Origin of the sequence: Deinococcus sp. KSM4-11, from assembly GCF_004801415.1 — a bacterium.
GTDB lineage: Bacteria > Deinococcota > Deinococci > Deinococcales > Deinococcaceae > Deinococcus.
Window position 1 is genome coordinate 843,958 of record NZ_SSNX01000001.1, and the last position, 48,629, is coordinate 892,586.

General features: G+C 65.0%; 81 protein-coding genes and 1 tRNA gene (2 of these 82 only partly in view). 32 read left to right on the plus strand and 50 right to left on the minus strand.

Annotated features, from left to right (window positions below; all coding sequences use genetic code 11):
- A protein-coding gene (locus E7T09_RS04110) for a hypothetical protein (RefSeq protein ID WP_136387839.1) crosses the window boundary here: on the minus strand, positions 1-480 show its 5' portion. The gene continues 45 nt to the left of window position 1, outside the view; the window shows 480 of its 525 coding nt (coding positions 1-480); the start codon lies at positions 478-480; its stop codon lies beyond the left edge, outside the window.
- Between the two features lie 136 nt (positions 481-616).
- On the opposite strand from E7T09_RS04110, the gene E7T09_RS04115 reads away from it, so the two are divergent.
- From E7T09_RS04115 to E7T09_RS04135, 5 genes are all read left to right on the plus strand, one after another.
- Positions 617-832, plus strand: a complete 216-nt coding sequence (locus tag E7T09_RS04115; protein WP_136387840.1) for a hypothetical protein — start codon at positions 617-619, stop codon at positions 830-832.
- A gap of 75 nt (positions 833-907) precedes the next feature.
- Positions 908-1,129: a hypothetical protein gene (locus E7T09_RS04120; protein ID WP_136387841.1), complete on the plus strand. Its 222-nt coding sequence runs from the start codon at positions 908-910 to the stop codon at positions 1,127-1,129.
- A gap of 164 nt (positions 1,130-1,293) precedes the next feature.
- Complete coding sequence (locus E7T09_RS04125; protein WP_136387842.1) at positions 1,294-1,518, plus strand: hypothetical protein; 225 nt, start codon at positions 1,294-1,296, stop codon at positions 1,516-1,518.
- Between the two features lie 875 nt (positions 1,519-2,393).
- Positions 2,394-2,831 carry a hypothetical protein gene (locus E7T09_RS04130; protein WP_136387843.1) on the plus strand — a complete coding sequence of 146 codons (438 nt, stop codon included), beginning with the start codon at positions 2,394-2,396 and terminating at the stop codon, positions 2,829-2,831.
- 128 nt (positions 2,832-2,959) lie between these two features.
- A complete protein-coding gene (locus E7T09_RS04135) occupies positions 2,960-3,286 on the plus strand; it encodes a hypothetical protein (RefSeq protein ID WP_136387844.1) in 327 nt (108 codons plus the stop codon).
- 46 nt (positions 3,287-3,332) lie between these two features.
- Here the strand turns inward: E7T09_RS04135 and E7T09_RS04140 are convergent, their stop codons facing one another.
- Positions 3,333-3,545, minus strand: coding sequence for a hypothetical protein (locus tag E7T09_RS04140; RefSeq protein WP_136387845.1), 213 nt, complete (start codon positions 3,543-3,545; stop codon positions 3,333-3,335).
- A 407-nt stretch (positions 3,546-3,952) separates the two neighbouring features.
- Between E7T09_RS04140 and E7T09_RS04145 the strand changes: the two genes are divergently transcribed.
- The 3 genes from E7T09_RS04145 (at position 3,953) to E7T09_RS04155 (ending at position 5,240) form a co-directional block, all read left to right on the plus strand.
- Positions 3,953-4,339 (plus strand): hypothetical protein, encoded by a 387-nt coding sequence (locus tag E7T09_RS04145; protein WP_136387846.1) that lies wholly within the window; start codon positions 3,953-3,955, stop codon positions 4,337-4,339.
- Between the two features lie 323 nt (positions 4,340-4,662).
- The gene (locus E7T09_RS04150) at positions 4,663-5,001 is read left to right on the plus strand and encodes a hypothetical protein (RefSeq protein ID WP_136387847.1); all 339 of its coding nucleotides are present in this window, start codon (positions 4,663-4,665) and stop codon (positions 4,999-5,001) included.
- A 35-nt stretch (positions 5,002-5,036) separates the two neighbouring features.
- Positions 5,037-5,240 (plus strand): hypothetical protein, encoded by a 204-nt coding sequence (locus E7T09_RS04155; protein WP_136387848.1) that lies wholly within the window; start codon positions 5,037-5,039, stop codon positions 5,238-5,240.
- An 83-nt stretch (positions 5,241-5,323) separates the two neighbouring features.
- Here the strand turns inward: E7T09_RS04155 and E7T09_RS04160 are convergent, their stop codons facing one another.
- Positions 5,324-5,869, minus strand: coding sequence for a hypothetical protein (locus E7T09_RS04160; RefSeq protein WP_136387849.1), 546 nt, complete (start codon positions 5,867-5,869; stop codon positions 5,324-5,326).
- Positions 5,870-6,112: 243 nt separating this feature from the next.
- Between E7T09_RS04160 and E7T09_RS21800 the strand changes: the two genes are divergently transcribed.
- The 4 genes from E7T09_RS21800 (at position 6,113) to E7T09_RS04175 (ending at position 7,818) form a co-directional block, all read left to right on the plus strand.
- A complete protein-coding gene (locus tag E7T09_RS21800; protein WP_168734686.1) occupies positions 6,113-6,283 on the plus strand; it encodes a hypothetical protein in 171 nt (56 codons plus the stop codon).
- Between the two features lie 696 nt (positions 6,284-6,979).
- Entirely contained in the window at positions 6,980-7,216 is a 237-nt protein-coding gene (locus E7T09_RS04165; protein WP_136387850.1) for a hypothetical protein, read from the plus strand.
- A gap of 24 nt (positions 7,217-7,240) precedes the next feature.
- A complete protein-coding gene (locus E7T09_RS04170; protein WP_136387851.1) occupies positions 7,241-7,498 on the plus strand; it encodes a hypothetical protein in 258 nt (85 codons plus the stop codon).
- Between the two features lie 80 nt (positions 7,499-7,578).
- Entirely contained in the window at positions 7,579-7,818 is a 240-nt protein-coding gene (locus E7T09_RS04175; protein WP_136387852.1) for a hypothetical protein, read from the plus strand.
- Positions 7,819-7,824: 6 nt separating this feature from the next.
- On the opposite strand, the gene E7T09_RS04180 is transcribed toward E7T09_RS04175, so the two are convergent.
- On the minus strand, positions 7,825-8,088 hold the full coding sequence (locus tag E7T09_RS04180) for a hypothetical protein (protein WP_136387853.1): 264 nt from the start codon (positions 8,086-8,088) through the stop codon (positions 7,825-7,827).
- Positions 8,089-8,186: 98 nt separating this feature from the next.
- Between E7T09_RS04180 and E7T09_RS04185 the strand changes: the two genes are divergently transcribed.
- Positions 8,187-8,729, plus strand: a complete 543-nt coding sequence (locus tag E7T09_RS04185) for a DUF4142 domain-containing protein (protein WP_168734687.1) — start codon at positions 8,187-8,189, stop codon at positions 8,727-8,729.
- Between the two features lie 119 nt (positions 8,730-8,848).
- Here E7T09_RS04185 and E7T09_RS04190 read toward each other — a convergent pair whose 3' ends face one another.
- Positions 8,849-9,151 carry a hypothetical protein gene (locus tag E7T09_RS04190; protein ID WP_136387854.1) on the minus strand — a complete coding sequence of 101 codons (303 nt, stop codon included), beginning with the start codon at positions 9,149-9,151 and terminating at the stop codon, positions 8,849-8,851.
- 172 nt (positions 9,152-9,323) lie between these two features.
- Between E7T09_RS04190 and E7T09_RS04195 the strand changes: the two genes are divergently transcribed.
- On the plus strand, positions 9,324-9,689 hold the full coding sequence (locus E7T09_RS04195; RefSeq protein WP_136387855.1) for a DNA-binding protein: 366 nt from the start codon (positions 9,324-9,326) through the stop codon (positions 9,687-9,689).
- A 40-nt stretch (positions 9,690-9,729) separates the two neighbouring features.
- Here the strand turns inward: E7T09_RS04195 and E7T09_RS04200 are convergent, their stop codons facing one another.
- A complete protein-coding gene (locus E7T09_RS04200) occupies positions 9,730-10,317 on the minus strand; it encodes a RusA family crossover junction endodeoxyribonuclease (protein WP_136387856.1) in 588 nt (195 codons plus the stop codon).
- A gap of 424 nt (positions 10,318-10,741) precedes the next feature.
- On the opposite strand from E7T09_RS04200, the gene E7T09_RS04205 reads away from it, so the two are divergent.
- Entirely contained in the window at positions 10,742-10,978 is a 237-nt protein-coding gene (locus tag E7T09_RS04205) for a hypothetical protein (protein WP_136387857.1), read from the plus strand.
- A gap of 2 nt (positions 10,979-10,980) precedes the next feature.
- On the opposite strand, the gene E7T09_RS04210 is transcribed toward E7T09_RS04205, so the two are convergent.
- Positions 10,981-11,805, minus strand: coding sequence for a hypothetical protein (locus tag E7T09_RS04210; protein ID WP_136387858.1), 825 nt, complete (start codon positions 11,803-11,805; stop codon positions 10,981-10,983).
- Between the two features lie 50 nt (positions 11,806-11,855).
- Between E7T09_RS04210 and E7T09_RS04215 the strand changes: the two genes are divergently transcribed.
- Positions 11,856-12,293 (plus strand): hypothetical protein, encoded by a 438-nt coding sequence (locus E7T09_RS04215; protein WP_136387859.1) that lies wholly within the window; start codon positions 11,856-11,858, stop codon positions 12,291-12,293.
- A gap of 29 nt (positions 12,294-12,322) precedes the next feature.
- On the opposite strand, the gene E7T09_RS04220 is transcribed toward E7T09_RS04215, so the two are convergent.
- Genes E7T09_RS04220 through E7T09_RS04240 form a run of 5 tightly spaced genes read right to left on the minus strand, consistent with a single transcriptional unit; the run spans position 12,323 to position 14,989 of the window.
- The gene (locus E7T09_RS04220) at positions 12,323-12,583 is read right to left on the minus strand and encodes a MarR family winged helix-turn-helix transcriptional regulator (protein ID WP_136387860.1); all 261 of its coding nucleotides are present in this window, start codon (positions 12,581-12,583) and stop codon (positions 12,323-12,325) included.
- 13 nt (positions 12,584-12,596) lie between these two features.
- Positions 12,597-13,241, minus strand: coding sequence for a hypothetical protein (locus E7T09_RS04225; protein WP_136387861.1), 645 nt, complete (start codon positions 13,239-13,241; stop codon positions 12,597-12,599).
- A gap of 39 nt (positions 13,242-13,280) precedes the next feature.
- The gene (locus tag E7T09_RS04230; RefSeq protein ID WP_136387862.1) at positions 13,281-13,493 is read right to left on the minus strand and encodes a hypothetical protein; all 213 of its coding nucleotides are present in this window, start codon (positions 13,491-13,493) and stop codon (positions 13,281-13,283) included.
- Positions 13,480-13,962 carry a hypothetical protein gene (locus E7T09_RS04235; RefSeq protein WP_136387863.1) on the minus strand — a complete coding sequence of 161 codons (483 nt, stop codon included), beginning with the start codon at positions 13,960-13,962 and terminating at the stop codon, positions 13,480-13,482. Before E7T09_RS04235 ends, E7T09_RS04230 begins: the two co-directional genes overlap by 14 nt.
- The gene (locus tag E7T09_RS04240) at positions 13,949-14,989 is read right to left on the minus strand and encodes a hypothetical protein (RefSeq protein WP_136387864.1); all 1,041 of its coding nucleotides are present in this window, start codon (positions 14,987-14,989) and stop codon (positions 13,949-13,951) included. The genes E7T09_RS04235 and E7T09_RS04240 overlap by 14 nt, the downstream gene beginning before the upstream one ends.
- A gap of 100 nt (positions 14,990-15,089) precedes the next feature.
- Between E7T09_RS04240 and E7T09_RS04245 the strand changes: the two genes are divergently transcribed.
- Positions 15,090-15,467 carry a hypothetical protein gene (locus E7T09_RS04245; RefSeq protein WP_136387865.1) on the plus strand — a complete coding sequence of 126 codons (378 nt, stop codon included), beginning with the start codon at positions 15,090-15,092 and terminating at the stop codon, positions 15,465-15,467.
- 97 nt (positions 15,468-15,564) lie between these two features.
- Here E7T09_RS04245 and bet read toward each other — a convergent pair whose 3' ends face one another.
- The 7 genes from bet to E7T09_RS04275 form a co-directional block, all read right to left on the minus strand.
- On the minus strand, positions 15,565-16,815 hold the full coding sequence (bet, locus tag E7T09_RS04250) for a phage recombination protein Bet (RefSeq protein ID WP_136387866.1): 1,251 nt from the start codon (positions 16,813-16,815) through the stop codon (positions 15,565-15,567).
- Complete coding sequence (locus tag E7T09_RS04255) at positions 16,812-17,021, minus strand: hypothetical protein (RefSeq protein WP_136387867.1); 210 nt, start codon at positions 17,019-17,021, stop codon at positions 16,812-16,814. The genes bet and E7T09_RS04255 overlap by 4 nt, the downstream gene beginning before the upstream one ends.
- The gene (locus E7T09_RS04260) at positions 17,018-17,266 is read right to left on the minus strand and encodes a hypothetical protein (RefSeq protein ID WP_136387868.1); all 249 of its coding nucleotides are present in this window, start codon (positions 17,264-17,266) and stop codon (positions 17,018-17,020) included. Before E7T09_RS04260 ends, E7T09_RS04255 begins: the two co-directional genes overlap by 4 nt.
- Positions 17,263-17,400 carry a hypothetical protein gene (locus E7T09_RS21805; protein WP_168734688.1) on the minus strand — a complete coding sequence of 46 codons (138 nt, stop codon included), beginning with the start codon at positions 17,398-17,400 and terminating at the stop codon, positions 17,263-17,265. Before E7T09_RS21805 ends, E7T09_RS04260 begins: the two co-directional genes overlap by 4 nt.
- A 70-nt stretch (positions 17,401-17,470) precedes the next feature.
- Complete coding sequence (locus tag E7T09_RS04265; protein WP_136387869.1) at positions 17,471-17,755, minus strand: hypothetical protein; 285 nt, start codon at positions 17,753-17,755, stop codon at positions 17,471-17,473.
- Positions 17,756-17,817: 62 nt separating this feature from the next.
- Positions 17,818-18,024 (minus strand): helix-turn-helix domain-containing protein, encoded by a 207-nt coding sequence (locus E7T09_RS04270; RefSeq protein ID WP_136387870.1) that lies wholly within the window; start codon positions 18,022-18,024, stop codon positions 17,818-17,820.
- Positions 18,021-18,254: a helix-turn-helix domain-containing protein gene (locus tag E7T09_RS04275; RefSeq protein ID WP_136387871.1), complete on the minus strand. Its 234-nt coding sequence runs from the start codon at positions 18,252-18,254 to the stop codon at positions 18,021-18,023. Before E7T09_RS04275 ends, E7T09_RS04270 begins: the two co-directional genes overlap by 4 nt.
- A 157-nt stretch (positions 18,255-18,411) precedes the next feature.
- Between E7T09_RS04275 and E7T09_RS04280 the strand changes: the two genes are divergently transcribed.
- From E7T09_RS04280 to E7T09_RS04315, 8 genes are all read left to right on the plus strand, one after another.
- A complete protein-coding gene (locus E7T09_RS04280; RefSeq protein ID WP_136387872.1) occupies positions 18,412-18,957 on the plus strand; it encodes a helix-turn-helix domain-containing protein in 546 nt (181 codons plus the stop codon).
- On the plus strand, positions 18,954-19,607 hold the full coding sequence (locus E7T09_RS04285; protein WP_136387873.1) for a hypothetical protein: 654 nt from the start codon (positions 18,954-18,956) through the stop codon (positions 19,605-19,607). The genes E7T09_RS04280 and E7T09_RS04285 overlap by 4 nt, the downstream gene beginning before the upstream one ends.
- 4 nt (positions 19,608-19,611) lie before the next feature.
- Positions 19,612-19,863, plus strand: coding sequence for a hypothetical protein (locus tag E7T09_RS04290; protein WP_136387874.1), 252 nt, complete (start codon positions 19,612-19,614; stop codon positions 19,861-19,863).
- Between the two features lie 29 nt (positions 19,864-19,892).
- Positions 19,893-20,153: a helix-turn-helix transcriptional regulator gene (locus E7T09_RS04295; protein ID WP_136387875.1), complete on the plus strand. Its 261-nt coding sequence runs from the start codon at positions 19,893-19,895 to the stop codon at positions 20,151-20,153.
- Positions 20,150-20,539 carry a hypothetical protein gene (locus tag E7T09_RS04300; protein WP_136387876.1) on the plus strand — a complete coding sequence of 130 codons (390 nt, stop codon included), beginning with the start codon at positions 20,150-20,152 and terminating at the stop codon, positions 20,537-20,539. Before E7T09_RS04295 ends, E7T09_RS04300 begins: the two co-directional genes overlap by 4 nt.
- Positions 20,536-20,937, plus strand: coding sequence for a hypothetical protein (locus E7T09_RS04305; protein ID WP_136387877.1), 402 nt, complete (start codon positions 20,536-20,538; stop codon positions 20,935-20,937). Before E7T09_RS04300 ends, E7T09_RS04305 begins: the two co-directional genes overlap by 4 nt.
- 24 nt (positions 20,938-20,961) lie before the next feature.
- Positions 20,962-21,363, plus strand: a complete 402-nt coding sequence (locus E7T09_RS04310) for a hypothetical protein (RefSeq protein WP_136387878.1) — start codon at positions 20,962-20,964, stop codon at positions 21,361-21,363.
- Positions 21,364-22,153: 790 nt separating this feature from the next.
- Positions 22,154-23,341, plus strand: coding sequence for a site-specific integrase (locus E7T09_RS04315; RefSeq protein WP_136387879.1), 1,188 nt, complete (start codon positions 22,154-22,156; stop codon positions 23,339-23,341).
- An 85-nt stretch (positions 23,342-23,426) separates the two neighbouring features.
- Here E7T09_RS04315 and E7T09_RS04320 read toward each other — a convergent pair.
- The 3 genes from E7T09_RS04320 to serA form a co-directional block, all read right to left on the minus strand.
- Positions 23,427-23,501, minus strand: a tRNA-Val gene (locus E7T09_RS04320).
- Between the two features lie 49 nt (positions 23,502-23,550).
- Positions 23,551-24,963 carry an amidase family protein gene (locus tag E7T09_RS04325; RefSeq protein WP_240741604.1) on the minus strand — a complete coding sequence of 471 codons (1,413 nt, stop codon included), beginning with the start codon at positions 24,961-24,963 and terminating at the stop codon, positions 23,551-23,553.
- A 50-nt stretch (positions 24,964-25,013) separates the two neighbouring features.
- Positions 25,014-26,639 carry a phosphoglycerate dehydrogenase gene (gene serA / locus E7T09_RS04330; protein WP_136387880.1) on the minus strand — a complete coding sequence of 542 codons (1,626 nt, stop codon included), beginning with the start codon at positions 26,637-26,639 and terminating at the stop codon, positions 25,014-25,016.
- Between the two features lie 179 nt (positions 26,640-26,818).
- On the opposite strand from serA, the gene E7T09_RS04335 reads away from it, so the two are divergent.
- Positions 26,819-28,078 (plus strand): Nramp family divalent metal transporter, encoded by a 1,260-nt coding sequence (locus E7T09_RS04335; RefSeq protein WP_168734738.1) that lies wholly within the window; start codon positions 26,819-26,821, stop codon positions 28,076-28,078.
- 36 nt (positions 28,079-28,114) lie between these two features.
- Here the strand turns inward: E7T09_RS04335 and aat are convergent, their stop codons facing one another.
- The 6 genes from aat to E7T09_RS04365 form a co-directional block, all read right to left on the minus strand.
- Positions 28,115-28,735 carry a leucyl/phenylalanyl-tRNA--protein transferase gene (gene aat, locus E7T09_RS04340; protein ID WP_136387882.1) on the minus strand — a complete coding sequence of 207 codons (621 nt, stop codon included), beginning with the start codon at positions 28,733-28,735 and terminating at the stop codon, positions 28,115-28,117.
- 3 nt (positions 28,736-28,738) lie between these two features.
- Positions 28,739-29,155: a PaaI family thioesterase gene (locus tag E7T09_RS04345; protein ID WP_168734689.1), complete on the minus strand. Its 417-nt coding sequence runs from the start codon at positions 29,153-29,155 to the stop codon at positions 28,739-28,741.
- Between the two features lie 29 nt (positions 29,156-29,184).
- Positions 29,185-30,312, minus strand: a complete 1,128-nt coding sequence (locus E7T09_RS04350; RefSeq protein ID WP_136387883.1) for a peptidoglycan DD-metalloendopeptidase family protein — start codon at positions 30,310-30,312, stop codon at positions 29,185-29,187.
- Between the two features lie 87 nt (positions 30,313-30,399).
- A complete protein-coding gene (gene dtd, locus E7T09_RS04355; RefSeq protein ID WP_136387884.1) occupies positions 30,400-30,840 on the minus strand; it encodes a D-aminoacyl-tRNA deacylase in 441 nt (146 codons plus the stop codon).
- A gap of 1 nt (position 30,841) precedes the next feature.
- On the minus strand, positions 30,842-31,099 hold the full coding sequence (locus tag E7T09_RS04360; protein ID WP_168734690.1) for a DUF1844 domain-containing protein: 258 nt from the start codon (positions 31,097-31,099) through the stop codon (positions 30,842-30,844).
- 34 nt (positions 31,100-31,133) lie between these two features.
- The gene (locus E7T09_RS04365) at positions 31,134-31,523 is read right to left on the minus strand and encodes a hypothetical protein (RefSeq protein ID WP_136387886.1); all 390 of its coding nucleotides are present in this window, start codon (positions 31,521-31,523) and stop codon (positions 31,134-31,136) included.
- 360 nt (positions 31,524-31,883) lie between these two features.
- Between E7T09_RS04365 and E7T09_RS04370 the strand changes: the two genes are divergently transcribed.
- Positions 31,884-32,525 carry a C40 family peptidase gene (locus E7T09_RS04370; protein ID WP_136387887.1) on the plus strand — a complete coding sequence of 214 codons (642 nt, stop codon included), beginning with the start codon at positions 31,884-31,886 and terminating at the stop codon, positions 32,523-32,525.
- A gap of 136 nt (positions 32,526-32,661) precedes the next feature.
- On the opposite strand, the gene E7T09_RS04375 is transcribed toward E7T09_RS04370, so the two are convergent.
- Complete coding sequence (locus E7T09_RS04375; RefSeq protein WP_136387888.1) at positions 32,662-33,330, minus strand: outer membrane lipoprotein carrier protein LolA; 669 nt, start codon at positions 33,328-33,330, stop codon at positions 32,662-32,664.
- An 86-nt stretch (positions 33,331-33,416) separates the two neighbouring features.
- A complete protein-coding gene (locus E7T09_RS04380; protein ID WP_136387889.1) occupies positions 33,417-34,424 on the minus strand; it encodes a hypothetical protein in 1,008 nt (335 codons plus the stop codon).
- A gap of 74 nt (positions 34,425-34,498) precedes the next feature.
- Between E7T09_RS04380 and E7T09_RS04385 the strand changes: the two genes are divergently transcribed.
- From E7T09_RS04385 to E7T09_RS04400, 4 genes are all read left to right on the plus strand, one after another.
- Positions 34,499-34,990 carry an LEA type 2 family protein gene (locus E7T09_RS04385; protein WP_136387890.1) on the plus strand — a complete coding sequence of 164 codons (492 nt, stop codon included), beginning with the start codon at positions 34,499-34,501 and terminating at the stop codon, positions 34,988-34,990.
- Positions 34,991-35,018: 28 nt separating this feature from the next.
- Entirely contained in the window at positions 35,019-36,191 is a 1,173-nt protein-coding gene (locus E7T09_RS04390; protein ID WP_136387891.1) for an amidase, read from the plus strand.
- Positions 36,188-36,610, plus strand: coding sequence for a hypothetical protein (locus E7T09_RS04395; RefSeq protein ID WP_168734691.1), 423 nt, complete (start codon positions 36,188-36,190; stop codon positions 36,608-36,610). The genes E7T09_RS04390 and E7T09_RS04395 overlap by 4 nt, the downstream gene beginning before the upstream one ends.
- A 62-nt stretch (positions 36,611-36,672) precedes the next feature.
- On the plus strand, positions 36,673-37,170 hold the full coding sequence (locus E7T09_RS04400) for a hypothetical protein (protein WP_136387892.1): 498 nt from the start codon (positions 36,673-36,675) through the stop codon (positions 37,168-37,170).
- A gap of 130 nt (positions 37,171-37,300) precedes the next feature.
- On the opposite strand, the gene E7T09_RS04405 is transcribed toward E7T09_RS04400, so the two are convergent.
- Entirely contained in the window at positions 37,301-38,110 is an 810-nt protein-coding gene (locus tag E7T09_RS04405; protein WP_168734692.1) for an HNH endonuclease, read from the minus strand.
- 319 nt (positions 38,111-38,429) lie between these two features.
- Here E7T09_RS04405 and E7T09_RS04410 point away from each other — a divergent pair, with 319 nt between their 5' ends.
- Complete coding sequence (locus E7T09_RS04410) at positions 38,430-39,458, plus strand: serine protease (protein ID WP_136387894.1); 1,029 nt, start codon at positions 38,430-38,432, stop codon at positions 39,456-39,458.
- Positions 39,459-39,781: 323 nt separating this feature from the next.
- On the opposite strand, the gene E7T09_RS04415 is transcribed toward E7T09_RS04410, so the two are convergent.
- The 19 genes from E7T09_RS04415 to E7T09_RS04500 form a co-directional block, all read right to left on the minus strand.
- A complete protein-coding gene (locus tag E7T09_RS04415) occupies positions 39,782-40,303 on the minus strand; it encodes a hypothetical protein (RefSeq protein WP_136387895.1) in 522 nt (173 codons plus the stop codon).
- A 171-nt stretch (positions 40,304-40,474) separates the two neighbouring features.
- Positions 40,475-40,705: a hypothetical protein gene (locus E7T09_RS04420; protein ID WP_136387896.1), complete on the minus strand. Its 231-nt coding sequence runs from the start codon at positions 40,703-40,705 to the stop codon at positions 40,475-40,477.
- Entirely contained in the window at positions 40,702-41,472 is a 771-nt protein-coding gene (locus E7T09_RS04425) for a lytic transglycosylase domain-containing protein (RefSeq protein ID WP_136387897.1), read from the minus strand. Before E7T09_RS04425 ends, E7T09_RS04420 begins: the two co-directional genes overlap by 4 nt.
- The gene (locus E7T09_RS04430; protein ID WP_136387898.1) at positions 41,453-41,722 is read right to left on the minus strand and encodes a hypothetical protein; all 270 of its coding nucleotides are present in this window, start codon (positions 41,720-41,722) and stop codon (positions 41,453-41,455) included. Before E7T09_RS04430 ends, E7T09_RS04425 begins: the two co-directional genes overlap by 20 nt.
- Entirely contained in the window at positions 41,722-41,988 is a 267-nt protein-coding gene (locus E7T09_RS04435) for a hypothetical protein (protein ID WP_136387899.1), read from the minus strand. The genes E7T09_RS04430 and E7T09_RS04435 overlap by 1 nt, the downstream gene beginning before the upstream one ends.
- Entirely contained in the window at positions 41,985-42,965 is a 981-nt protein-coding gene (locus tag E7T09_RS04440; protein WP_136387900.1) for a hypothetical protein, read from the minus strand. The genes E7T09_RS04435 and E7T09_RS04440 overlap by 4 nt, the downstream gene beginning before the upstream one ends.
- Entirely contained in the window at positions 42,955-43,914 is a 960-nt protein-coding gene (locus E7T09_RS04445) for a hypothetical protein (protein ID WP_136387901.1), read from the minus strand. Before E7T09_RS04445 ends, E7T09_RS04440 begins: the two co-directional genes overlap by 11 nt.
- 2 nt (positions 43,915-43,916) lie before the next feature.
- A complete protein-coding gene (locus tag E7T09_RS04450) occupies positions 43,917-44,381 on the minus strand; it encodes a hypothetical protein (protein WP_136387902.1) in 465 nt (154 codons plus the stop codon).
- Entirely contained in the window at positions 44,382-44,693 is a 312-nt protein-coding gene (locus E7T09_RS04455; protein WP_136387903.1) for a hypothetical protein, read from the minus strand.
- Entirely contained in the window at positions 44,690-44,926 is a 237-nt protein-coding gene (locus E7T09_RS04460) for a hypothetical protein (protein ID WP_136387904.1), read from the minus strand. The genes E7T09_RS04455 and E7T09_RS04460 overlap by 4 nt, the downstream gene beginning before the upstream one ends.
- Positions 44,927-44,949: 23 nt before the next feature.
- Positions 44,950-45,117 carry a hypothetical protein gene (locus tag E7T09_RS21810; protein WP_168734693.1) on the minus strand — a complete coding sequence of 56 codons (168 nt, stop codon included), beginning with the start codon at positions 45,115-45,117 and terminating at the stop codon, positions 44,950-44,952.
- Positions 45,114-45,470 carry a hypothetical protein gene (locus tag E7T09_RS04465; RefSeq protein WP_136387905.1) on the minus strand — a complete coding sequence of 119 codons (357 nt, stop codon included), beginning with the start codon at positions 45,468-45,470 and terminating at the stop codon, positions 45,114-45,116. Before E7T09_RS04465 ends, E7T09_RS21810 begins: the two co-directional genes overlap by 4 nt.
- Positions 45,467-45,892: a hypothetical protein gene (locus E7T09_RS04470; protein ID WP_136387906.1), complete on the minus strand. Its 426-nt coding sequence runs from the start codon at positions 45,890-45,892 to the stop codon at positions 45,467-45,469. The genes E7T09_RS04465 and E7T09_RS04470 overlap by 4 nt, the downstream gene beginning before the upstream one ends.
- The gene (locus tag E7T09_RS04475) at positions 45,889-46,494 is read right to left on the minus strand and encodes a hypothetical protein (protein WP_136387907.1); all 606 of its coding nucleotides are present in this window, start codon (positions 46,492-46,494) and stop codon (positions 45,889-45,891) included. Before E7T09_RS04475 ends, E7T09_RS04470 begins: the two co-directional genes overlap by 4 nt.
- Positions 46,495-46,497: 3 nt before the next feature.
- Positions 46,498-46,743 (minus strand): hypothetical protein, encoded by a 246-nt coding sequence (locus E7T09_RS04480; protein WP_136387908.1) that lies wholly within the window; start codon positions 46,741-46,743, stop codon positions 46,498-46,500.
- A gap of 17 nt (positions 46,744-46,760) precedes the next feature.
- Positions 46,761-47,009: a hypothetical protein gene (locus tag E7T09_RS04485; protein ID WP_136387909.1), complete on the minus strand. Its 249-nt coding sequence runs from the start codon at positions 47,007-47,009 to the stop codon at positions 46,761-46,763.
- A 10-nt stretch (positions 47,010-47,019) separates the two neighbouring features.
- Positions 47,020-47,817: a hypothetical protein gene (locus E7T09_RS04490; protein WP_136387910.1), complete on the minus strand. Its 798-nt coding sequence runs from the start codon at positions 47,815-47,817 to the stop codon at positions 47,020-47,022.
- Positions 47,817-48,299 (minus strand): hypothetical protein, encoded by a 483-nt coding sequence (locus E7T09_RS04495; RefSeq protein WP_136387911.1) that lies wholly within the window; start codon positions 48,297-48,299, stop codon positions 47,817-47,819. The genes E7T09_RS04490 and E7T09_RS04495 overlap by 1 nt, the downstream gene beginning before the upstream one ends.
- A gap of 38 nt (positions 48,300-48,337) precedes the next feature.
- A protein-coding gene (locus E7T09_RS04500; RefSeq protein WP_136387912.1) for a hypothetical protein crosses the window boundary here: on the minus strand, positions 48,338-48,629 show its 3' portion. 95 nt of this gene lie beyond the right edge of the window; the window shows 292 of its 387 coding nt (coding positions 96-387); its start codon lies beyond the right edge, outside the window; its stop codon occupies positions 48,338-48,340.

The following is a 48,629-nucleotide window of genomic DNA, read 5'->3' on the forward strand; positions in this document are numbered from 1 at the left end:
GCGGGTGTTGACTTCGCCTTGCTGGGCTTCTGGGCGGGTGGCTTCGGTGGGCGCTTGGGCATCCGGATCACCTCCTTCTGGGTGCGTGATGGGTGGGGCCTTGCCGGGCGGGCGGGCCGTCACGGCCGTCACCAGCTCGGCCTTGTCGTCGAGGGTCACGCTCACCTGGTACCGGAGCGTCTGCTGCAGCTGGTGCGCCTCGCGCACGCCATTGATGGCGTCGAACTCCACGCCGTACTTCAGCGGGCCATCCGGCGGGCCATGGACGGTCACGTAGTACGGATCCGCCCACCGGTCGGGCAGCTGGAGCCGGACATCGTCGACCGTCCGCGTCTCGGTCGCGTTAACCTCGCGGGGCAGGTCGGACTTGTGGACGATGACCAGGCCCACGGCCTCGAGGTTGGCGATAACGCTCTCGCCGTTCTCGCCCAGGGCCATCAGGGCGGCACGCTGGGCGCGTTTCAGGTCGTAGCGGGGCATGATCACCTCCTGGAATTGAGCAGGGAGTAGGAGGGCATCATTGGTGAAGGTTTGGCTCGGTTTCGAAGGTAGAAAGCGTTGTGCTATGGGGGCCAAACCTACCAAGGTGCTTCACCAGCAGGCATAGGGTGACCAGATGGAAACCGTGATTAGAAGAATTCACATTGGCGACAAAACCGTCGAGGTCATCGCGCAGAGCATCGCTGGCCCTCCAGGGCGGAAGACACCACGCCTGCTGACCTCCTTGTCCCTCCGGATCGACGGTATGGCCCGTCAAGACCTGACGGCGACTGGAGCGAGTCCCGATCAGTTGCTGGATATCGGGATTGGGGCTGCGCGGATCGGCTATTAGCAACAAGGGTTCGGGCCGCCTTGTGGGTGTCACGATTGGGTGCGGCCATGGGTTGCCTCCTTGCTAGGGTGAGGGATGGACGAATCGACGAAGCACGTGGCCATTGCCACGGCGTTGTACTTGGCCCGCGCGGAATACCGCTGCCTCCAGTCGCAACCACACGCTGCGGGCGACGAGGTCGCTCGCAAGGCCGCATTCAACGTGGCCTTCACGTTCATGCGGCGGGCAGGGATGGAGTCGGAATTCAGTTATCACGAGCAGGAGGAACTGAAGTCCCTGCTCTACGAAGATGATTGATGGTTGGGACACACCGAGTGGCACGGCGGTTCGGGGGGATTCGGAGACCAGCTGCTACCACTCGCACCTGATAAGCCCAGCGTGAACTGGGCGTGTCCGGCAGTCTGGTGTTGGGCGGCATGGGCGGGGTCACGGTGGTCACCTCCTCAGGCGTAAGGTAGGGGATGAAAGAAATCAGAATCGAACAGGGCAAGGGGGACTACGACGACCGGGATCTGATCCTGACGTACCCGGCCAACGCGGTCGAGACGCCGGAGATGAAGGCGCTGTTCGCAGCAGGCCGCACCCACGAGCTCGTTTTGATCTCAGGGATCAACGGAAGGGTGACCGTGGGGATGGGCGCAGGCGTATGGCGATTTAGAGTCAAGGAAGCGCTGGGTCGACCCTGATCACCGGCCCGCCTCTGTTCTCTGGGCTGTCGCCCTGCCAGCAGCGTGGGATACACCCCAGCAGCTCCGGCAGGTAGAACGGCTCACGCACTACCGGGAAGACGCGCGGTAGCGGCTCGATCGGTACCGTCTGCCGTACGAGCTTCTGCACGCGGGCACGACGCGCGGCCCGTTGGTCAGCCTTCTTCGACATACCGCGGGCCTCCTTGGTAGCGTGCGGTGTGGATTCCCTACAGCATCTCAACGACACTTGGGAGCAAAAGCTCGATCACGTGCACGCTCAGGTCTGGCAGCGTATGAAAGCCCTTGGGGTCACAGCGCGGTGGGTTGACCCCTTGCATGAGGCGACTGCGACCAAAAGAAAACGGGTCGACTATGGGCGTGAGTCCCGAGGGACAGAGCGGGACGGCTACGAGTTCGTCATCCGGTTGGGCAACGAGCCGTTGACGACAGGCACGTTGAACGGCAGGGATCCCAACAATCATGTGACGTCCCTTATGGTTCACGCGGCCAATGCCCTGGAGCGGCGGGGACTCGCGGTGATGCCCCACATTCCTTGACGCTTGGCTGGGCAGGGAAGGTTCGAGTCAATGAAAAAGCCTCACGAGGTGTGGGGCCGCCCTGCCGCCTTCACCCGGGCGGTGTGGGTTGTGGGTATGGCTCAAGCCTACCGAAGGCTGGTGAGCTTGACGTCCGCCTTTTGGCTAAGAGTAAGGGGAAACTGCCCATGAAGGACAGGCCAATAAGGTAAAGGGCTGGCTTCAACTCGGCACTCAGGAGATGAGCTCGTCCCTCGACCACAGCGCGACCTCGCCGTCTCAACCGGCATGAACCGAGCGTTTTCGGCCACCTCCCTGGGAGGCGTAGGCTAGGGAATGGACGATGACCTGAGAGAGCTTCAGGAACTTGCAGCTCGCAACCAGCGAAACCAGGCCTCTGCAGAGCGCGACCAACTTGATTATTCAGATGCAGAAGACCGAATAGAGATGAGCCGTCGAAGGCAGTTTATGAACGTTGTGCGCCCCGCCGTTGAGAGGCTTGGCGAAGCAATCAGATCACTGCCCGGTAGCGCGTTTTTCCCTGAGGAAGATCCGTACATCACGCCAAGTTATGGGGTGAGGTTCGAGGTTCCTGGTTCACGTCGCACCGTGATTGGTGGAATCGAGCTTCGAGCAGTTGAGGACGATGTTGTCGTGTCGTGGAACGCTCACAGCGTCACGGATGAGCGCCGCGAGCGATTTCCTCTCGCATCGTTACAAGTTGAAGACCTGTACCAGATGATGCTGAAGCATGTCCGAGACCTGATGAAGTAGTTGCAAGGGATCCCGCAGTTGCAGCGGGGTCACGCAGTTCTGTTCCGGAAGCTGCTGTGAGAGGCGTCTCGCACCCTGGAACGGCCCAACGTAAACCGGGCGTGTTCGACAGTCAGGTGTCGGTCTGCATGGGCGAGGTCACCATCCTGGGAGGCGCAGGGTATGGAATGGACGATCAGGAATTCATGGACGCCCTGGACTTCGAGAACGCATGGCACATCCATTTGGACGAACCACGAGCTGCGCACCTTCGAGAACTTGAGGCAGCGGGGCGGAGGGTTTGGCCGACTATGTCCACGCACGATGAGCCGTTGATGTTCACCATCAACGTGTGGAGTGCAGATCACCGTCTCCTGGCACAGTCAAACCCGGCCCCGTACCCAGCGGAGGATGAGCAGATCAGAGAGATGTTCGACCAGGCTGCACGGCGGCTGGTCAACGATCCCAGGTACTGACAGAAGAAAGCCCCTGCGATGAGGCAGGGGGTGATGAGGGTATGTTCTATTCGTCTAGCGTGGAATACGTCTCGGCCACGCTGTTGTAACCGACGCGGAAATCCGCCGGCACCCCCATGTCATCAGGGCGCGTGAAGTGCAACCACCCGTGTTCGCCCTTGTGCTTCTCCAGGGTGTCCAGCGTCTCGCGTACCCACTCGTTCGTGCCCTCGAACTCCCACGCAGTGCCATCAATGAACACCAATCTCAATCTGGCCATGTATCAGCGTACCTGCTACCACACGCAGCATTGAGAAAAAGGTTGGGGAGTTTACGTCGGTCCTGCCCTGGCAGCTTCAGCCTTCCTACCAGCGCTTGCACGTGATGAGGCACGGGATGCTCACGGCCCCGGATGACCACCACAGGCACGGTGAGCAGATCAGGGCCGCAGTTGAACGCCACAGGCTCGGGCGCTGGATTGCCGATGTGAAAGCGGACTTCGTGGCTCATGTCTCTCCTTTGCGTTCGCTATCAGGCAGGGGCGGGATCGGCACGCGCTGGTGTGTCAGCTTCTTCACGCGGGCACGACGCGCGGCCCGCTGGTCCGCTTTCTTCCACATGCAACGGGCCTCCTTGGTCGGGTGAGGAATTAAAGCGGCCGTTAACTGCTCCGTTTATTGTCATGCGGTGAGCGACCTTCCGGCCCTGCTGGACGAGGTGGCGACCGAGCGGGACACCCTGCGAACCCTGCTGTCCGAGGCCCGCTCCACCCGACTGTGGATTGATCGGGATTACCTGGCGTCACCCATAGCTGGCGTCATGGTGCAAGTGAGTCGGGATGTAGCGCGCCTTGACGCCCTCGCCGCAAAACTCGAATGGGATCACGCCACGTTGGTCATGGCCGTCGCCGCACCGTCAACAGTGACGTTGATCTCGCATGGGACGGTGGGGGCGATTCGGGAGCGGGTGCAGGTAGCCCATGATCTGACGGTCTGGCTGCAGGATTTCCTGGCGTGGGCCATACGTTGGGGTGAGGAGTTGATGGATGAACCACAGGAGCGGTTGTTGAATTGATGGTCAGGGCGCACCGAGTTGCTCGGCGCTTCGGGCTAAAGAATCAGTCAGCCGGTTCTGCTCGCACCCTTCATGGCCACCTGTAAAAATGAAACAGCTGCGCCGCGTGTTTGGCACCCATTCCGGGGGGATCCTGGGTGCTTTGAACGTGCGGTGCAGCTTCGTGCAGGCTAAGCGGATCACACCCCTAAACCGTAGGAATCACACGGTATTGGCCTGAAGATTCCTTACCGCTTCCTGAAGGCTGGGATATGCGACAGGGTCTGCCTCAGGTATTGGATTGCATGAGCGGCCTCACGTCCCTGGGAGGCGTAGGCTAGGGAATGGACGAGTTGCAGAACCTCAATGACACGTGGGAGCAGCACCTCGACGACCAGCACGCCCAGCTGTGGGAGCGCATGAAAGACGTCGGGGCAACGGCGGAGTGGACGGATCCACTGGATGGGGATGGCGCGGCGGTCACGGACCAGCCCGACGATGCCTCAGGGCCCCGATGGGCGGCCGTGGAGATGTTCCAGTTCGAGATCCAGCTCGAGGGGGAACCGCTGATGATGGACACCGTGCACCGCGTTGACCCCTATGCCATGGCCAGTGACTTGGTCGAGCAGGCCGCCATTGAGTTGGAGCGCCGAGGCATTCTCAATCTTGACGCTGACGTCTGACTGAGGGCTCAGCACCACCGTGGGAGGATGTGCCGATGAGCAGCCTGGAACGTGCCATGGTTCGGCATATCGCTCGCACCGCGTACAACAGCCGTGTCCGTCGATATGGAACAGCGCGAGCGGAGATGGAAGCGAGGGCACAGGCCACCGCGTTCATTGCTGATCTGCAGGATGCGGAGTGGCAGGCCCTGCTGCAGCGGGACCTTGATGAGTTCCTTGCCGAGCAGCAGGCGAAATAGCTGACGGGCTTCAGGCGCCACGAAAAAACCGCCCCTGTGGGCGGCTGATGCGTTCGAGTTGTCGTGGAGCCTGACATCACTGTTCACGATTCTTCCGCATTTGTCAACGCCTGAAGGCACGTCAGGGCTTCCGGATCACCCAGCGAGGCCGCCACAGACAGCGCTGTGCGGGCATAATTTCGGGCCTGCTCACCGGCCCAACCGCGCCCGGAGGCGTGCAGGAGCGTGCTGAGTCCCTGCCCGGCGCGAATGCGGTCGAGCAGCTGACCATCGTGCTGGCGCAGCGTGGCCGCGAGGGCGTTCTCACTGATCCAGCCCAGAGGCGTGTGTACATGGCTGTACGTGATGGTGGCGCCGGCCAGCCCATAATTGCCGACACCGACGACCCGCATGTTCCCGCCACTGCCGTTGGGTGGCGCGAGGTTGCTGCTGAGCACCTCGCTGCTGATCCTGGTGTCCCAGGCGCGCAGGGCCTGATACCAGCGCTCTGCCAGGGATCGTGCCTGCCGGGCGAGCTGACGGGGGGTGAGTTCACCATGGGGTGTCCAGATGGTCTGCCGGCGACGTTTGGGGGCGGGCTTCGTGTAGCCGGTGGCGTCCTCGGTGAGGGAGGTCACCAGATCAGCCATGTTCACAGGGTTGGGCATGGAAGGCGCCTCTTGGCCAGTAGTCACGGTCTTGCGCTGACCTTCATCAGTGGGGTCGGGACATTCATGACGGAGAAGTGTCGTTCCCGTGACACGGTGGGGCGTACCGTCGTGGCCATGGACGAGTCACCTTCAGCAGCGCATGTATGGCACCTCCTTGAAGCCCTGGGGTGCACACGCACGGTCGCAGAGCATCTGTTCCCCAATGGTCGGGCGGGGTACCGCGTGACCATCGAGCGCGAGGGACGCGCGGTGGCCGCAGGCCGCCATGTGGTCGAGGAGATGGCGGCGACGCAAGCACTGCTGGAGGCGATCCAGGTGGTGCTGCCCAAGTCATCCCCGCAGTCGAAATTTGTGCCAGCCGCACCAGTGCGCTTGATCGGTCTGCCCCGATGACCGCGTGATCGGAGGGCAGTCACCACGAAGCTGACCCGCTCAACCAGAACCCTCATGGGGCCGGTGACCACGTCCAGGGGCCGCGTGGTGACTTGCGGCACCTGTTCCCGCGTACCCGTACTGAACCGCTCATGCGTTTTGCGAATGATCGTTGGCAGCGTTCCTGGGTGGGTCTGATAGAGCTGGTGGCGACCTCGGTGAGGGAGGTCACCAGGTCGGCCATGTAGCCGGTTTGGGCATGGTCACATCGTGAAGTCAGGTCATTCGAGCGTCGCCAGGGGGTCATGGTTCACCCCGTCGAATGATGATCAATTCAAGGGCAGAACGTACGCTCTGACACATAAATTGGGACAACTGGATAACGTGAGTGGCATGGAGGAGTCGGCGGCAGCGCAACAGGTCTGGCGATACCTGGAGGATCTGGGATGCACACGCGCCTTCAGCACCTTTGTCCTCTATGGGAAGACCGTGCATTGCGTCCAAATCTGTCGTGCAGGACAGGTGATCACGTCTGGTCGACACCTCCAGTTGGGCCTGGCGAACTCGGCAGCGTTGCTGGCGGCCATGCGGCAGCTGGGGCCACCGGAGCGCACGCACGAAACGTGCACTCCCCCGTACAGCACATCCCGTGAGAGATGGACGACAGATCTGTGGAGTGAAAGACCCGTGAAATGCCACCTTGCTCACACTGTGGCCATGACTTGCCGGGAAGCCATCCTCGACGCGATCCGTGACCTGCTCCGAGGTCGCGAGGATCAGACCTTTACACCTGTCGAGGTGGCCCTGTTCATGCTGGCTCGGGAAGCGCCCTACAAGGAATTGACCATCCGGGGCACGATCTCGCATCTCATGTGCACGGACGAACCGGATCCGACGGGCAGGCGCTCTCAGGAGCTGGAGCGGGTCGGCCGTGGTCGCTACCGGCTGCGATAAGGCAACCTGCGGCACACTGATGGCATGACGTGTCGCGACGACATCTTGATGGTGGTGCAAGACCTCACCGCGAGTCGCCCCAACGGAACGTTCACCTGCCAAGACGTCGTTGCAGCCTTGCGGGCCAGGCACACCACGCACCTGGACGCCACCATCCGCAGACTGGTGACCGTGGAGATGTGCGTGAATGGCGTTGGGCCGCGCGCCGCGACCTACCGCGATCTGGAGAAGGTTAGCCGCGGCCGGTACCGGCTGTTGGCCGAGCATCAGCGACGCTCCTGAGTAAGTGGCCCAGGGCAGAAGGACGACGAATAAAGGCATCCTGTAGGGCGGGGAGAGGCCGTCTGCGGCACGATGAAGCCATGACGTGCAGGGACGAGATCCTGAGTGCCGTGAAGGAACTTGTGAAGGACAACCCGGATCAGGAGTTTACGTTGGAAGAGGTACTGAGTTATATGCGGCCGCGTGGCTCGCCCTACCTTCGAGCGCACCTGAGTCACCATGTGACGGCGGTGATGTGTGTCAACTCGACCTCGAAGTTTGGCGGACAGTACCAGGATCTGGAGCGTGTCCGCAAGGGTGTGTACCGGCTGCTGGCGTGACATGCCTCAGGCCCTCCTGACCCGGATCACGTCCGGTAGCAGTGTGGCGTGCGGAATGGTCATGCCCCGCGTGACGTCGTTCAGGCCGAGCTCGCACAAGTAGAACGGCTCCCGGATGCGCACGCGGCCCAGGGTCTCGCGCTGGTACCACGCGGTCAGCCGGGCACGCCTGGACCAGTCCTCGGCCTGTTCGATGTCGCGCTCGTATTCCTGTTCCCGTTGACGCTCGTTGATGCGCTGCTGCGCGGCCTGACGATCACGGCGGCTCATGACGCTGCCCTAGGCTGCTGCATCCCTCGCGCATCGTAGCGAGCGGTACACATGACGACATGGCCTAATGTGCTGTCAACCTTCAGATAAGCCCACCTATGCTCGCTTTTCACCTGTCCACCACCCAGGAAGCGGACGCTATACACATGAAACGTACTTTGATGCTGCTGGCCGTGCTTTCTACCTCGACCGCCTCCGCCGCTGGGCTCACCATGACCGACACCTCGTTCCTGGCCAAGGCCGTGCGCGGCAACAACTTCGAACTCCAGGCAGCGAAACTGGCAGTCAACATGGGACGGACTGCGGCGGTGCGCACCTATGCCGCCAAGATGATCGCCGACCACACCAAACTGGGCGCCGGTGTCAAGGCCGCTGTCATGCAGCTGGATCCGATGATGAAGCTGCCGACGACCGTCACGTATTCGCAGTACGACATGCTGACGGTCCTGAAGCGGTCGGGCCGGAACTTCGATGCCCTGTACCGAAAGGACATGGTGGCGTCGCACGCGCAGACGTACGCATTGTTCAACACGTACAGCAAGTCGCGGGCGGCCAGTCTGCCGCTGCGCACAACGGTCATGAACGCGAAGCCGACGGTGAAGATGCACTGGGATATGGCGCTGATGTTGCCCCGGATGTAACGCACCACTCCACCGATGCAGCGGGCCGTATGGCCCGCTGTTCCGTCGTTGCTGATCAGGCACGATCGTGATCACAGAGAACGTGCTATCGGTCTGCGGTGCCGGGCAGGTGTGGGGGATCACAACAGACCGTCCAGGCGGGCGCTGATGCGATTGATGACCTCGACCGGGTTCGCCCTGGCCCCCGGCGTGATCATCTTCAGTTCCGCGCGCAGTTCGTCCCGCAACGCCTCCACGCCCTGCCGTAAGATGGGCAGCCCGGGCCGCAGGTTATTCGCCTCGCCCTCCTCAATCACCGTCTTGATCTGCAAGCGGGTGAGTTCGTCGGCCAGGTCATCCAGCAGGGCCAGTTCGTGGCTTGTCACATCTCGGGCCTCCCGTTGGCGGCGCAGGGTCATCAGGTGGGTGTACAGGTCAGCCATGGCGTCCCTCGATGGGCATGCTGAGCAGAAGCGAGCCAGATGAACTCACCCGTGCCCATGGGACAGGCCCACACGCGACATGAGAAGCACGTTGAGCTGACTGGCACACTGCACACCAGTGCACACTTGCTCGTGACGAGGCCGGACAGATTGACGCGTGAAGTCGATGAACGTGACCCTGACCATCCCCCCCGCCGTCCGTGACGCCGCCCAGCAGGGACTGATCCTGCGCCGACACCTCGGCTATGGCGGGAACCGGACGGGAGAACGCGTTGCCGAGCGCCTGCTCAGCGACAAGCCTCTCACGGCCTCGAGGGTGCGATGGATGGCCACGTACTTTGCCACGCACCCCCAGCCGCCGCTGGTGGGCTCGACCGGCAATCCACACCGGATGTATGTGGGGTGGCTGCTGATGGGTGGGGACGCGGGGCGTGCCTGGGCGGAATGCACCTTGATGGCGTTGAACCGTGAGGAAGCGTGCAAGCAGGCGAAGCGGGCGCAGCGGCGTGCGGCAGCGCCGGTCAAGCAGGCCTGCTGAATGCAACGGAAATTGGGGCCTTTTTGCGGGTGAATGGGTCTCAGGCATCCGTCGGCCTCCCTTCAAAGAGCGTGGTGATCAGGGGCGTGATCACCACGTCCACCCGGCCCCCTGATACCACCGGGCCGCGCGTCACGCGCAGCTCGTCGATCAGCGAGTCATCCGCCCACACATGCGCGTGCGTCAGGGCGTCCTCCAGGGCCTTCGGGAGGTTGCTCAGGTCACGGGCGCGGTGGTCTGGCGGGCACACATGCAGGCGCAGGCCGAGACGCGCATTGGGCGGCGTGCTGGGATGCCCCAGGCTGGCGATCACGGCGGCCACGCTGCGCCGGTAGTCCCGGCCGTCCTGGCTGAGCAGGACGCGCGCTGTGGGCTTGCCTTTGACCGTGATCACGACGGCGCGCCAGATCGCGTTGACGCTGGGCGGGTACGGCAGGGCAAAGGTCAGGATGCCGGGCAGTGGCGGGGCTGGACGAGGTGCAGGTGCGCTGGGTGCGGGGAGGGGGGTCGGGTGGACGACCGGTACGCCTTCGAGGCCCAGGCGCGTCCGGGTGGCAGTGCGCTGGGCTGCATCCGGGATGCGGCGCAAGTACGCTTCGGCCGCATCTCTCGTCGGGAACGGATTCATCACCTGACCCTCAGGACAGCTTCTTCCGAGCTTGATGGACGGCTCACATTGCCGGAGGGGCCACAAAGCCGCCGCTGGTGCGGTCGCACACTCACTCCGTTGCACCCGCTCAATGGCGTCGACCCATCGTTCTCCTGGCGAGCCGTGCAACCAAATCTTCCTTCTCCACCCCCACGACTGTGGGGGTGTTTCTGGATTACCTCCCGGAGTGTGCCTGCCGGGACGGCAGCCCCGTGCCCGTCCGGCCAGTGCACGAGCACGTTCGCACCCACTCCCGGCCGGGGCACAGTCACAACCTCACACACCGTGCCGCGCCGGGTATCGTCGCCCTTGCCCACCTTCGGGCCGTACCGGTAGACGGGGACCATGGTTAGCCAGCGGTACTGACTGTTCATGCGAGCTCCGCAGGGATCAGAATGGAGGCATGACGTACCGGGACGAGATCTTGGACGTGGTGCGTGATCTGGTGCGCGACCGGCCCACACGGCAGTTCACACTGGCCGAGGTCATCGTGGAAATGCAGGAGCGTGGTTCGGCATGCAAGATACCGACCATCAACACGTACGTTTCGAGCATGATGTGCGTGAATGCGCCGCGTCACCGTCGAAAGCAGTACGCAGATTTCGAACGTGTCGGGCCTGGGCAGTACCGGCTGCTCTGACCTCACGCCTTCACCTCCTCAGCGAGGTTCAGCACGGCCTTCTTCAGGTATGGCGCGCTGTCTCCAAACGCGATGGTCTGGCGTGATTCCGTGTCCACCACGAGGGCTTGCACGGTCGGGTTCCCACTGGCGTCCTGCTTCAGGACCAGGCGCAGCTCCTGGTTGGCCGTCAGGTGCTGCTGGGCGTAGGTGAGCACCCAGTCCGTCCAGCCACCCTTGCCGCTGCTGTTCGCCTGCATCCTGCTGTCCTGAATGTGCTGCTGCTGGCGCTGCAACCGCTCATACGTCCCAGTTGTGACGTTCTCCGCGATCGCTGCCGCCCGCTGCTCCCCCGTCAAGGTGTGCAGCTTCACTTCCTGCCCGGTGTCCGGGTGTTGCACGGTCGCGTGCGCATCGATGGCCGCCGCCACCTCCGCCGCCGCCCTGACCTGGCTGGTGCTGGGCCGCTCGCTGCCCGTCGCCGTCTGCAGGTACTTCGCGACGGCGATCTGCTTCTCAGGATCCAGCTCCCCGATCACGTGCGCCGCTTCCTTGAGCTCCCGGGCCTGCCGTTCGTTCTCGGGATATAAACCAATGGTTGTCACGAGCGTGCTGCTGGTCTCCGCCGCGTCAATCAGTTGCTGGGCACGCTGGCGGCTCCAGCCCCACACCTGCTCGCAGTAATCCCCGAAGGTGCGGTGCCCCTCGCGGTACAGGCGTTGATCGCGGATGGTCAGCAGCGCCTCGCCGACATCGATGAAGCCCTGCCAGCCCTGCCTTACGACTGCTTCAAGCTGGTTCAGGGCCTGTCGCTCGTCGGGCGTGATCGCTTCCAGGGCCGGGGTCATGCGCCCTCCAGACGGCCGGGCCGACGGGGCCGTGCCGAGTAGGCTGGGGCATGACTCTCCCCGAAGACGTGCGTGTGATTGACGTCATGCAAAGTGGCAGCCTGCTGCTCAGCCGGGTGGAACGTCAAGAAGACCGCGCTCGTCCTGGCGCCACCGCCGTCCGGCTGCGCCTGCTGAACCTCGGGACGCAGCCCGTCACCGTGGATCACGTGGCCTTCCACCACGACGCCTTGACGGTGACCCTGCCCATCAACAGGCGCGTCAATCCAGCACGGTACCTGGTCGTCATTGGCCCGGAGACGGCGGACACCGTGACGCTGCAGGCGAGTCGGCAGGGGCAGTCGGCGCTCTTCAAGGCCGGCGTGCCCTTCGACATGACGGTGTCGGTCACGACGCCGTACGGCCCGATCGCGTTGATCCAGCGGCTGTCCTGGGGTTTCTGGATGGAGGGTGGGTACGGCTTCACGCTGCTGGATCAACCCCGCTGAGGGCGCCACGCGTCGTTGGGTGAGCGGAGTCACGCGACCGTCCAGGCGGCCGGGCTGACCAGGCGGCACACGCGGCGCTGCCGGCGGGGTGTGTTCGTCACAACGGGCCGCACCATCGTGCTGATCAGGCCGAGCGCTTCCAGCCGGTACACGGCGTGGGCGACGACGGCGCTGTTGATGCGCAGGGCGCGGGCGAGCTCGTTCAGGCTCTGGCCGGGCTGGAGGTAGGCGGCGCTGAACACCTCGCGCTGCCGGGGATGGAGTTTCGGAATGGAGACTGCTCGCGTCATGGGTTCACTGCCTTCACGCGCTGGGCTGCTGGCCGCTCTCGGCGTCGATCGGGAACGGCAGATCCTCACCGGGCTGCAGGGGATCAAGGGTCATGTTCAGCGGGGGCGGCACGTCATGCACCGGCGGCGCGTCCTGCTCATCGGTCAGCAGCGGCGCGGCATCGATCGCCGGTCGAACCAGATCGTCTACCTCGGCCTGCAGCTGCTGGATCTCGGCCACGCTGCCGCCGGGGATCTTCAGTTCCTGCTGGATCTGTTCGTTCAGCGTCGGCTGGTTGCTCACCGCGCACTCCAGGCAGTTGCTGCTCCCCAGGATCGCATCCACCCCCAGCCCGCACGTCTCCAGCTCGTCGAAGGTCACACGCGTGATGCACAGCACCGCGCCGTACTCATCCACCGTGATGTTTCCGCGCAGGTGGGCGGCCATCATCACGGCCGGCAGGTGCTCTCCGCCCAGGCGTGGCGTGACCTCAAGGCGGATCCGGCCGCCCTCGGCTGCCGCGCCCTTCAAGACCGGCATGTGGTGCAGTTCGAACTTGCGTTCCTCACGGGCACCGGGCATGAAGGCCCACTTGATGTCCGCGACCCAGCCATTGTCCCGGTCGTCCTTGATGCTCATGCCGCGTGGGGTCACTGCGAAAATGCCGTAGGTCTGCATGGTGGTTCTCCTTCTCCGGTCTGGGCCGGATGCGTGAGGTCAGGACTTCTTCGGGCACCAGTGGTCTGTGGGAATCCAGGCGACGACATCCCGCCCGCTCGCGGTCACCGTGTGGTGCATGCGGGGCTCCGCGCCGCACCGGCGGCACGTGGCGGACTCTGGCGAATTGAGTTCCAGCGGCTGGCCGTCACGGCCACCCAGCGCCTCGGCGAGGCTCACCGAACGATTCAGGCGGCGGTCACTGGAGAACACGGCGCACCTCCGGAGTGCCGGTCAGGGCGGGCGTGCTGTTTCTCGCCACGCCGCTCAGCTGCGCGGTGCGCCGCTCGATGAATTCCTTGCGCGCGAAGATCGCGTTGTCGGCTTCCAGCAAACCGAGCTGCACCCCGTTGCACACACTCCGGATCAGGTCACGCACGGGGCCGGGCGCTGCGGTCGACGTCTCGCCGCGGCCGACACGGGCCATGGCCTCGTCCCACTCCGCGATGGCCAGTTCCTGGAAGTCGCCCTTCCCGAGCCCGTAGTCGACGAGCTTCTGAGGGGTCGGGAAGAAGGTCTCGAATCGGAACGCGGCCCGGCACGCTTCCCCGAACTGGTCAGCGGTCAGTTCAGCGGCGAGGATCTCGCGGTAGATCTTGACCGTCTGGGAGTTGTGTCTGCGGTTCCAGCGGTCTTCGAGGATCGTCCAGGCGGCGGCGAACTGTTCGTCAGAAAACGGCACGGGTGTCCTCCTGCAAGGCGGCGTAGATGTCGCTGGCCCGCTGCGCGGCCTGCTGGTTGGCGGCCTCGGTCGTCTGCGGGTGGGGGGTGAATCTCAGGACGTGGGGCCGTTCGTGCCGGGCCGGAAGTGACCCCCGCTGCCGGGCCCGCCACGCGGGTGCCTCGGCCTCGATGACACTGGGCGTGATGCTGTCCCGCCACGTTTCCCGCCGCAATTCCGCCACGATCTGGCCGACGTCCTCAGCGGTGTACCCGGCCTTCGCCAGACTCTTGCCGACCTTGCCGATGCGGCTGCGGGTGATGTCCGTCAGGCCGTCGTGTCCGCCGTAGCAGGCGAGTGCAACTGCGGCGAACATGGCCTGATCGGGGCCGGGCACGCGCGCCGCCGGAACCTTGTCCGTGCTGGTGGCTGGTTCGGTACGGCTTCTGGCGGGCAGGGCAGGAACCTGGAGAGGATCAGGCCGGTCAGCGACGGCCGCGACAGCGGCCCCGCCGTCAGGCGGCTGAAGTGGTTCGGAGTTCTGAGCGGCGATCTGATCCTGACCCCCCAGTGCGGTGCCGTTCCGCGCCTCCCCCTGGGGGGTAGGGGGGTTTGTTTTCTTCTCTTCTTTCCTTTCTTCATCACTTCCTTTCTTCAGAGAACCGGGAAGTGCGTTCTGATCGGTCTTTTGTGCCTGTCGGGGCGAGTCTTTTTGCAGACCCTTTGCAGAGGGCTTGCGCACCCCTTGCACACGCGTACTCGCCTCGGACGAGCAGAAGTGCCCGTCGATCCCCAGGATCAGACCCTGCGCGGTCAGCCGTCCGGTGCTGGCCTGGATCGTGCGGACGTCAATCTCCAGAGCGATGGCCAGCTGTCGGGTGGTGTAGGTATTGCTCCGGTACTGCCGGTGCCGGGTCAGGAAGGTCAGCACGCGGATGTCCGCAGCCAGGATGAGGCGCTCGATGGCGTCCAGTGCCCAGTTGGGAATGACGGTGTCCTCGCCACGGCGCAGGGTGGTGTGGACACCAGGGATCTGGATGGCGTCCATCAGGCCACCGCACCGTCCAGTTGGATCCACCGCGCCAGCAGTAGTAAGCGTTGGTTCATGGTTGCCTACCCTGTGACCGGACAAGGACTACCGTCGGGGCATGACTCCCGTCATTTACCCCGTCTCCAGCACCACGCTCCCCCGTGCGGGTGTCATTGAAGTGCCCTGCTACCGGGCGCAGTCCTTCAACGGGCGGACGGCGGTGATGGCCTCCGAAGACAAGGTGGTCGAGTTCGACTTCGAAACCATGACCGAGCAGGATATGGAGTTGGCCACTGCGGAGCGCCTGGGGGAATACACGATTCAAGGATTGATCGCTGTGGACGTGGATTGGCTGATCCAGGTGATGGAGGCCACGGCCGCGAATGGGAAGACGCTCGGCGCGGAGCTTGAGGAGGTATGGCACTACCTGTCGCCCATGAACATGGCGCCAAGCGTTGTGGCTGGGCAGTACGTGGTCGTGGGCCTGTACCGGTAACGCCTGGCTCACCTCAACCACGTTTCACTCTCCTGCCCGGCCCTGCGGTTCTTCCAACTGGCGTGAGTGAGGTGCTCACTGACCTTCGAGGCAGACATCAGAATGGCAGTCCTTCGCTGTCCGCCGCGGCGCCCTGCTCGCCGGCCACGGGGAAGCGCGTGAGTGCCCGGGCCAGCGTGTCCGCGCGCTGCGGCAGGTTCAGCTTCGCCAGCTCACCCAACAACCAGGCCGCTTCCTCGCTGTTCAGGGTGGCGGTGCCGCAGGGCTTGTCGTGTCCCAGCCAGTCGCCCCAGAGGGCGGCGCGCTTCTCACTGGTGTCCGCGCCCATGGCCTGGGCGGCTTCGCGGAGCTGGAAGATCTGGCCAGACGTGGCCTTGGCGGGCATCCCTGTTGCGGTCGGAGCCGGGTCTGGAGTGAACTCGGCGTCCTGCACGTCTTCCTGAGCAGACGCGGCCTTCTTCGGGGCGTGCTTCGTGCCCAGGGCCTTCAGATCGTCATAGGTGGCATTCGCGGCGCCGATGTCGCTCCGCCAGTCGTACAAGTTCAGGATGTCCTGCACTTCCTGCGCGGGGGCCACCTTCCGTACCCGGGCGGCCATGTCTCCGATGGCCACCGCCCACTTCTGGAGCTTGCCCTCCAGTTCCGGATCGGGCAGCGTGTGCGGCTGCACGCCAGCGGCCTCGGCCACCTCGCGCGTGACGTCGACATTTCGGGCGGGTGGTGGGGTCTGACCCTGTGGCGCCGGGTTGTCCGCCTGAGCCATCTCGTCGGAGGTGTACAGACCGGAGAGGTCATTCGGGAACGCACGGCGCAGGGCCTGGGCTTCCGCGCACTTCGCCAGCATGACGTCCGGCATGGTCGCCCACTGGCTGATCGGCTTCCCGTCCCGGTTCTTCTGGGCAAAGCTCTCCCAGCGCGCCACCGCATACAGCGGCTCATCGAAGTCCCGGCGGCGCACCCCCACCCGCGAGGCGGCGGGTGGTTCGCTCTGAAGCCAGACGTCCTGCCATTTGCCGTCGGCGCCGCACCACATCGTCTGGGTCTGACCGGTGTACTTGCCGGTACGTTCGGCGATTAGCCGGAAGCCGTCGATCGCCGTCTGGATGGTCATCTTCTTGACGCTCGTCCACTGGCCGTTCACCTGCACCCGCGCCTCACGCATGACGGCGTAGATCTGCCGGCTGAATGGATCGAGGCCCGTGCGTTTGCACTGCTGGACGAACAGGGCGAGTTCGCCATCGGATGCGCCGGGGGCGATCTGGGTCTTAATCAGGTCGAGCTGCTCGCGGTTGAAGTCCACCGGAGCGAGGCTCATCGCGGTGGGGCGGGCGTGTTCGATGGCGGTCATGACGTGAACTCCTTCTGGCCCGTCCAGCGGGCGAAGAGGCACAGGGACGCGGCGCATGCAATGGAGAAGGTCAGCCCGAACCCGACCTTGATCAGCCCCGAGCTGTCTGGCGTGGTGTGGAGTGTCAGGGCAATACAGGCGGGCCAGCTGCTCACGAAGACCAGGTGCGGCCGGTGCGAGCGCAGGTAGTGGCGGAGGCGGGTCATGCGCTCACCCAGCGGCCGTCTGCGCCCAGCATGATCAGGTGCCGCTTCTCCATGTCAGCCAGCAGTTCGGAAGTGGCATCCAGCGTTTCGTCCAGCAGCAAGGCGAGGTGCTTGGTCTTGGCGGCGCGCAGCACGTGGGTCAGCAGGTGGATGACACGGTCTCGCTGGGCGGTGTCGGTCTCACCGAGCAGCAGGGCGATCTGCGCGGCGTTGCGCTGGGCGTGGGTGTTGGCGTCGCCCCTCACCGGCTCACCAGAAGGCTCAGGGTCAGGACGATGGCCGTGCTGCCCAGTACGAGTGCAGTCACACGGCGGCTTCGGCAGATCCGGCCCACGGGGGCAATGCCGTAGATGGGGTGGGCTTCATCGCGGAAGTTCACGACCGTCCCGCCCAGCTGAGGTGCGCGCCACGCGGGCGTGGACGGGGCCGACGGACAGGCGGCACGGCCTTCACAGGTGCCCGCCAGCCACGTAGACGGCCATCTGATCCTTCGGGTTGCGCGGGCCGCCGTAAGGGGCTTCCACGACCTGCTGGGCCTTCTTGCTGACCCGGTATGCGCGGCCGTGGCGGCGAGCCTTCTCGGCGGCCAGCCAGCCCCACTGGCTGCGGGTCATGGTGACGGTCATGCCGCCACTGACGCCAGACCAGGAGGGCTCACCGGGGGTGATGGGCTGCTGGGCGGCCTGGAGAGTGACAGCGAGCTGTGGGTGTGGAGCGGGCTGGTGGTGTACCATTGTCGTATCTCCTCTCCCCCACCCGAGCCGCGCGAACGGCGTTGACGGTGGGGGTTTTGCTGTCAGGCGCTCTTGGGCGCCGGGAAGCTGACGGTTGAGGTGCTGCCGGTCTGTGCGGTCTCCCAGGCGGTCAGGGCGGCTGCGGGGACGCGGATGATCCGGCCCAGGCGCACGCACTGGAGGCGGCCGTGTTCGATCTCGGCGTAGATGGTCTTGACGTTGCAGCCGAGCAGTTCGGCCACTTCCGGAACGGACATGTACGGCTTCATGCGGGCTGCGCCTCCTGAGACTGGCTGCCACTGTCGGGATTCAGTCCCAACTCGCGGCAAATAGAAATGCGTGTGCTACTGCGAGTTTCGCGGCGCTGGTGCAGAAAATCGTTCACCGTATCCGGCTTCATGCCGAGTCTGCGCGCGAATTTCCGTACAGAGATGCCGCGCGCCTCAAGAGCCACCCGCGCCGCCTCAGCGACCAGTGCAGTTTGGTTGACTTCGGACATGGGACAAGATTACTACTGACCCGAAATCGAGTCAAGACAGGATTCAGACAGATTCGCTACCTGTCCCGATTTAGGGGCATTGTGGAACCATTTCGGTACTGTAATCGTATGACCCGGCATGCTCACTGTGACCAGAATGCGACTGCCGGAGGACGTCATGGCGACTAACGATGCCGAACGCCTCAGCTCAGAGTTTGAGCGCGCAGTGAAGCACGGGAGGCTAATTCGCGAGCGTCGGCTGGATCTTGGTCTGAAACGCCCAGCTTTTGTCTCCGAAGTTGCGAAGCACGGCCAAGACATGTCGCCCGATTATTTGAACAAGATCGAGGCAGGGACGCGCGCGCTAGCGAATGCCTCGCCCGAGCTCAGAGAGGCGATACGTGCTGTGCTCGGCTATTCACGTGAGCAGTGGCAGGAATTGACCGGGCTTTACAGTCCTTCACCTACTGCGCCGGCTACCACGTACACAGGAGGTTCCCCAATCCCGCCTGTCGTGCCGCACCGCGACCTGCCCATCGAGATCCCCCGTGAACTCCAGGAAGTCATCGACCAGTACGGTGAGACCTACCCCGAACTGCACACACCCACCATGCAGCGCATCCTCATCGCCCCCCGAAATTACGGCGGCCCCGCAAACGGACCGCAAACGGCCGAGCAGTGGTTCGAGTACTTCCTGCTCACCCGGAGGTACACCCGGGCATGACGTACGACACCACGCACCTCGCCGCCGACTTCATCGGATACCTGAAAAACATCCAGGAACATGCCGGGCATCAGCCACACGCCCTCAAGCTCGCACGTGACCTCAACATGCGGGTTCGGATCGGCACGATCAACCGGGCGTACCCCGAAGCACAGCCGAACCCTGTGCTCGTCGTGCAGCCCTGGTACTACGGCAACACCTGGATGCTTCGGCATGAGCTCGCGCACGTGATGTTGTACTGGAGCGGCCTGGAGGCGGAGGTCATCGAAGAGTTCGGTTCTGAAGTCGGCTGGAAGGTGATCGAAAACCTCTGCCAGCAGGCCGAGGCCTTTCTGCTGATCACCCAACCAATGGTGGATGACGCCGTGCGTCGGTTTGGGGTGAGCGCCCAAGCGGTGCGACACCTTCAGAAATTGAGCGGCGCGAGACCTGAAGTGGCTCTGCGCCGCTTGATTTATGACAACCCGCATGCGGAGCGGGCTGGGTTCCTGATGAGTCGGGACTATGTGACTGAGGTGGCGCAGTGCAATTTCGGTCTGCCTTTCGGCTGGTCGGAGAAGGTGTCGAAGCCTGCGCAACTTTTCGGCTCGGATGCTCGCCTGACCTTCACTCGACGGTTCGGGCTTGGGGTAGGCGTGGTGGGGTGGTGATCGCGTGACCCTCACTCCCCACGAGTGGATCCGCTCCAGGCGCACGGCCCTCTCCCTTCGCCAAAGCGACATCGAACAGCGCACCGCCGAACTCGACGGGAGAATATATGAAGGGCGGTTCTCCCAACTCGAAAACGGACGCTTCCCCCTCACCGCACTGCGACCCAATCAGATCAACGCCTTATGCCAGGTACTGGGGATCACGCGCGAGGAATGGATTGCCCACGCTGAGATTCCCAAGGAGACTAGGTCGTGAACGGGCCCCGTGCTGAGCATGGTGAGACTGTGAGCCTGAAACCTCACGAGTGGCTGCGCGATCTCCGCCTCGGCAAGGATCTGAGGCAGAGTGACATTGAACGCCGCACAGCCGACTTCATCGGCAAGATTCCAATCACCACCCTGGGAAAACTCGAAAGTGGTCGTCTTCCCCTGACCACGCTGCGACCGCCGCAGGTCAGAGCCCTGCAACGCGTTCTGGAGATCTCGCCTCAAGAGTGGAACGCACGTAGCAAGCCCCTGCCCGTTGGAACAGGCGAGCGCATATGACGACCCCGCCCCCGACTGACGCGTGGGTGATCGAAGCAGATGCCGACCTGATCAAGGAGCACGGCGAGGAAACCGACTTTCTCGTGACTGCCTGGCTGCGCCGCCATGCCCTGGACGACCGGGTCAGCTATAGCACCGAGCACGTGATTGGGCCGCGCAGCACCGGGCAGCAGGACACCATCACGCTCCCAGGTGAAGCCACGATCGAGGCGGTGCAGCAGCTGGTTCATACCCTGGAACGTGTCTACGATCTGAGACTCGCCGTGCGTCGCGTGCGCCTGGTGCCTCGGCTAACAGTGGATCCTTTGACGTCGCAACCCACCGGGGAATTCGAGTACGTGGAAGAGGCCCTAAGCCGTCAAGAGTCGGATGAAGAGGAGCTATGACGACTCCACCACCCATTGACGCCTGGGTGCTGGAAGCCGACACCGACCTGGTCACGTCCCACTACGACGACACCACTCAGATCGTGCGTACCTGGGCGACCCAGCACGGCCTGCCTGACGGCGCATCCTTCAACGTGCAGTACTCCGGAAGAACCACTTCTGGTGCATTCGACGCTTTCTCCGTGACGGGCGAAGCCACTGCAGATCAGGTCGAGCAGCTGGCGTCCCGCCTGAACCGGGCGTATGACACGCAGATCGTGGTGCGGCGGACGCGGTTGATTTCTGTGCCGCACGTTGGGATGACGGATGGTCTGCCGACGGGGAAGTATTCGTATGTCGACCCGGTGATCATGGAGCGTGCTCGGCAGCCGGAGGGGGATGAGCGTGACCTCAACTGAGTGCCATGGTGGGGTGGTGTGTCCGTGACGCTCCCACCCCTTATGGATGCCTGGGTACTGGAAGCCGATGCTGACTTGATCATGGCCCGTTATGACGACACGACCCAGATCGTGCGTGCGTGGGCTGCCCAGTGCGGCCTGCCTGACGAGGCCTCGTTCGACTTCCAGTACTCCGGACTCACGACCACTGGTCCGCAGGACTCGTTTTCCGTGAGCGGCGAGGCCACGCCGAACCAAGTTTCGGAACTGGCGTCCCGGCTGAGCCGGGCGTATGACACCCGGATTGTAGTGCGGCGGACGCAGTTGATCGCGGTGCCTCAACTGGACATGACGAGTGGTCAGCCGACGGGGAAATATGCGTATTTCGATCCTGAAGTGGCAGAACGGGCCCGGCGGCCGGAGGAGGACGAGCGTGAACTCAACTGAAGGGCGTGGTGAGGCACCACGATGAGACGCCTTGCACTGTTCGCGCTCCTACTCCCTACCCTGGCCCATGCGGCGCCCAACGCAGTTCCGCGCGACCTGTTCACTCCGACATCCCAGCGCTTGATCGAGCTGTGCACTCGCGCCCAGAAAACCGCATCCGACGTGACACTGGACAGCCTCACGCGAACCATCCAACAGGTGGACGACGGAGGGGTCGGAACTCTGGTCTACGACTCTGGAGGCACGTACATCCGGCTGCAGAGCTCAGCCGTCACGGCGTACACCCTCTGTGCAACGCGAACGAAGCGCACGGGTCACACACCACGTCGGGCGGAGCTGGCTGGCCTGCCGGTACTTGTCTCTATTACGGGCAAGGCCGCCACCCTGACCCAGGCGCGGGCGTGGCGGGCATTCATGGTGTTCCTGGATCGTAACGGGAGGGAGCTCGGGCGCCTGAAGCCTGGGCGGAGCAGCGTGGGTGACGCTGTCCTGTGGACACACGAGTGCAAGGCAACGACCTGCGGGTGGCATGGTCAGAACACGTACTCGTTCACTCCGACCCCTGCGGCGCGGAAGGCGTTCGCCAGGAGCACGTCTCTGCGGATTGTCGCGACGTTCGGGCAACGTGTGGTGAAGGTCGATCTGCCCCTTCAGCCGATTGGTGAGGTGTGAGGATGGGACGTCAGTTGCCTTCATGGGTCGGCGTTGGGGTCGGTTCTCGCAGGATCTCAAAAACGTCACCAAGCTTGAGGAGATCAACGGAGCAAGGATTGACCCCTAGGGGTAAGGCATGACCCACCACACGCGAACTCCCTCAAAGCCCCGCGCTCCCGGCCAGGGCACCATCCGCCAGCTGCCCAGCGGAAACATGCGCTGGGAGGTCATGATCGAAGGCCGGCGCTTCAGCGGCGTCACCAAGACCAAAAAGGAAGCCCAGAACGCCATCACCCTCAAAACCGCCGACGCCCTCCGCGGCGGCGTCGTCGACCCCAGCACTGAGACCCTCGGCGACTACCTCTCCCGTTGGCTCACCAGCCGCGCCAGCACCCGCGCCATCCGCACCACGGCCATCCAGCGCCGACACCTCAACAAGATCATCGCCCCCATCCTGGGCAGCAAGCGGCTCCAGAAGCTCACACCCAGCGACCTGCGCCGCCTGTACGACCACCTGAACGACGAGGGCCTGGGCGCCAGCAGCCAGCGCCAGGTGCACCAGTTCCTGGTCTCCTCCCTCGGCGATGCGCACCGCCTGGAACTCGTGACCCGCAACGTGGCCCAGCTCGTCCGGCCCACGCCTGCCCGTGGCCGGGAGGCCAGGGAACTCCCCGCCTTCACGGCCGAGGAAGCCGCGAAGTTCGTCGAGGTGGCCCGGCAGGATCCAGCGGGCCGGTGGTTCATCTTCGCCCTGAGCACGGGCATGCGGCGCGGCGAGGTCTGCGGCCTGTGCTGGGAGGACGTCAGCCTCTCCGATGCCACCGCCCAGGTCACCGAGGTGATCGCCAAGAGCGAGGGTGAGACCTACATCACCACCCCGAAGACCCAGGGCAGCCGACGCACCGTGCACCTCTCCCCCAGTGCCGTACAGCTCCTCCGGGAACAGCAGGCGTACCTGGAGGTGTGCCGTCAGGCCCTGGGTGGCCCGGTCGCCGGCCACCCGAAGGGCTACACCCGGAAGCGCCCCTGGGCCGCCAGCGGGCGGGTATTCCCGAACTCGTTTGGGGCGACGATGGATCCGAACAATCTCCGCCGCACCATGCAGTCCCTGTGTGAGCGTGCTGGCGTGCGGTACGTGACCATCCACGGGCTGAGGCACACGTACGCCTCGCTGAGCCTGATGCGGGGCGTGCCGATCGAGGTGGTGAGCAAGCAGCTGGGGCATGCGAGCGTGGGCTTCACCATGAACCAGTACCGGTGGGTGTACAAGAGCGAACGGGTGGCCTGGGCGCTCGGAATTGATGATCTGACGCGGGCTGGGTGAGGGGGCGTTACGCACGGGCTACGCACGGCGAACCGTTGCAGTCTTTTGAGAAATGAAAAAGGCCCGCGCTGGGCGGGCCGATCCGTGGTGGGCGGTATAGGATTTGAACCTACGACAGCTCGCTTGTAAGGCGAGAGCTCTACCGCTGAGCTAACCGCCCGGACGGACAGCCATGCTAATCAACCGCTGGCCTTATGGCAAGTGCAGCCTCAGCCCACGTCGGGAAGAATGACCCCGCCCAGGGCGGCGCTCAGCTCGGCCGCCAGCGTCAGGAGGCCCTGATCCGCCCCCGCTGGCCCGACCAGCAGCACTCCGGTGGGCTTGCCGTCGTCCGGGGGCGTGGGGAGCGCGAGGCTGGGGTAACCGGCCTTGGCGGCCAGGGCAAAGCCGTGAATGCCGGGAAACACTACGGCGTCCAACCCACCGGCGAACAGGCTGTCGAAGCCTCTGGTTCGACTGAGGTCGAGATCGCGGGCGCGCGCGGCGTGGTAGCGCGCTTCGCTGGCGTCTCCGCGCGTGCCACGGGCTGCGTGCAGCAGGATCTGGCCGTAGCGCAGGGCGCGTTCATGCTGAGCATCGTTGCCTTCGATGGCCTCGGCCATGGAACGGGGGCCGGTCGTGACGCCGCCCAGGTAGGCGTTCAGGTCGCCCTGGAATTCGTAGACGAGGACGTCCAGCATCCAGCCGGCCGACTTCAGGTCATCCCGCGTGGGGAAGGTGACATCCCGTAGCGTCGCGCCAGCGCGGTGCAGGGCTGCGATCACACGCTCCAGCGAGGCTTCCTCGGCGGGCGTGACGTGCGCTTCATCGCGGATCACGCCAACCACCGCTCCGGCCAGGGTGGCGGGCAGAACTGTTTCAGGGGGCGGGTCGAGGGTCACGGCATCCCGCTCGTCCGGGCCACGGATGACGTTCAGGAGCAGCGCAGCGTCCCGGACGGAACGCGTGATCGGCCCTGCCGTGTCTTGACTGTGGCTGATGGGCACGATGCCGGTGCGGGGCACCAGCCCCAGGCTCGGCTTCAGGCCCACGACGCCGTTCTGGTGCGCCGGACTGACGACGCTCCCGCTCGTCTCGGTGCCGATGGCGGCGGCGCAGAGCTGCGCGGCGACGGCCACGCCACTCCCGGACGACGAGCCGCCGGTGTCCAACTCAGCACCCCAGGGGTTCACGGTCTGCCCGCCGTGCGAGGAGTACCCGTTGGGCATCCCCAGGGTCATGAAATTGGCCCATTCGGTCATGTTTGCCTTGCCGAGGATCACCGCGCCGGCGGCGCGCAGCCGGGCCGCGACCGGGGCGTCCACTGTGGGCACATGCCCGGTCATCAAGACGCTCCCGGCCGTCGTGGGAAGACCCGCTACGTCGATATTGTCCTTGATCAGCACAGGAACGCCGTGCAGCACGCCGCGTTCGCCCACGGGGCGCCGGTCGAGCTCCGCCGCATCGTCTCGCGCGCGCGGATTGACCGTGATCACGGCGTGAAGCCGGGGGTTCAGGGCCTCGATCCGCCGCAGGTACACGTCGGTCGCCTCGGCGGCACTCACGTCGCCCCGACGGATGGCGTCCGTCAGGGCGGTCGCGTCCAGGGCGAGGACACGGTCGTCATTGGGGTGGGAGGTCACCCCGGCACTCTAGTGCAGGCGGACGGTGAGGCCGTTGGCCCCCACTTCTCTCAGGCGCGGACGAGGTAGGCGCTCTCGATCACGTCGAGTTCGCGGATGGCCTGGAGCTGTTCCGGCGTCAGGCCGTCGTCGAGGGTCAGGGTGAAGAGGGCCTGTCCGCCCTTCTGGGCGCGGCCCAGGGCCATCCCGGCGATGTTCACGCCCCAGGTGCCGAGCAGCGTGGAGAGTTTGGCGACCGCGCCGGGCTTGTCCTCGTTGCTGGCGATCAGGATGTAGCCCTCGGGTTCGAGTTCCACGCGGAAGTCCCGAAGGCGCGTCAGGCGCGGGCTCTTGCCGAACACGGTGCCGCCCACGGTGCGGGTGCGGTCGCGGTCGGCGGTGTGGCTGGTGACCTTCACGATCACCTCGGTCTGGTAGTCGGGGCTGTCGGCCTGTTCGCGTATGGCGAGGTTCAGGCCGCGTTCCTTGGCGAGCGCGCGGGCATTGATCATGTTCGGGCGCTCGTCGGTGCTGCCGCTCAGATACCCGACCAGCACCGACGTGACGACCGGCGTGGGGTCGGCGGGGAACTCACCCCGGAAGGTCACCTCGATGTCGTGGGCGCCGGGCAGCAGTTGCGCCTGGATGCGCCCGAGTTTCTCGCCCAGGGTCAGGTAGCCGCCGAGCGCCTCCATCGTCTTCGGATCGAGGGCCGGGGCATTCACGGCCCCCTTGCTGACGTCGCCCTTCAGAGCGTCGAGTACGCGGGAGACGATCTCCGCGCCGACGCGTTCCTGCGCCTCGCGGGTGTTCGCCCCCAAGTGGGCGGTGATGCCCAGATTCGGCGCCTGGAGGAAGACGTGCTCGGGAGTGGGCGGCTCCTCCACGAACACGTCCACGCCCGCGCCGAACAGGTGCCCGGCCTTCAGGGCGTCGACCAGGGCCTTCTCCTCGATGATGCCGCCGCGCGCCGCATTCACGACGATGGCGTCCTTCTTCAGCAGGGCGAGTTCCCGCGCGCCGATCATGCCGGTCGTCTCGTCGGTCAGCGGAGTGTGCACCGTCAGGAAGTCCACTTGGCGCAGCAGGTCGTCCAATGTCTCGGCGCGCTTGACTCCCACCCGCTCGAACTTGCTCTCGGGCACGTACGGGTCGAAGGCCACGATGTGCATCCGCAGGCCCTGCGCGCGGTCGGCGACGATCGAGCCGATGCGGCCCAGGCCGACGATTCCCAGGGTCTTGTCCTTGAGTTCGATGCCAAGGAATTTGCGGTCCCAGGTGCCGGCGCGCGTGCGGGCGTCGCTGCCGGTCAGGCCGCGCGCGGCGGCCATCAGGTGCATGATGGCCAGTTCGGCGGCCGACACGTTGTTGCTCTCCGGAGCGTTCAGGACGAGCAGGCCGCGCAGGCTGGCGTAATCGAGGTCGATGTTGTCCACGCCGACGCCGCCGCGTCCGATGACCTTCAGGCGGGGGCCGGCGGCGTCGATGAGTTCCCGGTCGACCTTGGTGCGGCTGCGGGTGATCAGGGCGTCGTAGTCGGGAAGGCGGCGCAGCGTCTCGGCGCGGTCGAGGTTCCCGTGGTAGTCGATGTGGTAGCCGGCGTGGTCGAGATCGCCGGGGTTCATCTCGTCGCAGATCAGGACGCGCAGGGGCGCGCCGGTCAGTGGCGTGTCAGGTGTGGGCGCGGGAGCGGTCATGCTGCCAGCGTAAGCGCCCCCGCCGCGTGGGGCCGGCAGATGGCTAGGGAGACGGTGCGGGAGCCCGAAGAAATGATAAAGATGAATCCCCGCCGGGGGGACTGGACAGAATTTTTAGGTGCGCCTAATATTCCGTCATGTCGGTGCCGCCACCTGTCTCCACTTCCCTCGACGCCCGCATGACCCAGCGGGCCACCGACATCCTCAACGGGCGAACCCAGCGTCGGGGCCTGGGGCGCATCCTGCCCTTCGTCGGCCCGGCCGTCATCGCGTCGATCGCCTACATGGATCCCGGCAACTTCGCCACGAACATCCAGGGCGGCGCGCAGTTCGGCTACGCCCTGCTGTGGGTGATCCTGGCCGCGAACCTGATGGCCATGCTGATCCAGAACCTCAGCTCAAAACTCGGGATCGCCACGGGGCGCAATCTGCCGGAACTGATCCACGACCACTACCCTAAACCCCTGGTGTGGGTGTACTGGATTCAGGCGGAACTCGTCGCCATGGCCACGGATCTCGCGGAATTCCTGGGGGCCGCGCTGGCCATCCAGCTCCTGACCGGCCTGCCCCTGTTCTGGGGGGCGGTGATCACCGGCATCCTGACCTTCTGGCTGCTGACCCTGCAACGACGCGGTTCCCGCCCCCTTGAACTGGTCATCGGGGCCTTCGTCTTGGTCATCGGCGTGGCGTACCTGGTGCAGTTCATCCTGGCCCATCCTCCGCTCGCCTCCATCGGGCGGGGCCTGGTGCCCAGCTTCCAGGGGGTCGACAGCGTGTATCTCGCAGTGGGCATCATCGGGGCGACCGTCATGCCGCACGTGATCTACCTGCACTCCGCCCTGACGCAGGGGCGCGTGCCGGCCGCCTCGGACGCCGAGAAACTCCGCCTGAACCGCCTGAACCGCATCGACGTGTACGGCGCGATGGGCCTCGCCGGGCTGATCAACATGAGCATGCTGGCCGTCGCGGCGGCCACGTTTCACGGCAAGAACATCCCAGACGCCGGCAACTTGGAAACGGCGTACCGCACCCTGACTCCGCTGCTCGGCTCGGCAGCGGCCGTCGCCTTCGCCATCGCCCTGCTCGCCAGCGGGCTCAGCAGTTCGGCGGTGGGCACCATGGCCGGTCAGGTCATCATGCAGGGCTTCGTGGGCTTCAGCATTCCCCTGTGGGTGCGGCGGACTGTGACCATGCTCCCGGCGTTCATCGTGATCTGGATGGGCCTTGACCCCACGGCGACGCTCGTCCTCTCCCAGGTCGTCCTGAGTTTCGGCGTGCCCTTCGCGCTGATTCCGCTGCTGATGTTCACCGCCCGCCGGGACGTGATGGGCGTGCTGGTCACGCGGCCCTGGGTCAACACTGTCGGGTGGCTGTTCGCCGCGATCATCATTGGCCTGAACATTTTCCTGCTCTGGGGAACGCTGACGGGCGGGCGCTGACCACCGCGCCTCCGGAGCGAATCGACGGCCCGGCGGTCACAACGCGACATCGAGGCGCAGGGCCGCCTCCAACCGTCGCCGGTACTGGTCGCCCGTCACCTCGGACACGCCGAGCGTCTCCAGGTGCGGATTCTGAATCTGTGCGTCCAGCAGGGTGAAGCCGCGCGCGTGCAGGTGCCGGGCCAGGTGGATCACGGCCGCCTTGCTGCCGTTCGTGTGACGGTGAAATTTGCTCTCCGCGATGAACGCCCCACCCAGCGCCAGCCCGAGGACGCCCCCGGCCAGCTCTCCGCCCTGCCAGACCTCGAAGGAGTGGGCGAGGCCGGTGGCGTGCAGCTGCATGTACAGCCCGGCAAGCTCGTGGCTGATCCATTCACCGTCACGCGGCGGGCTGCCCGGCAACTGCCCCCGACATCCGGCGATGACGTCCGCGAAGGCCGTGTCCAGGCGGGGCTCGAAGCGGGGCAGGTCTCGGGCCAGCCGGCGGGCCACATGCAGGCCCTCCTGCACGGTCAGGGGCACCAGCGCCCGCGACTCGACCGAATACCACCGGACACCCTCCCCGTTGTCCATCAGGAAGGCTCCCTGGGCGTAGCCGCGCGCCACCTCGCGCGTCCGGGAGTCCGGGTGGGTCAGGAAGGCGCGGGCCGTCGGCATGGCCTACCGGGGGTAGAGCACGGCCTGGGTGCAGCGGAACAGGGCCATGACCTTCCCAGCCGGGTCACGGACCTCGGCGTCCCAGACCTGGGTGGTGCGTCCGGCATGCACGGCCCGGGCCTCGCACGTGATGGTGCCGCTCAGGGCCGTGCCCAGGTGGTTGCTCTTGAGTTCGATGGTCGTAAAGCCCTGCGCGGCCTCCGGCAGGAGAATCCGGGTGCCGTAGCCGCAGGACGTGTCGGCCAAAGCAATCACGCTGGCAGCGTGCAGAAAGCCGTTCGGGGCGAGCAGTTCCGTCCGGATGGGCAGCTCACTGCGGATCACGCCGCGCTCGATGTGCGTGAAGCGGATGCCGATCAGACCGGGCAACTTACCCTCGCCTAAGGCATTCATGTCGTCGAGGGTGGGCAGGTCGGCCATGCGCGCAGGCTAGTGCATCCGTCCGGCGTTCAGCGGGGCCACACGCGGCCCATCCATCCGGCAGGATTGGTGCTCTCGCCCCGAACCCGGAGTTCGAGGTGCAGGTGCGCGCCGACGGCCAGTCCAGTCTCGCCAACCTCACCAACCTGCTGGCCGCGGACGACGTGCTGCCCGGCCTTCACGAGCAGTCGGCTCTGGTGGAAATATAGGCTGGTCACGCCCACACCGTGGTCGATGATTACCAGATTGCCCCGCACCGGCACGCGGCCTGCGAACACCACCGTGCCGTCGTTGACGGCCAGCACAGGCGTTCCCGCCCTGGCGGGGTAATCAGTGCCGAAATGGTAGGCGACTGGCCCTCCGGCGGTATACGTGCGCGGCTGCCCGAAGGAACTGGAGGTCGGCGCGATGCCTTTGAGCGCCGGAGTGAAAGGCTGAGTCCAGGCCTGTGGCGTCCGCAGGGCGTAGGCCTTCTCGACGGCGGCCTCCTCGGCCTTGCGGCCCGGATCGAGCAGCAGGTTGCTGACGCGGGGCGGCAGGTTCAGGTGCTGGATGGGCTGGTCGAGGCCCGTGACGGGAATCCGGCCGCGCACGAGTTCGCTGCCGACGCTCACCTCGTACACCAGCGGGTTGGTCTTGCCGAGCACCACCCGTCCGAGTACGAGATACGAGCCGGCCGCGCCGGTCGGGTGCAACACCTCGTCCGGCTGGCGGACATCCTCTCCGACCTCGCTCGGGAAGCGCACGGTGGCCTGTGTGGCCCGGGGGCCACCGAGGATCACGGCGAAGGCCTCGCCCATCCGGAGGCTGGCGGGCACGCTAATGTCCACGTCCGCAATCCTGGAAGTCGCGGCAGTCGGCACCAGCTGTTCGGGGGGCAGCGGAGACGGGAGCCCCGGCTTGCTGGTCGCCGTCGGGGGTGTGGTGCTGGGCGGTGTGGACACTGGCATGCCGGGACTTCCTGCCTCGCCCGGCACCTTCAAGGCCTGCCCCACGCTCAGGCTGGTGGTGCCCAGGCCGTTGAGCCGCTGGAGTTCCGCCACGGTGGTGTGGAAGGTGCGGGCGATCGAGTACAGGGTGTCGCCGGGTTTCACGGTGTAGGCACCCGCGAGTCCAGTGAGCGTCAGGGCGAGCAGCAGGGTGGTGCGGCGGATCATGCGCGGAGCATACGGTGGTTTGGTGAGGGCCGCCGGGACCCTGTCCTGCCCGGCAGCGGCGACCGCACTCGCTCACAGCGGGAGGGTTCAGTCGATGTCGAGGGTCAGGGTCACCGGTCCGTCGTTGGTCAATTCGATGACCATATGCGCGCCGAACACTCCCTCACCGACGGCCAGGCCAAGATCGCGCAGGGCGGCGTTGAACGCGTCGTAGTGGGCCCGCGCCTGCTCCGGCGGGGCGGCGCCCAGGAAGCTCGGCCGGTTCCCGGCGCGGGTGTCGGCGTACAGCGTGAACTGGCTGATGCTCAGCACACCGCCGCCGATGTCGAGGACGGAGCGGTTCATCTTGCCGGCGTCATCGTTGAAGATCCTGAGCTTGGAGAGCTTGACGGCCAGCCGCCGGGCGATCTCCGCCGTGTCTGCTGGCGCGACCCCCAGCAGCACGACCAGTCCTGCCCCGGTTCGCCCGGTGACCACACCGTCGACCGTGCAGGTGGCGTGGGTGACGCGCTGGAGCACGGCCCGCACCTCAGGATTCCAGCCGGGCCCGCAGGGCGGTGATCGCACCCGTCAGGAGGTCCGCCTCGATGAGGTCGAGGTTTCCCCGCGTCTTCTCGGCGAGCATCGTGAGGAGTTTCAGGCTGCGCTGGGCGGTCTGCCGGGCACGGCCCTCCTCGAGCAGGCCGTCGCGGGCCGCGCTGGCGGTGGCGGCGTTCAGGTCGCCCAGCGCGGCCTCGGCCGTAGCCTGAAGCGAATTCACGAGTCCGACGAAATCCGGATGGGGCATGCGCCCGAGCATACCGGCCTGACCCGCGGGTGGGTCAGCTGACGGCGCTGGAGTCCGCCGGGGCGTCCAGGCGGGGGCGGCGGCTGCGGGCCTCGCGGCGGGCCTTGGGATCGAGCCCGATCAGCAGGAAGAAGTTCTCCAGGGCATTTTCCTGGCCCTTGATGTCCGGGTGTTCGTGTTCAGCGGTGCCGGTCACGAAAGGCAAGGCGCGGTAGCGGTCGAGGGCGTGTTCGATCACCTCGTCGCTGGCGTGCGTCTCGGCGAAGGTGCCGAGCGCGGCGTAGATCTCGCGGCGGCTCTCGGCGTGTTTCAGGAAGGCGTCCGGGTGGGGAGTTTCGGTGGCGCGCAGCATGTCCTGACGGGCGATCCGGCGGTAATGCTTGAGTCCCAGCTGAATCTGTTCCGTGGTCATGGGTTCTTTCATCGGTCCTCCGGCTGGCTGGTCACGTGGGTCGGCAGATGGCCCTTGCCCAGAAGTATAGGAGGGGGAGCGCCCGGCGATGGCTAGGGCCGGTGGCACTGCGGTGAAAGCGCCGCCAGGTTCCTAAACCCACAACATTAGAGTATCGTGAGAAAGCTAAATAGTTCACTTCGGACATTTGCACCGTACCCAGGCAGCTTCAATGGCCACACTGCCCCATGAGCCGGAACGTGAGATCGGTGAGACTTCCTTACCCCCATCGGATGCTCACGGCGCATAAAGCCCGCATAGGCGCATACCACAACCCCATTCCCCCCACAATTAAGGCCGGAAAAATTAACGTGAGGTAAACTTCAGGGGTCGATGAATCCTTCCCGTGTCCTCCTCACCGCCGCCGCGATGTGCATCTCGACCGCCACCGCCGCCACCTACACCGTGAAGACCGGTGACACCCTCTACTCGATCGCCCAGGCCCAGAAGACCGACGCGAGCACGCTGATGAGGATCAATCACCTCGACAGCAGCACCCTGGCCGTCGGCCAGCGGCTCGAGACCGGCAGCGCCGCGCCCGCCACGCCAAGACCCGCACCAGCACGCGCCCCCACCCAGCCCGCCGCCGCACCCACCCGTGCAGGCGGCGCCTTCACGAGAACCGCCGCCACGCGCTACCTCGGTATCCGCTACGTGCTGGGCGGCACCGGTAATGGGGGCATCGACTGCAGCGGCTTCACCCTGCGGGTCTTCCAGCAGCTCGGCATCAACCTGCCGCGCACCGCCGCCTCGCAGTGGTCGACCGGCACGGCCGTCAGCCGCCGGGATCTGCAGGCCGGCGATCTGGTGTTTTTCAACACCATGGGCCGCACCGCCAGCCACGTGGGCATCTACCTGGGTGACGGCATGATGGCCGGCGCGAACTCGTACTACGGCAAGACCATGATCGAGCCCCTGTTCAGCAACCCGTACTGGGCCAGCCGCTACGACGGTGCCCGCCGCGTGCTGAACTGACCAACACCCGGAACTTCATCGACACGTCCCCGCCTTCCGGCGGGGATTTTTAATGTCCGGCTGGCTTCGACGGCTTGCGGAATGATAGAGGCTGGCCACCCCACTGCGAAATCGGCCAGCCTCTGAAGGACGACGGTTATTGCTTGATGACTTCCGCGTCCTTGGGCAGTTGGCGCAGGGCGGCGGCCGTGAGCCCGGCGTTGGTCTTGAAGGCCGACACGGTCAGGTCGGCGAGGGTCTTGCCGGCGTTGTTCGTGAATTGCAGACGGGTGGGACGCCATCCCGACTCGCTGATCCACACCAGGGTGCGGCCACTGTCGCCCGATTTCGGGGTGGCCTCCAGCTGGTAGATGTGCTTGCCGGCTGCGCCCGTGCTGCCCAGCAGTTTCACGTTGTACCCGCTGAGGAGCGAGGCAGTATTGCCGAGCTGGGTGAAGTCCAGGCCCGTGAGTCCCGCCGTGTCGGCCGCTTTCGAGGTGCTCGTCACCGTGACCTGGTTGGTCAGGTACAAATACTGACGCACCTCCGTCTTATCGGCCACCACGATGTTGTCGGCCAGGGCGTCGGGCGCGTTGAACTGCACGCGAATCAGGTTCTGCGCGGGAATGGTCTTGACGAGCACGTCGAGCTTCTGCGAGTTGCTGTCCAGGGTGGCCGTGCCCGCCAGCCGGAAGGAGATGTCCTTTGCGGCGCGCTGGGCGGCGTCGACCTTGCTTACGATGTCCTGGGCGGTCTGGGCGTGGGCGCCGCCGAGCAGCGCGGCCACGAGGGTCAGAGTGATCGTTGTGCTCGTTCGGGCGGTCATGGGCCGAGTATCCCGTCCGTCCTCATGAGAAGCGCCCGTGCCCACTGACCCGGACTTTAGGCTCCGGGGGCGGCCCACTTACCCCGTCACGGCGAGGCGCTGTCGGGTGTGGCGGCATTGAGATCCAGCCCATACCCGATCCGCGCCCCGACGCCCACCTGACCGGCCAGGTCACGGCCACCACTGACTGTCAGGTTCAGGGTTCCCGAACCGAGAGGAAGGCCATAGTCCACCCCGACCCGCAGCGGAGCCGACGCGCTCCGCCAGGGCTCGTACGCGCCGTACAGCCGCAGGGTGCTGCCTGCGCCCAGGACATCGGCCGCCGACACGCCGGCGGTCAGCCCCAGGCTGGACGGCCCGAGCAGTCCATCCACGGTGAGGGTCACGCCATCGGGCGTCGAGTAGCCAACACCTGCCGTGGCCCCCAGCACGTTCCGGCCCACCCGCGCGCCAACGCGCCACGTGAGGGTGCCCGTGACCTCAGTCTCGGGCGGGGCGTCCGGATCGTCGTCCTCGGCCGGCGGGAGCGTCCGGGTGAGGTCGTGGCGGCCCTCCACACCCCCGAAGCCCTGGGCCTGAGAACCGAACTCTCCGCCCAGGACAGCCACCAGCGTGCGGTTCACGCGGTAGCGGGCGGTCACATCGGCCGTCCAGCCCGAGGCGCGCAGGTCGGTCGGCGTGGCCGTCCAGGCGGCCAGCGGATCCACGCTCGTGGCCGACGTGGTGAAGAAGGAGCCGCCGCCGCTCAGGGCAATCGGCCCGACCGAGGCATTCGCGCGTGACGTGAGCCGCACGCCACCGGCGTATGTGACCGCCAGATCCGTGCTGGACGTGACCGCCCCCAGCGGAGGCAGCGTCAGGCTGCGCGTGTACCCGGCGTCCAGCGCCCGCGAGGACACGCCAACCTGCGCCGTGCCGCCCAGCACCCGCAGCTCGCTCAGGCCGATACGCGCCCAGCCCGAATCGAGAACGCCTGTGCCGCCGGAGCGGTAGGCGACGCCGAAATCCAGCGTAGTCGCCTGCGCCGGGCTGAGCACACTCGCCCTGAGGACACCGATGAGGGCCACGCAGGCCCAGGTAATGCGTGGGTTCATGGGGCCGAGCGTAGCAGCGCGGCGCCTCCCTGGCCCTTGAGGCTCCAGTCACATCGGCGCGCTACGCTGCGGGCATGCGCCGGACCGTGACCCTGTGGCTGACCCTGCTCCCCCTGAGCGCCTGCGCTCCCACCCAGGTCATCCAGGTGCCGACCGTGGACGTGCAGAGTGTGCGCCTCACCCGCCTGTCCCTGCCGGGCGGGCTGGGCGGCGCGCCCGTGGCCGACCTGACCCTGAACCTGCGGGTGGGCAACCCGAACGTGATCGGCCTGCGGATGGCCGATATCGTGTCGGACGTGATCATCGACGGTGCGAAGGTCGGACACGTGAACCTGCCGAACGTGAACGTGCCCGCGCATGGCAGCGCGGATCAGGTGGCGAACGTGTCCATCCCGGTGACGCTCGAGACGGCCAGCGCGTTCCTGAAGGTGGCGCGCGGCCAGCTCGTCACCTACCGGCTGGACGGGGGGTTCACGGCGGATTTCGGGCCGCTGGGCCTCCAGCACTTCGGGCCGTTCACGCTCGCGCAGGGGCAGTGGAAGCAGAACCCGATCCTCCCCTTCTGACCTCCCCGCGACCCGCTACGCTGAACGCATGACCTCCCGGCCCACCGACGACCCGCAGCGCGCCTGGGCCTACCGCCCGGCGACGCCCCTGCACGGCACTCCGGGCGGCCCCCTGAGCGGCCTGAGCTTCAGCGTAAAGGATCTGTACGGCGTGCCCGGCTGGCCCCTGCAGGCCAGTACTCTTGCTCCCGTGCCGGATCCGGGAGAGAGCGAACTGGTACGCCGGCTGCTGACGCTCGGAGCCGACGCCGTGGGCAAGACGCACCTGCACGAGATCGCGCTGGGGATCACGGGCATGAACGGCTATGGCGGAACCACGCACCCACACGACCCGCAGCGCGTGCCGGGCGGCAGTTCCAGCGGCGCGGCCGTCAGCGTGGCGCTGGGGCAGGTGGACTTCGCCCTGGGAACAGACACGGGTGGCAGCATCCGCGTCCCGGCCGCGTGGTGCGGGGTCGTGGGCTTCAAGCCGACCAAGGGACACCCGGACTGGAGCACGGCGGGCGTCTTGCCGCTGTCGTGGACGTGCGATCACGCGGGGCCGCTCGCCGCTGACGTGACGACGGTCACGCGCGTCCACGCGGCTCTGACTGGAGTGCCGATTGAACCGGAAACATGGAAGGGGCGGCGTGTGGGGCTGTGGCTCCCGGACGGCTGGACGGACGCTGCGGTCGCCTCGGCCGTCCTGGCCTACGCCGACATGCTGCGGGAATGCGGCGCCCTCGTCGAACCCGTGGCCTTTCCCGAAGTCATGGACGCCTACACCCCGATCGTGCTCTCGGAGGCCGCTCACGTGCATGCGAACGCCTTGCAGGGGGATGATCCGGGCTTCCTGCCCTTCACGCTGGGAGCCCTGCGGCAGGGGCAGGCCATCAGTGAGGCCGACTACCGGGCTGCCTTCGACCGCCGTGCCGAGTACCGGGCCCTGCTCGACGGCCTCCTGATCGCCTACGATGTGCTCCTTGCCCCGGCGGTGCCCACGCCCACGCCCCTGATCGACCAGGACGAGGTCGAGATTGGAGCAGGCGTCCTGCCCCTGCGCCGGGCTGTGCTGCGCCTCACCGCGCCCTTCAGCCTGCTGGGCGTGCCGACGCTCGCCCTGCCTACGGCCACGCCGTTTGTGGGCGTGCAGCTCATCGGGCGGCACGGACAGGATGACCGTCTGCTGGGCCTGGGGCTGGCGCTGGAGGGCCGCCCGTGAACCGCTGCCTGCCGCTCCTGCTCCTGCTGGCCTCCTGCGCGCCCACGTCCACCCGGCAGACCGTGCAGGTGTTCGAGGGCTCCGCGCGCGTGCTGCTGACCATCCAGTCGTACCGGCTGTCGTTTACCGAGGAACCCACCACACACACCATCCGGGGCACCCTGGAGAATCGCACCAGCGGTGACACCTTCTCTGCTCAGGGCACCCTGCTGCCCGGCCCGGACGGCACGGTGCTGACCGCTGACGTCAGCGCGGGCGACGTGCCGCACATCAACGCCACCGTCTTCGGCTTCGGCGTGAAAGACCTGCCCCTCAAGGCGGGCGCCCAGCTGAACGGCATCATCAGCGGGAACACATTGACCGGCAGCCTGCGCGTGAACGGGTTCAAGTCCGCCCTCACCATGACCCGCGTGCCCTGAGTGCCCCCCCTGACCACCCTCTTCGTCAGCCGTGCTTCATGATCGCCCGGTACGCTCGCGCCATGACTTCCAGCGGTACCGGCACCCGCACCGCCCTGCTCTGCACCCTGCCCGCCCTACTCGGCAGCTGCGCGTGGGGCGCGTTCCTGAGTCCCCTGACGCCGCTGGAACGCCGCGTGAACGGCCTGTACGAGGGCATCGGCGTGGGCGGCACCGGTCGCGTGCCCTACCGCCTGACCCTCACCATCCAGCAGCGCGAGGGCCGCGCGACCGCCGTGCTCGTCAACGACGAAAGCCATAAGACCTACGCCGGCAGCGGCACCTTCAAGACCTCCGGCGATGGGGGCGCGCTGGAGCTGAACTTCTACGAGAACGGCAAGGATCACCGCGCGAATCTGCACGCCACCGTGAGTGGCACCAAGGTCAACGGCACCCTGCGTACCGTGCTGCTGGAACGGGAACTGCTGGGCTACGTCGTGGAGCTGAACAAGGTCAGCGACGAGGCGTCCCTGCCCGCGAGTGCAGTGCCAGCGACGCCACCGGTCCCCTCCCAGCCCTGACGCCCGGCCTGAAGCGGCCGCTAGACTGAACGAGTACCAGCGCCACGTGCGCCGGGAGGATCGGCCCCGGACTCCCTCCGTTCGGCCGGGAGGAGCGAGCATGCGAGCACACCTGATCACCTACGGATGGTCAGTCGTCTGAAAGCGTGCTGGACGCTTTTGGTGTCGTCGCCGCCTTGGCCGTCTCACGCATTGCGCGAATCTCTTCGATAGTGAAAGGGGGATTCCGTCGGTGAATGACTGCATGGCAATTTGGACAAACTGGAACTAGGTCTTTTATAGGGTTCACCATATAGCTTTTTCCTATCTCTGACAGAGGATTAACATGATGTACATGGATGATTCCTTCTCCAGCAGGTCCGTATTGTTTGACGAAATCTGTCTCACAAACTTTGCAGACCATGCCGTGCTCCTGCAGGCTGTCACGTCGCGCGTTCCGATCCCGCTCATACGAGTTGACTGAGATCGAGCGGACGGCACCTTCCACGTACGTTTTCGCTGTCGCTTTTCCGATTTCACCTGGAAGTGATCCATCCTGCCCTGCAACTGGTGTCAGACGTTGACCATCCTCGAAGAGTCGGCCGAAGTCAACTTCGACCAATCGAACAGTCCATTGACCAGCCCAACTAATGCCAGCATGCTCCATAGCCTCACGGATTACGTTGACCGTGGTGTACTCGACGTTGGTGACGTCCACACGCACACGATACTTATCAGGACGACCGGGCCAGGGCTCTCCGCCGTCAGGAGCGTATTGACCACCGATTGCATCTGCAATTACAGCCGTCTTGGTTCGGGCTTTCAGTGTGGGCACGACAGCCACAAAATCGAAATCGTCGTTTTTAGACCGCATAAACACATCGCTATACCCGCGTTCCTTCACCGCCCTGATATCAGGTTCGTTGTCGTAACGGTGAATTAAGAGCCGAATACGCGTCACGGGAGGGAGTGTCATGTCTGATCAGCATGTCACAAGTGTGCCGTTTCCGACCAAGACGGCAAAATGCCTCCTGGCGGGTTGGCAGCCCCTGGTCGGTAGATTTCCAACCTGCTGTAAGGCGAAAACCGTGACAGCCTCCAGTGAGAGCGTGTAACATTCGTTTGCATTTGGGAGCTGGCTCGCATCCCCGCAGCAGACTTTTGCCTCAGGTAGATATGCCTTACTCGACGCAATGTGCGAACCCCTCACAGAGAACCTGTTCAACAAAGTTTCAGAAAAACGCGACACTTCTCTAATTTTGTTATAGTATCGCATTCATATGACTAATCCAGCTGCAATCGAGGGCAATCTGGTTGAATTAATGCTAGAGTTTTTCAGGACTGATAACGCCATAATCAGCTATAAAGCGTTAAGCTCAAACAACAATGATCGGGAGTATGTTCGATTTGGCAGGAGAGGTAATGAGCAAATACCAATGGTTTTTAAGACTGTGGCCGACTTCATACAGGCAAATGCCATTGAGCCTGTAGAAGATACATTGCATTACGAGGTAATGTGCAACAGACTGGTTAGGGAAGGCCTTCTGTTTCTTATGGGGTACAGAAACCTAGGAATGTTTTATCTAGGTCAATATGTCTCACACGACTACAAAATCGATATTGCCGAGTACGGCGGATATACAATGTTCATGAAGGGTTTTAAGTTCATCCGGGACTATTTTGCCGAGTCTGTCGTGCCAATAGAAATCATATACAAAAATCCAAAAGAATTTATCGGGGGCCAGGGAACCGCCTTCTACATCGGCAAGGGCCGATTCGTAACAGCCAAACATGTCATACGCGATAGTAGATTATTCAAATTGAAAGTTAAAGGCGACGTACATAGAGTAAACCGAATCATCCTTGACAATAATGCGAACTTCGATTTTGCCATTCTAGAAGTGAGCCCAAGCGACGTCGAAGGTTTACCGTTCCTGCGCTTAGCAGAAGGCCAAGTGCTTGAAGAAATCATTGCTATGGGTTATCCCCGGATAAATAATGTTAAGGGCGACCCTCTTATAACTTCTTCGGGACAGATCGTTGGGACAAGTGAAGTTTCTAATCGCAGCTCAATGCATATAGTAAATTGTAAAATCAAGGGAGGCCACAGCGGAGGCCCTATTGTAAATAGGTTTGGTCAAGCAGTCGGCATAATTACCAACGACGAGCTCTCTGATAATCAAGAGGCATCGTTTGGCTTAACAATACCGGTCAATAAACTGACCTCGCTACTTAAAAGCAGAGACAGAGTTGAACGTAACGTTCAAAAAGAAGACGAGTGGAATAAAGTAGATATAGGTATATATTGATGCACAAATCCCTCAATTGATTATCTCGATCGCAAGAAAAAATGTGATGTCAGGCGCGCGCCAAATCCGAGTTGGATGTACGTGTTGCATTTAACATATTTGACACTCCGTAATAGGCATTGTGCATGTCATTTGCTATCTGTGGGATATTGCTACAATCTATAAAACGTTCTCATCCAGGCTGCGGACGGTTTCTCGGCGATGACGGCTAGGCCGACGATTCCGGCACTGATGAGGGTGGTCTTTTCAGTCATATTCATGGTTTACTCCCCCACCTACGGGTGCGCAGTCGTCTGATCGCTGTTGCCTAACCCGACGAGCGATCACACAGGAATACGGAAACTCAACCCACTGTTGGGTTCGATCAATCCGGCAGGCTGGCCTTTAACCGGTGTCTTTCTTAGTTCAGCCAACACTTCATCCACAGGAACAAGATCACCGATCCTCGCCTCAGAACTGAATCTCGGATCTCTTGAAGGTCTAGCTCTATAAATTTGAAGGGAGGGTACGCCGTCCGCCTTTGCACGAAGGGCTAAAGCGCGCAAATAATATCTGTTAAACTCACCTTCTGCCAGAATATTCGCCGCATTGCTTGGCACTTTTGCCTGAACGCCGTTAGATCGCACTTCAGTATGATCAAAGTAATTTCCGTCGGCTTGCATATCTTTAGCGAGCTGGTCAGGATTACCAGTTCTCGCCGATTCAAGCAAAAGCTGATGAAACTTGGCCGATCCATATGGAGAGAGGCGGTCGGGGTGGTACAGGTTTTTACTATCAATGTCCATCTGAATCTCTTCGGCCATATAGTTACGCGTCGTTTCGTCAAGATCCTGTAGGTTAAACATACTTTCCCCCATTAGGCCACAAATGAGCAATGCCAAGGCACTACATGTAAGAGCATTGAAACATCGACAGAAACAACCATCAACGCTAAGTGTTCACCAACCCAGAATTTATCGGCGGTAAGTAGCGCATTGATGAGCTGAGTGCTGCGACCTTCTTATGGTGGTGGGAGGTTACACCCGAGTCCAGCTGGTGATGGCCGTGTTGACAGCCGCAATGCCCTGGCTGACACCGTTGGTGACGTTGTGCACGTCATTTGCCACTGCCGGGATGTTGCTTCCCTTCCAGAAATCCTTCTCGTCCAGGCTGCGGGACAGTTTCTCGGCGATCACAAAGCTGCCGGCGATGACGGCCAGGCCGACGATTCCGGCACTGACGAGGATGGCTTTTTCAGTCTTGTTCATGGATTACTCCCCCACCAGGCGGTGGTCTTCAGTTCCGGGTGGCGCTGCGCCATGGCGATGACCGTGGCGCTGTACGGCCGGTTGCCGGTGCAGCCCAGCTCCGCCCGCACGACGCTGACACTGCTGTCGCAGCCCAGCTCCCCTGCCTTGTACTTCAGCCAGTTCCCGCGCCCCATGCCGTAGGTACGCAGGGTCTCGCGCACGCTCCCGGCGCACTCCGGGAACTTCGCGCGCAGGTACTTCATGTAGCGCACGCCCGCCTCCAGCTGGATCACGTGGGACTCGATCGGCCACGGGGTGCCCACCTCCTGCGCGGCGATCGCGGTGACCTGGAGTGGCCCGGTCGCGCCGCTGCTGGAGTTGTGGGCCAGCAGTTGCAGGTTAGATTCCGCGTAGGCGTGCCCGAACGCGAGATCCAGCGGGTACGCCTGGCGCTCGCACACGCCCACGAGGTTCACGGCCAGCTCGCGGGTGGCCAGTGGTGACAGGCGGCGCTGGGGGAGTTCCTTGTAGATGGCCTGCTGCACCAGGTCGACCAGTGCCGAGTGCCCTGGCTTCACGGCCGGAGGCGCTGGCGACGTGGGCGGCTTCGGAGCAGGCGTGGGGGTGGGGATCGGCGTGGGCACGGTGACCGGAGGCGTGACCGGCACAGTGGAGCCGCCCGACGTGGCCACCTTGCGCGCGGCCGCCGCGCGGTTCGTCAGGAGCACCAGGCCAGCGCCGACCAGACCGACCAGCAGCACGGTCTTAGCGCCGTCCCTGGTCATCGGTATCCCCTGTCCCGCTCAGGCCACGCCGCCGGAGTTTCCGGTGGTTCCGCAGATCCCACCCACCGCCCGGCGTGAACCACGCGAAGGCGTTCAGATCCGCGTGCCTGACCTGGTTCGCCTTGACCTCCCCAGCCACGTGCGAGAAGGAACGCCGCGCGCCCGGTGACACGGTGGCCGTGAAGTCCGGCGTGAGGTGGGGCGCCGGCATGGTGGCGTGGCTGACCACCCTGGGCTGAGGCGGGAGCATCAGGCCTCAGGTGGAGTGGGCAGGGCCGCGCTCAGGTCACTGGCCTGCACGAGTTCCGCACGGAGGGTGCGGAAATCAGCACGAGGAATCACGACGCCTCGCCACTGGTAAAAGTCCCCGGTGCTCACAAGTTCTCCGAGCGCCACGCCGATCGCATCCGTTTCGGTGCGATCGCCATAGGTCTCCCCCGTCATGTCGATGGTTCCCAGTTGCTCGCTGCTGCCGTCCTGACGTTCCAGGATGATGCGGTGTGTGTACTCGATCACGCGGCTCTCCCCCAAGTGGTTTTCATGTTGAGTGTCAGTCTGTTGGCCGATGTTTTGGTCATGGTGGCCGGGTTCGACAGCACGAATTTGTACCCTGAGTACGGGAAACTGTAGACGTAGCCGAACATCCACCCGTAGTGCGCGTAGTTCGCCACGCCGGTATCCCACACCACCGTCCGGATGCGCTCGAAGCTTCCAGCGACATACGTGGTCGGGGTGGAACTGATGGTGTCCGACGTGCCGCTGAAGGAGCCGCCAACGACGTCCGGCGCTCCGGTGTTGGCCCCATCAAGCGGCCGACCGTGCCAGATGGTCGTCTGCCCAGGGTTAAACCCGCGCGTGAACATGTCGATGATGTTCGTCGCCCCGCTGCCCGAGAACCACGTGGCGCTTCCCTGGAGGGTGCCTACACCGGTCAGGTCGAACTGCGACGCCACGCCAGAGCCATACGTGAGGGTGATATCCAGCGTGTGCGTCAGCTGCAGTTGCTGCCCGGCCTGCACGCTGAGGGAGATCGGGTTGCCACCCCCATCCCGGAACAGCTCCCGGATGCAGAGCAGGCCCCCGGCAGTGGACACGTCACTCAGGCCGAACTCGGTGAGGTTGTAACTCGCGGAGATGTTCAGGATCCGCGTTTGGGTGAACGACCCGGTGGCCACGCCGGCGGCGACCGCGACGGTATTGGTCGGGCTGATGCCGGCATCGGCACTCCCGCGCATCACCTCGGCCACCAGGGCCGACTGTGTGACCGCAGGCGCCGTGCTGCCCGTGCCCACACACAGGTAATTGCGCCAGTCTCCGAAATGGGAGCCAGAGCCCGTGTTCAGGTGGTTTGCGTTCGTGCCGAAGATGTTCATGCCCCGGTCAACGATCATGTTTGGCTGGTGGCCGCTCTGCGCGACGCTTCCGTCTTGGTTGAGCAGCTGCCATTCAATTCGTCCAGCGAGCCGCCCGTGAAGTTCCACGTCATGGTGCATAGGTGCCTCCTGTGATGCTGCCCTGTCCGGCCACACCGTTCCGATTGGTCACAGGCACGACCACGACCGGATTACTGCCGGTGAGGCTGCCCGTGCCAGCCAGGGCGTTCCGGTTGACATAAGGCACCGTGAGGTTCTCAAAGGCGCCCAGCAACACGGCTGCGCCGGTCAGTACGTTTTTTGGCGTGAACGCCAGCTGTCCTGCGAGGTAGAGGCCACTGAGTGACGCGGTGGTATTGAGGGCGTTCCGGGCCGTCGCGAGCACAGCAATAACCTCGGAGATCCCGCCGAGCGACGCCACGCCGCTCAGCCGGTCGCGGCCACGGATCGGGTACAGGCCCAGGTCAATCACCAGGTCGTTGCCCCCGGTCTCCCCGCGCACCTGGGCGCCGTAGGACAGCGCCACCACCTGATCCAGCACGGCATCCGTCAGGCCCACCACAAGTGGGTATTCCACGCCATAGGCGTCGCGCTGAAGCCGGTAGAACGCGGCCGTGCGGGCGCCATTCAGGTACATGAGAACCACGTCCGAGCCCGGCGTGAAATAGGAGGCCATGGTGTCCGTGAACAGCAGCGGATCCACGCCCGCGAAGGGTCCACGGTACGTGTAGGCCAGCGCGTTCGGATCCCACTGCCGGGCCACAATCTGGCCCTGATCCTCCCAGCAGACCACGTGGCGGGCCGCCTGGTCGAAGGCCAGGCCGATGTGCCGGGTGGTCGCAGACATGGGTGGGAAAGCCTGCCCAGGGAGCACCTCGACCCACGCGGCCCCCTGACGCTGTTCCAGGATCAGGCCGCGCGCTCTGTGCCAGTACAGGCTCCACTCCACGCTGTGCAGGGCCTGGTAACTCCCGTCCAGGGGCTGCGCCATCGTCTGCGGCCCGAGGGCCTGCACGCGTTCGGGCCGCCGGGTGTGCGCGGTGCGCTTGGTGACGACGACCTGGCGCACGATCAGTGCATGTACAGCTGGTAGAAGGCGGGGCCGTCCGGGCCGGGATCGATCACGACGTGACTCACCAGGCACGTCAGGCTGATGGTGGTTCCGGGCGGCACGGTGTGCGCAGCGCTGGCCTGGCCGCCCACGCCGATCAGGGTGACCTTGAAGGCGTTCTCGCCGAGGTTCGCATAGAAGCCCCTGGACACGGCGCGGCCCTGATTGGCAGTCTCCACATCGATGTCCGCGCGGACGGCCGTGGTGGTCTCCACGATCACCGGCATGTTGCTGAGGCGGCGGGGGGCGATGCGCGCGGAGTCCTCGACGTCCACCACGCCGAATTCAAAGGCCAGGATGCGCGCCTGAGCCTGGCCAGCCTCACGGCCGGCTTTGACCTCACCGTAGATGTGGGCCAGGCAGACTTCCAGCTTCTCCAGACCGGTTTGGAGCATGGGAACGAACTTCGAGATGTCAGGGAACACTTAGCAGTCCTCCAGGGACGTGAGGCGGAGATAGAGCCGGGGGGCCGTCCACTTGAGGACGGAGGGCAGCACCAGGAACGCGAAGCCCACCGCGTTCATGACGCGGGCGACGTCGCGCCCCGGCACCAGGTGCTCCCAGTGGAACAGGGTCATGACGACGCCCGCGATGTACAGGAAGCTGCCGAAGCCCTTGCTCCACTCGGCGTAGGTGCGGGTGGTGCCGGTCACCACGAACAGGATGTGGCGCACGCAGTACATGACCAGCACCACGCGGGCCATGAGCAGCAGGACGTCCAGCAGCTCCACCATCAACTACCGCCGTCCTTCGGTGGCGCCGGTGGCGCGGGCGCTTTGTCCGCGCGATCCTGCCGCTGTTCCTTCAGGCGCGAGGCCACTTCCGGCACCCCGAAGATCGTGGCGATCACGCCCCCCAGGAACAGCGACCAGGTGGAATCGAGCGGGACATTCCGGTAGAGCGAGTTGCCGGCCAGCGCCAGCATCACGATCACAACGGCAATGACCACAAGGCCGATCAGTCTCTGCATTCGAGTTCCTGGGAGCGCACACGTTACGCCGTTCCGCCGCATCCACAGCCGCACCCACTGGTGGTCTGCGCCTGCTGACGGGCCTTGTACAGCTGGAGGGACAGGGCAATCACGCCATAGACCAGGAGCGAGCCCACGGCCGTGTACGCGCCCTGGCGGATGAGCTGGGCTCCGGAGTTGGTGCCATTCATGCGGAGATCCTCGTGGGGTCGATGGGCAGGGTGATCGGCCGGTTGATGAAGTTGAGCCACGACTGGAGGCCCAGCGTGGGCGTGATCGGCGAGGCGGTCACCGCGGACCCGGCCAGGACGTACCCGCCGGTGGACTCGTTGAAGGTCGCGCTCCCGCCCGCGTACACAGCGCCGGGCGCCGGCTCACCCACGGCGATCGTCGCCGGGATGGTGGGCATGGGGGTGGTCGAAGCGCTGGGCGCAGGAGCAGCGGGCGCGGCCGCCTGGCCGTGCCGCTTGACCAGGTACCCGACCCCGACCGCGCTGGCGCTCACCACAGCGAGCAGCAGAGTGATGGAGACGGCCGTTTTCATGGCGTGTACGCGTGCACGCCAAAGCTGCTCCCCGTGTCCGAGGTGGCACTGCCGGCCGGCGTGTAGCCACTGGGGGCGGTCGTCGGCGAGGAGGTGGAGGGCGGCGTGACGTTCGTCCCATAGTTGCCGTACTGCTGCGAGTAGGTGGGCCCGTAGAGGCCACCCTGAAGCACGGGCAGCGGATTGGTCACCGGCGGGTGCAGGCTGTTGCTGCCGTCGTAGGCGGGGTTGATGGTCGGCCCGTACCCGTTGAAGCTCAGGCCGTTGTGGATCCCGAAGGTGGGCACCTTGTCCCAGAAGGATCCGCTGCTGAAGGTCTCCCCGCCAGCGGGCCGGCGCAGCAGCGTGGCCACGCCCACGGTGACGATGGCCAGCAGGCCACCGGCGAGGAGCATGGTGGTGGTGTCGGGTTTCTTGGTCATGTCGTCCTCACGGCCACGGGCTGGACTGTGACGCCCAGCTCGCGCAGGTTCTGAATGATGCTCAGCTGCTGGCTGTTCAGGGCGGAGAGCCGCGTGAGCAGGGGCCGGCGTTGATCGGCCAGCCGCGCGTCCCACGCCGTCTTCACGGCCGCATCGATCAGGGGCTGCATGCCACTGTTGGTGCAGCGGACGGCCTGTGTGATCCAGGGCCCGCTGTTGCGACACGTAGCCCACTGCTGGTCAGAGATGCTGGCCACCAGGGTCTGATCGAGCGGCGTGTGGTCGATGACGTTCAGCTGGTCGGTCAGCAGCTTGATCTCGTTCTGCGCGGTGGCCAGATCCCGTTTCAGGGAGTTGATGGCGTCCGTGCGGCGCCAGGCGGCCTCCTGCTGCTGCTGCGCGGTCAGGGCCTGCTGCACGCTCCAGCCGCTGGCCCCACTGCCCACAGGTGTGACCACGCCGTTGCCGACGACAAGGCCGGATCCGGCGGCGGCCGTGCCTGCCGGCTTCAGCAGCCGGTACGCGCCCACGGCCGCGCCCAGGATCACCACGACACCCAGCGCCAGGCCGGCGCCGAGGATGGTGGGGTCATTCTTGGTCATGCCTCACCAGTCCTTCCGGATCCCGGCATACGCCCAGCCGGGGCCGATGTAGTCATAGTTCACAGGGCCGGTATCGATCAGCTGTGTGCCGGCGTAGCCCGTGGCCACGCCCACCTGCTGCACGGGCAGGGTGGGATCGGCCGACGTGGGCAGGCCCACCGGTGTCCCGGTGACCTTCTTGCGGGGAGCGAGGCTGGACGCGAGGGCCAAGCCGCCCACGCCCAGCACGGCCACGACAGCGACCGCCACGAGGGGGCGGCCCCGCTTCACCCGAGGGCCTTGAACGCGATGAGACCGGCCACGATCACGCCCACAGCTGCCAGCCCGTAGAGCAGCATTTCGTGGTTGGCGGCGGCCGCCAGCTTGTCGTGCTGCACCTGCGCGGCCACCATGTCCTGCTGGGTCTGCGCCTGGGTGAGCTGGGCCTGCGCGACGGTCTTGTCCGTGCCGTCAAACGCGTGGATCACGCCGGTGGCCAGGGTGCCCAGGCCACCGACGGCCGAAAGCCATTCCATGCCAGCCGCCTTACAGCGTCCCGCCGCGCAGTTTCAGCTCCGCCTGAGCGTTGAGCTGCGCGGCGTCCAGGACGCGGACGGGCGTGTCGAACACCGGCAGGCTCAGCTCGTGCTGGGCGTACTGGTCGAACACGATGGGCGTGGTGGTGCGCGCGGCCAGCTCCAGGCGGAACTGCGGGGGCAGCGGGTACTCACGGCCCTCCCCGCCGAAGGTGGGGGCGCTGCGGGTGTTGCTCTGGTCGGTCTCGTGGATGGAGCGCAGGGCCGAACCGAACAGCTTGGCGCGCGAGGTGTCGGAGCCCAGCGGGCGCAGGATCCGCAGCTCGAACTCACCGTTGCCGGTCGTGTGGTACACGACGACGTGGGTGGTGTTGGCGGGCAGGGTCACCGTGACCGTGCCGGCCGCGAAGTCAGCGGCGGAGATGCTGGCCAGCTGCCACGTGGCCTTGTTGTCGATGCTGGTGTAGGCCAGCAGATCCGGGTGGCTGGTCGTGGGGAACGCGGCCGCCGGGCGGGTCGTGCGGATGGGGCTGTGCCCGGCACCGGCCAGGTTCACCACGTAGGCACCGGCGGCCGTGCCGCCCGGCACCACGAATTCAGCGCGGCCCTTCAGGAAGAACCGGAAGTTTTCACCGCCCTTGAACAGCAGGAGGTGTCCCAGCGGGCCGTCGAAGTAGGCGACGGTGCTGAGAATGCCCAGTACCTGCTGCCCGGGAGTGAACTTCTCCGGGGTCAGGGTGAGCCGCATGGCCTGTGCCAGCGGCAGGAAGGGCAGCCCATGAGCGAGGCCGTTGGCAGAAGGGCTCATCAGTTCAGCTCCTCGAAGTCCGCCTGGAAGAAGCTCTTGGTCCAGTCGACCACCTGCGGGCCCTCGACGTACACCAGGAGCTGGTGCGCCTCGGGGATCTCGATTCCCACACCCACGTTGAGATCCGTCTGGCCGATGATCGTGGCCTTGTAGTCCTCGTTGCGCTGCTGGGTGGTGTCCAGGTCACGCCACACGCTGTAGGGGATCGCGCGGTGGAACTTGGGGAACTCGTCAGCCGGGCCGCGCGTGGCGACCAGGATCCGGGACGCGCCGCTGATCTTGGCGTTGGTGGCGTCGCGCAGATCCAGGATCAGGTAGGTGCCGTTCACAGGCACGCCGCGCACCATGTTCTGGTTGTGCAGGCGGTACAGCGCGCCGCGCGGGACGGTGATCGTGGCGACCGGCGTGCTGGTGGCCGCCACGTTGGCGGTCAGGGCGATAACGGCGGCGCTGCTCTGGCTGGTGACACTGGTTTTACGCATGGGGGTTGCCTCCGCGGGCTGGGATGGTGGGGTGGGGGTTACTTGTTGAGGATGGCCGCGACGTCCTGGAAGACGTGAGCCAGGGCCACCGCCGCGACGCCCAGGAAGGCGTACTGGGCGTGCCCATTGGGGACGTACTCGATTCCCGCCACACAGGCCACGACCACGCCCAGGCGGGCCAGCTGGCGATTGGTGCCGAGCTGGGGAGCTTCCGCGCCTGCGCTGCCATCGGCGGCCGGGGCGTAGAACTTCAGCTTGCCGTTGGTCACGCTGGCAATCCCGAAGGTGTCACGCATGCCCGTCCAAAGCTGATGCTCCACGGCGGCCCCG

Coding starts and splice junctions, on each gene's coding strand:
- E7T09_RS04115 (WP_136387840.1), top strand. CDS start 617: ATGGAAACCGTGATTAGAAGAATTCACATTGGCGACAAAACCGTCGAG.
- E7T09_RS04120 (WP_136387841.1), top strand. CDS start 908: ATGGACGAATCGACGAAGCACGTGGCCATTGCCACGGCGTTGTACTTG.
- E7T09_RS04125 (WP_136387842.1), top strand. CDS start 1,294: ATGAAAGAAATCAGAATCGAACAGGGCAAGGGGGACTACGACGACCGG.
- E7T09_RS04130 (WP_136387843.1), top strand. CDS start 2,394: ATGGACGATGACCTGAGAGAGCTTCAGGAACTTGCAGCTCGCAACCAG.
- E7T09_RS04135 (WP_136387844.1), top strand. CDS start 2,960: ATGGGCGAGGTCACCATCCTGGGAGGCGCAGGGTATGGAATGGACGAT.
- E7T09_RS04140 (WP_136387845.1), bottom strand. CDS start 3,545: ATGGCCAGATTGAGATTGGTGTTCATTGATGGCACTGCGTGGGAGTTC.
- E7T09_RS04150 (WP_136387847.1), top strand. CDS start 4,663: ATGGACGAGTTGCAGAACCTCAATGACACGTGGGAGCAGCACCTCGAC.
- E7T09_RS04155 (WP_136387848.1), top strand. CDS start 5,037: ATGAGCAGCCTGGAACGTGCCATGGTTCGGCATATCGCTCGCACCGCG.
- E7T09_RS04160 (WP_136387849.1), bottom strand. CDS start 5,869: ATGGCTGATCTGGTGACCTCCCTCACCGAGGACGCCACCGGCTACACG.
- E7T09_RS04165 (WP_136387850.1), top strand. CDS start 6,980: ATGACTTGCCGGGAAGCCATCCTCGACGCGATCCGTGACCTGCTCCGA.
- E7T09_RS04170 (WP_136387851.1), top strand. CDS start 7,241: ATGACGTGTCGCGACGACATCTTGATGGTGGTGCAAGACCTCACCGCG.
- E7T09_RS04175 (WP_136387852.1), top strand. CDS start 7,579: ATGACGTGCAGGGACGAGATCCTGAGTGCCGTGAAGGAACTTGTGAAG.
- E7T09_RS04180 (WP_136387853.1), bottom strand. CDS start 8,088: ATGAGCCGCCGTGATCGTCAGGCCGCGCAGCAGCGCATCAACGAGCGT.
- E7T09_RS04185 (WP_168734687.1), top strand. CDS start 8,187: ATGCTCGCTTTTCACCTGTCCACCACCCAGGAAGCGGACGCTATACAC.
- E7T09_RS04190 (WP_136387854.1), bottom strand. CDS start 9,151: ATGGCTGACCTGTACACCCACCTGATGACCCTGCGCCGCCAACGGGAG.
- E7T09_RS04200 (WP_136387856.1), bottom strand. CDS start 10,317: ATGAATCCGTTCCCGACGAGAGATGCGGCCGAAGCGTACTTGCGCCGC.
- E7T09_RS04205 (WP_136387857.1), top strand. CDS start 10,742: ATGACGTACCGGGACGAGATCTTGGACGTGGTGCGTGATCTGGTGCGC.
- E7T09_RS04210 (WP_136387858.1), bottom strand. CDS start 11,805: ATGACCCCGGCCCTGGAAGCGATCACGCCCGACGAGCGACAGGCCCTG.
- E7T09_RS04215 (WP_136387859.1), top strand. CDS start 11,856: ATGACTCTCCCCGAAGACGTGCGTGTGATTGACGTCATGCAAAGTGGC.
- E7T09_RS04220 (WP_136387860.1), bottom strand. CDS start 12,583: ATGACGCGAGCAGTCTCCATTCCGAAACTCCATCCCCGGCAGCGCGAG.
- E7T09_RS04225 (WP_136387861.1), bottom strand. CDS start 13,241: ATGCAGACCTACGGCATTTTCGCAGTGACCCCACGCGGCATGAGCATC.
- E7T09_RS04240 (WP_136387864.1), bottom strand. CDS start 14,989: ATGGACGCCATCCAGATCCCTGGTGTCCACACCACCCTGCGCCGTGGC.
- E7T09_RS04245 (WP_136387865.1), top strand. CDS start 15,090: ATGACTCCCGTCATTTACCCCGTCTCCAGCACCACGCTCCCCCGTGCG.
- bet (WP_136387866.1), bottom strand. CDS start 16,815: ATGACCGCCATCGAACACGCCCGCCCCACCGCGATGAGCCTCGCTCCG.
- E7T09_RS04255 (WP_136387867.1), bottom strand. CDS start 17,021: ATGACCCGCCTCCGCCACTACCTGCGCTCGCACCGGCCGCACCTGGTC.
- E7T09_RS04265 (WP_136387869.1), bottom strand. CDS start 17,755: ATGGTACACCACCAGCCCGCTCCACACCCACAGCTCGCTGTCACTCTC.
- E7T09_RS04270 (WP_136387870.1), bottom strand. CDS start 18,024: ATGAAGCCGTACATGTCCGTTCCGGAAGTGGCCGAACTGCTCGGCTGC.
- E7T09_RS04275 (WP_136387871.1), bottom strand. CDS start 18,254: ATGTCCGAAGTCAACCAAACTGCACTGGTCGCTGAGGCGGCGCGGGTG.
- E7T09_RS04280 (WP_136387872.1), top strand. CDS start 18,412: ATGGCGACTAACGATGCCGAACGCCTCAGCTCAGAGTTTGAGCGCGCA.
- E7T09_RS04285 (WP_136387873.1), top strand. CDS start 18,954: ATGACGTACGACACCACGCACCTCGCCGCCGACTTCATCGGATACCTG.
- E7T09_RS04300 (WP_136387876.1), top strand. CDS start 20,150: ATGACGACCCCGCCCCCGACTGACGCGTGGGTGATCGAAGCAGATGCC.
- E7T09_RS04305 (WP_136387877.1), top strand. CDS start 20,536: ATGACGACTCCACCACCCATTGACGCCTGGGTGCTGGAAGCCGACACC.
- E7T09_RS04315 (WP_136387879.1), top strand. CDS start 22,154: ATGACCCACCACACGCGAACTCCCTCAAAGCCCCGCGCTCCCGGCCAG.
- serA (WP_136387880.1), bottom strand. CDS start 26,639: ATGACCGCTCCCGCGCCCACACCTGACACGCCACTGACCGGCGCGCCC.
- E7T09_RS04335 (WP_168734738.1), top strand. CDS start 26,819: ATGACCCAGCGGGCCACCGACATCCTCAACGGGCGAACCCAGCGTCGG.
- aat (WP_136387882.1), bottom strand. CDS start 28,735: ATGCCGACGGCCCGCGCCTTCCTGACCCACCCGGACTCCCGGACGCGC.
- E7T09_RS04345 (WP_168734689.1), bottom strand. CDS start 29,155: ATGGCCGACCTGCCCACCCTCGACGACATGAATGCCTTAGGCGAGGGT.
- E7T09_RS04350 (WP_136387883.1), bottom strand. CDS start 30,312: ATGATCCGCCGCACCACCCTGCTGCTCGCCCTGACGCTCACTGGACTC.
- E7T09_RS04360 (WP_168734690.1), bottom strand. CDS start 31,099: ATGCCCCATCCGGATTTCGTCGGACTCGTGAATTCGCTTCAGGCTACG.
- E7T09_RS04365 (WP_136387886.1), bottom strand. CDS start 31,523: ATGAAAGAACCCATGACCACGGAACAGATTCAGCTGGGACTCAAGCAT.
- E7T09_RS04370 (WP_136387887.1), top strand. CDS start 31,884: ATGAATCCTTCCCGTGTCCTCCTCACCGCCGCCGCGATGTGCATCTCG.
- E7T09_RS04375 (WP_136387888.1), bottom strand. CDS start 33,330: ATGACCGCCCGAACGAGCACAACGATCACTCTGACCCTCGTGGCCGCG.
- E7T09_RS04380 (WP_136387889.1), bottom strand. CDS start 34,424: ATGAACCCACGCATTACCTGGGCCTGCGTGGCCCTCATCGGTGTCCTC.
- E7T09_RS04385 (WP_136387890.1), top strand. CDS start 34,499: ATGCGCCGGACCGTGACCCTGTGGCTGACCCTGCTCCCCCTGAGCGCC.
- E7T09_RS04390 (WP_136387891.1), top strand. CDS start 35,019: ATGACCTCCCGGCCCACCGACGACCCGCAGCGCGCCTGGGCCTACCGC.
- E7T09_RS04400 (WP_136387892.1), top strand. CDS start 36,673: ATGACTTCCAGCGGTACCGGCACCCGCACCGCCCTGCTCTGCACCCTG.
- E7T09_RS04410 (WP_136387894.1), top strand. CDS start 38,430: ATGACTAATCCAGCTGCAATCGAGGGCAATCTGGTTGAATTAATGCTA.
- E7T09_RS04415 (WP_136387895.1), bottom strand. CDS start 40,303: ATGTTTAACCTACAGGATCTTGACGAAACGACGCGTAACTATATGGCC.
- E7T09_RS04420 (WP_136387896.1), bottom strand. CDS start 40,705: ATGAACAAGACTGAAAAAGCCATCCTCGTCAGTGCCGGAATCGTCGGC.
- E7T09_RS04425 (WP_136387897.1), bottom strand. CDS start 41,472: ATGACCAGGGACGGCGCTAAGACCGTGCTGCTGGTCGGTCTGGTCGGC.
- E7T09_RS04430 (WP_136387898.1), bottom strand. CDS start 41,722: ATGCTCCCGCCTCAGCCCAGGGTGGTCAGCCACGCCACCATGCCGGCG.
- E7T09_RS04440 (WP_136387900.1), bottom strand. CDS start 42,965: ATGCACCATGACGTGGAACTTCACGGGCGGCTCGCTGGACGAATTGAA.
- E7T09_RS04460 (WP_136387904.1), bottom strand. CDS start 44,926: ATGCAGAGACTGATCGGCCTTGTGGTCATTGCCGTTGTGATCGTGATG.
- E7T09_RS21810 (WP_168734693.1), bottom strand. CDS start 45,117: ATGAATGGCACCAACTCCGGAGCCCAGCTCATCCGCCAGGGCGCGTAC.
- E7T09_RS04465 (WP_136387905.1), bottom strand. CDS start 45,470: ATGAAAACGGCCGTCTCCATCACTCTGCTGCTCGCTGTGGTGAGCGCC.
- E7T09_RS04470 (WP_136387906.1), bottom strand. CDS start 45,892: ATGACCAAGAAACCCGACACCACCACCATGCTCCTCGCCGGTGGCCTG.
- E7T09_RS04475 (WP_136387907.1), bottom strand. CDS start 46,494: ATGACCAAGAATGACCCCACCATCCTCGGCGCCGGCCTGGCGCTGGGT.
- E7T09_RS04485 (WP_136387909.1), bottom strand. CDS start 47,009: ATGGAATGGCTTTCGGCCGTCGGTGGCCTGGGCACCCTGGCCACCGGC.
- E7T09_RS04490 (WP_136387910.1), bottom strand. CDS start 47,817: ATGAGCCCTTCTGCCAACGGCCTCGCTCATGGGCTGCCCTTCCTGCCG.
- E7T09_RS04495 (WP_136387911.1), bottom strand. CDS start 48,299: ATGCGTAAAACCAGTGTCACCAGCCAGAGCAGCGCCGCCGTTATCGCC.